Source organism: Streptomyces sp. APSN-46.1, assembly GCF_022815725.1.
GTDB lineage: Bacteria > Actinomycetota > Actinomycetes > Streptomycetales > Streptomycetaceae > Streptomyces.
Map to the genome: position 1 here is coordinate 113096 of NZ_JALGRF010000011.1, position 57671 is coordinate 170766.

Sequence of the window (57671 nt, forward strand, 5' to 3'; positions counted from 1 at the left end):
CGTGGCGCGTTCTGCGGGATCGGGAGCTGCTACGACTGCCTCGTCATCGTCAACGGCCGCCCGAACCAGCGCGCCTGCCTGGTGCCCGCCCAGCCCGGGGACACCGTCACCACCCAGGAGGGAACCGGCCGTGCCGAGCTCGCCGTCTGACCGCGACCGCGTCACCGACCTCGCCGTAGTCGGAGCCGGCCCCGCCGGCCTCGCCGCCGCCGTCGCGGCCGCCGGCCTGGGGCTGCGGGTCACCGTGCTCGACGCCGGGGACCGCCCCGGCGGCCAGTACTACCGCCACCCGGCGCCCGGCCTCGGCGCCGCCCGGCCCGAGGCCCTGCACCACGGCTGGGCCGAGTTCGCCACCCGCGAAGCCGCCCTGCGCGCCCACGAGTCGGCGGGCCGGCTCACGTACCTCCCGGCCCACCACGTCTGGACCGTGCTCCGGTCCCCGCACCCGGCCCCCCACCCGGCCCAGGGCCAGCACCCGGCGCCGGACCAGGAGGTCTGGGTCCTGCATGCCGTCGCGGGGCCCGGTCCGGAGGACTCGGCGGTGACCGTTCATGCCAAGGCCATCCTGCTCGCCACCGGGTCCTACGAGCGCCACCTGCCCTTCCCCGGCTGGACGCTCCCCGGCGTGGTCGGGGCCGGCGGGGCCCAGGCCATGCTCAAGGGCGGGCTCGTCCTGCCGGGCAAGCGGGTCGTCGTCGCCGGGAGCGGGCCGCTGCTGCTCGCCGTGGCCGGATCGCTGGCCGCCGCCGGCGCGCGGGTGCCCGCCGTGGTCGAGGCCGCCTCGTACACCGGCTACGCGGGCCGGACCCCCACCCTGCTGCGCAACCCCGCCAAGATCGCCGAGGCCGCCACGTACGGCAGCGCGCTGCTGCGCCACCACGTCCGGCTGCTCACCCGGCACGCCGTCACCGAGGCCCACGGGACCGACCGGGTCGAGGCCGTGACGGTGGCCCGCCTCGACCGGGACTGGCGCCCGCTGCCCGGCACCGCCCGCCGGATCCCCTGTGACGCGCTCGCCGTCGGCCACGGTCTCGTACCCCAGTTGGAGCTGGCCACCGGGCTCGGCTGCGCCACCCTGCGCGCCGCCGACGGCACCGTCGCCCTGGAGCTGGACGACCGGCAGCGGACCTCCGTACCCGGTATCTGGTCCGCCGGGGAGACCGGCGGTATCGGCGGCGCTCAACTGGCCCTGGCGGAAGGGGAGATCGCCGCCTTCGCGATCGCCGGCGCGCCCGTCCCCGCAGCCCTGGTCCGCCGCCGCGCCCGGCTGCGCGCCTTCGCCGCCGCGATGGGCGCCGCGCACCGTCCCGGTGACGGCTGGACCGGCTGGCTCCGGGACGACACCGACGTGTGCCGCTGCGAGGAGGTCCCGGCCGGGTGCGTCCGCGAGGCGGTGGAGGACCTCGGCGCGCGGGACGTCCGTACCGTCAAACTGCTCACCCGCGCCGGCATGGGCTGGTGCCAGGGCCGGATGTGCGGTCCGGCCGTCGCCGCCCTCGCCGGACAAGAGCCGGCGCCGGACCGGCGGCCGCTGTCCTGCCCGGTCCCGCTGCGGCACCTCACCGAACTTCCCACCACGGACGGCTGATCCGGCAGGCCCGGACCCTTGTGGCCTCCTCATAACCCCCAGTAAAATGTCACACATCACTTTAGGGAGCTCTCTCATGACCGACGCGCACACCCCCGCGCACACCCCCGCTCACGCCGCCGCGCCCACCCGCACCCGCCCCTGGCACGGCATCATGGTCGCCACCGCGCTGCCGCTGCGCGAGGACCTCACCGTCGACTACGACGCGTACGCCGAACACGTGGCCTGGCTGATCGCCAACGGCTGCGACGGAGTCGTCCCCAACGGCTCGCTCGGGGAGTACCAGACCCTCACCGACGAAGAACGCGCACGGATCGTCCGCATCGCCGTCGAGGCGGCCGGCGACGGCGCCCGCGTCATGCCCGGCATCGCCGCCTACGGCAGCGCCGAGGCCCGCCGCTGGGCCGACCAGGCCGCCGAGGCGGGCGCCGGCTCCGTCCTGCTGCTGCCCCCCAACGCGTACCGGGCCGACGAGGCCGCCGTACGCGCCCACTATGCCGAGGTCGCCGCGGCCGGGGTGCCCGTCGTCGCGTACAACAACCCCATAGACACCAAAGTGGACCTGACCCCGCGGCTGCTCGCCCGGCTCCACGGCGACGGCTCCATCGTCGCCGTCAAGGAGTTCAGCGGGGACGTGCGCCGCGCGTACGAGATCGCCGAACTCGCCCCGGGCCTCGACCTGCTCATCGGCGCCGACGACGTCCTCCTCGAACTCGCCCTCGCCGGCGCCGTCGGCTGGATCGCCGGCTACCCCAACGCCCTCCCGAACTCCTGCGCCACCCTCTACCGCGCCGCCGTAGCCGGAGACCTCGACACCGCGCTGCCGCTCTACAAGTCCCTGCACTCGCTGTTCCGCTGGGACTCCAAGATCGAGTTCGTCCAGGCCATCAAGCTCTCCATGGACCTGGCCGGCCGGCCCGGCGGCGCCACCCGCCCGCCGCGCTTCCCGCTCACCGGCGACACCGAGGCGGCCGTCCGCGCCGCCACCGAAAAGGCCCTCGCCGAGGGCCTCAACTAACCAGCAAGGGGACCCCATGCGCACGCGCCACATCTACCACGCGGTGGACTCGCACACCGAGGGCATGCCGACCCGGGTGATCACCGGGGGAGTCGGGGTGGTCCCCGGCGCCACCATGGCCGAGAAACGGCTCCACTTCATCGAGCACATGGACCACGTCCGGACGCTGCTCATGTACGAGCCGCGCGGGCACGCCGCGATGAGTGGCGCCATCCTGCAGCCCCCCACCAGGCCCGACGCCGACTTCGGCGTGCTCTACATCGAGGTGTCGGGCCTGCTGCCGATGTGCGGGCACGGGACCATCGGGGTCGCCACCGTCCTGGTCGAGACCGGCATGGTGCCGGCCGTCGAGCCGGTCACCACCGTCCGGCTCGACACCCCCGCCGGGCTGGTGAGCGTGGACGTCCGGGTGGAGGACGGCGCGGCCACCGCCGTCACCCTCACCAACGTCCCGTCCTTCTGCGTCGGGCTCGATCTGAAGGCCGAGGTCCCCGGCTTCGGCACGGTCACCTACGACCTCGCCTACGGCGGCAACTTCTACGCCTTCGTCGAACTCGACGCTCTCGGGCTCCCCTTCGACCGCGCCCGCAAGGACGAGCTGCTCACCGCCGGGCTCGCGATCATGGACGCGGTCAACGCCTCCGGCGACCGGCCCGTCCACCCCGAGAACCCCTCCATCGCCGGGGTCAAGCACGTCTACCTCGCCGCCCCCGGCTCCGACGCCCGCCGCTCCCGGCACGCCATGGCCATCCACCCCGGCTGGTTCGACCGCTCGCCCTGCGGTACGGGGACCAGTGCGCGCATGGCCCAGCTGCACGCCCGCGGCCTGCTGGAGCCCGGGGCCGACTTCGTCAACGAGTCCTTCATCGGTACCGAGTTCACCGGCCGGCTGATCGGAGAGACCACCGTCGGCGGGCTCCCGGCCGTCGTCCCCACCGTCACCGGGCGGGCGTGGATCACCGGTACCGCCCAGTACTTCCTCGACCCGACCGACCCCTTCCCCGGAGGGTTCCTGCTGTGACCACCGTCCGCACGACCGACTACCACACCGCGGGCGAGCCCTTCCGCATCGTCGACCTCACCGGCCGCGCCGAGGCCGGGGTGCCGCCGGTGCCCGGCGACACCGTCGCCGAGCGCTGCGCCACCGCCATCGGCCCGGGAGGCTCCGGTACGGCCCCGCGCCGGGGCGAGCTGGACGACGTACGGCGCCTCCTCGTGCGGGAGCCGCGCGGGCACGCCGGGATGTACGGCGGGTTCGTCGTGCCCCCGGACGACGACGGGGCCCACTTCGGGGTGCTGTTCTGGCACAAGGACGGCTACTCCACCGCCTGCGGCCACGGCACCATGGCTCTCGGCGCCTGGGCGGTGGACACCGGCCGGGTCGCCGCCCCCGACGACGGGGACGCCCAGGTGCGGATCGACGTACCCTCCGGCCGGGTCACCGCCACCGTGCACCGGGACCGGGGCCGCACCACCGGGGTCACCTTCCGCAACGTTCCGGCCCGGGTGGGCGCCCGCAAGGTGCCCGTCGCCACCTCGCTGGGCATCGCGGAGGTGGACATCGCGCACGCCGGGGCCTGCTACGCCTCCGCCTCCGCGCGGGACCTCGGCCTGGAGGTCACCCGGGCCGCGCTGCCCGAGCTGGTGCGGGCCGGGCGGGAGATCCGGACCGCGCTGGCCACCCACCCCGCGACCTGGCATCCCGGCGGGCCGCTGCTCTCCGGCGTCTACGGGGTGATCCTTCACGAGGAGCTGCCCGACACCCCGTTCGGGCCGCACCAGCGCAATGTCACCGTCTTCGCCGACGGGCAGATCGACCGCTCGCCCTGCGGCTCCGGCACCTCGGCGCGGCTCGCGCTGCTGGCGCAGGACGGCCGGCTGGGGGTGGGGGAGGATCTGCTGCACGAGTCGGTCGTGGGCACGGTGTTCACCGGCCGGGTCGTCCCCGGGGATACCGGGGACGGCCTGGTCACCGAGGTCACGGGCACCGCCTACCGGACGGGCGAGCACACCTTCGAGCTCGACCCGCACGACGCCCTCGGCACGGGCTTCCTCCTGTGAGCCCACGCTTTGAGAGCCCGCAGTCCTCCCGCGGGGCCGTCGTCCAGCTCGGCGCCGAAGAGACGGCCGGGCTCCTCACGTCGGCCGCGGCGGCCGACGCGCTGGCCGATGCCCTGCGGGCCGGGCTGGACCCGGAGGGCTGCCCGCGGCGCAGCGCCGTGGACGTACCCGGCGGCCAGCTGCTGCTCATGCCGGCCGCGTCAGGGGCGTACGCCGGGGTGAAGATCGCCGGGGTCGCGCCGGCGAACCCGGCGCTCGGGCTGCCCCGCATCACCGGCTCCTATCTGCTGCTGGACGGCCCGACCCTGCGCCCGCTGGCCCTCCTGGACGGGGCGGCGCTGACCGCCGTACGCACTCCGGCGGTGTCGGCGCTCGCGCTGCGCCACCTGGCCCCGGCCGGGCGGCCGCTGCGGATGGTGCTCTTCGGATCGGGGCCGCAGGCGTACGGCCACCTCGAAGCGGTCGCGACCGTACGGGAGTTGGCCGAGGTCGTGGTGGTGGCCCGCAACCCGCGGGGCGCGGAGGAACTGGCCGCCCACGCCCGCGGCACGGGCCTGGCGGCCCGGGTGGGGGTGGCCGCGGACGTGGCGGGCGCCGACCTGGTCGTCTGCTGCACCACGGCCCGCGAACCCCTCTTCGACGGGCGGCTCGTCGGCCCGGGTGCCACGGTCGTCGCCGTCGGCTCGCACGAGCCCGATGCCCGCGAGACGGACACGGCGCTGGTGCGGCGTGCGGCCGTCTACGTCGAGTCCCGCGCGGCCGCGCTGCGCGAGGCGGGCGATCTGCTGGTGCCGGAGGCGGAGGGGGCCATCGGACCCGGTCATATCACCGGCACCCTCGCCGACCTGGTCGCGGGCCGCATGCCGGCGGGCGGACCCCCGAGTTCTCCACAGCTCTTCAAGAGCGTGGGCATGGCCTGGGAAGATCTCGCTGTGGCGGTCGCACTGTTCCAGGCCGCCGGGGCGACCAGAGAAACGTGACATTGTACGCTGTTCCTCTGCTCGTCGGTGGGTGACGGGGTTCTCGGAGGAAAAGCAATGGGTGACCTGAAGCAGCACAGTCTCATCAAGGCCCAGGAACGGCTCCGCGACCAGGTCGGCCATGCCCTTCGAGCAGCCCTGATAGCGGGTGAACTCCGCCCGGGGAACGTCTACTCGGCCCCGGGCCTGGCCGCCGAACTCGGGGTCTCGGCCACGCCCGTGCGCGAGGCCATGCTCGACCTGGCCCGCGAGGGCCTGGTGGAACCGGTCCGCAACAAGGGCTTCCGGATCACCGAGGTCAGCGAGCGCGACCTGGACCAGTACACCGAACTGCGCACGATGATCGAGGTACCGACCATCGGCCGGATCACGAAGATCGCCCAGGCGGAGCAGCTGGAGGCGCTGCGCCCCATCGCCGAGGAGATCGTCACCAGCGCGCGCGAGCACAACCTCATCGGCTACCTGGAGGCGGACCGCCGTTTCCACCTGACGCTGCTCGGCCTCGCGGGCAACGACCGGCTCGTCGAGACGGTCGGCGACCTGCGCAAGCGCTCCCGGCTGTACGGACTGACGGGCCTCGACGAGGCCGGCAAGCTGGTCTCCTCGGCGGAGGAGCACGTCGAGCTGCTGGACCTGATGCTGAGCGGCGACGCGGAAGCGGCCGAAGCGTGCATGGCCCGCCACCTCGGCCACGTCCGCTCCCTCTGGGCCCAGGGCCGCGACGAACCGGTGGGCCGCATCCAGGGCGGGCTCGGCTCGGGCCTGTAGCCCCACCGGGGCAGGCCCCCCGCAGGGCTACTTCCCGGGCCGTCCGAGCTGGTGCACAGTCCACCCAGCCGCGCGCCAGGACTCGGCGTCGAGAGATGTGCGGCAGTCGACGAGCAGAGGGTTCGCGGGGCCGTCCACCAAGGCCTGCGGGCTGGCCTGCCGGTACTCGGGCCACTCCGTGGCCAGGACGACGAGATCCGCACCACGCAGGGAGGCGCGCAGATCGCCGGTGTAGTCCAGCTCCGGATTGCGGACCATGGCCGTGGCCACGGCCTGCGGGTCGTGAACGGTAACGGTGCCACCGGCCTGCTGGAGGGCGTGGGCGAGGGCGAGCGCCGGAGACTCCCTGACGTCGTTGGTGCCGGGCTTGAACGCCGCGCCCCACACCGTGACCCGGGCGGCCTTGAGGGGGCGGCCGCCCAAGGCGCGGGTGATGAGGGCCATGGCCACCGCGGTGCGGGACTCGTTGATCTCTTCGGCCGCGCGCAGGAGCTTCGCGGCATCGGTCGCGCCGAGCTGCCGGGCCGAGGCGGTGAAGGCGCGGACATCCTTGGGCAGGCAGCCGCCGCCATAGCCGATGCCTGGCATCATCCCGCCGCTGCCGATCCGCGGGTCGATACCGAGGATCTCCACGATCCGGGAGACGTCGCCGCCGGCGGCCTCGCACATGTCGGCGACCGCGTTGATGTAGCTGATCTTCAACCCGAGGAACGAGTTTGCCGCTCCCTTGGCGAGTTCAGCGGTCTGCGGGTCAGTAACGAAGATCGGGACACCGGCATCCAGGATGGGGGCGTAGACGGCGCGGATGGCCTTCTCGCCCTCGGCGGTGGTGACACCGGCGATGATGCGGTCCGGGCGGAGCGTGTCCTCCACCGCGTGCCCCTCGCGCAAAAATTCGGGATTCCACACGACGTCGACGGCCTGGCCTGCGGGCGCCAACCGCTGGGCGAGCGCGGTGACCTGGATGGTGGTGCCGACGGTGACGGTCGACTTCCCGACGATCGTGCATGCCTGGTTGAGGTGGGGTGCGAGTTGGCGGATGGCGCCGTAGACCTGTCCGGTGTCGTAGGAGCGGCCGTCGGCGTCGATGGGGGTGCCGACGCCGATGAAGTGCATTTCGGCGAACTCGGCCGCCTCGCGGATGTCGGTGGTGAACCGCAGGCGCCCGCTCGCGGTGTGGCGGGCGAGCAGCTCCGGAAGGCCCGTCTCGTAGATGGGGCACTGGCCGGAGTTCAGGCTGTCAACCTTGGCCTGGTCGACGTCCACACCGATGACTTCGTGCCCCAGTTCGGCCATCGCCGCCGCGTGAGGGATGCCGAGGTGCCCGCAGCCGATTACAGAAATACGCATTCCTTGACTCTCATCCTGGGAGGGGCCCGCGTGCGGGGCCGGGGAACGAGCCCAGAGGCTAGCGCCATTCCCCGGCCCACAGTTCACGCGCTGGTCGGGTCGAGGTTCAGCAGCCGCTCCAGGTCGCTGATCGCGTCGGCGGCCGTCTGCCGTACGACGACGTCACCGGTCTGCGGCGCCTCCAGCGGGTACTCGAACCAGGAGCCGTCCGGACGGGGGAATCCCTCCGGGTCGACGTGGAAGACCTTGAGCCCGGCCTCGCGGGCCCGCTTGGCCACCCACCGCCGGTCGGCGTGCAGCCCGATCACGACCAGGGCCATCGCGTCGGGGTGGAAGTGGACCGGCGGGATCCGCTGGTCGTAGCGGCGCATGAACTCCTCCTCGAACCCGGCGCGGGCGCCGAGCGCGTCGAAGTTGTTCGTGATGAACGGGCCGACCATGTGACCGGCCTCGTCCATGCGCTTGAGGGCGTGCAAGGCCGGGGTGACCTCGGAGTTGAAGCAGGCCCGGTACATGTCCGACATCTCGCCGACCTTTCCTCGGTGTCGAGGAACATCTCCGCGAGGAGCGGGTCCCGGCCCGGCGCGAGGACGAATGTGAAGCCCTTGCCGAGCAGTTCGTCCTCGATGAGGTTGACGTGGTACATCTCGTGGAGGCGGTGCAGCGGCGGAATCCCCGCCTCGTAGGAGACTCCGCAGCCGACCTCGACCTGAAACGGCAGGTGGTCCAGGAGCTGGGCCAGGTTGTCGGCGTAGACCGGCTGTCCGGGGGTGTCCTTGACCCGGACACCGTGGGTCAGAACCTCCCACGGCCGGCGGCGGATCGTCCGCGGCGGGAACGTGTTGACGGACGTGAACACGCAGTCGATGACCTCGTAGTGGTCCGGCAGCTTGCGGCCCGCCCGCAGGTCCTCCGGATGCTCCTCCATCCGGATGATGTGGATGCGCAGGTCACCCAGCTCGAAGCGGCCCGGCCCCATCTCCTTCCAGCCGCCCTCGGCCAGCATGATGTGGTTCTGCTCCCACGCCACGTCGATCTCGTCGCGCGGCGCCGCCACCGAGTGGTACAGGTACATCTGCGTCATGGCCAGCGACGGGGCGGCCGTGGTGTCGACGAGCCCGTACTGGTGCCGGTAGTGGACGATGCGGCGGCGGGCGTCCCCCTCGCCCGTCCAGCCGGAGTTGGAGGCGGTCTCCTCCTGCTGGGTGCGCCGCCAGATGCCCTCCTCCTCGTAGCGGGGGCGGTCGGCGGTCACCCCGTAGAAGTCGTGCCACTTGCGGAGCTGGGCCTCGTCGAGCTGGTCGATGACCGTGACGGGAAACTGCATGTCGTGTCCTCGATCTCTGGTTCGAAACAGTCCGCTCCCTTGGATGAGGAGCGGCGGATGGGTTAGCTGAGGGCGGTGACCGCGTCGGTGAGCGCGGCGGTCAGGAAGTCGATGTCCTCCTCGCTGGAGTTCAGCGGGGGCGCCACGACCAGGCCCTCGCTGCGCGGGTCACCGGCTCCGGTGAACGGGTAGAAGAAGACGCCGCGCCGCTCGCACTCCTCCATCAGGGGCCAGAGCAGACCAGGCGTGACCTCCACCCCGTACAAGTGGCCGACGCCACGGACATCCCGCACCGGCGCCCAGCCGGTCAGGGACCGCAGAGACGTTCCAAGACGCTCTCCGCGAGCCGTGAAGGCGCCGAAGTCCAGGGACTCCAGCTCGTCCAGGACCCCGAGGCAGGCCGCCGCCATGAGGGGGTGGGTGGCCATGGTGCCCATCGCGGGCAGCGGGTCCACGTCCTTGTGCCGCAGCAGCGGCGCGATCTCCGACGACACCAGCACCGCACCCACACCCACGTAGCCGGCACCCAGGCCCTTGGACAGGATGACCAGGTCGGGCTCACACCCGTCCCAGTGATGACTCGCCAGAGGCGTGCCGGTGCGCCACAGCCCGGTCAAGACCTCGTCGTGGATGACCAGGACGTTCCGCTCCCGGCAGATCTCCGACACCCGCCGCAGGTAACCACCCGGGGGCACGAAGGCGCCGCCCGTGGTCCCGTTGATGGGCTCGATCAGGACCGCGGCGACGCTCTCCGCGCCCCTGCTGTCGATCGCCCGCGCCACCTCGTTGGCACACGAGGCATCGCACCCGTGCCCTTCATGGGTGTGGCCGTGCGTCGGCGGGTAGGGCGCCGGGAAGGCGGGGCCGAGGCCGTACCGGTCTTCCGGACGGGGGTTTCGGATCTGGTTGCCTGCGACCCCGAGGGTGAACACGCTGTTGCCGTGGTACGACAGGTTGGACGTCAAGATGTCCCCGCGCAGCTTCCCGTCGCGGACCCGGGTGATGTTCCGCGCCAGTCCCACTGCGACCTCCACGCCGAGCGTCCCGCACGTGGTCAGCGCGACGGAGTCCTCCGGGCGGCCCACGGCGCGGCACAGGCGGTCCATCAGCTCCATCTGGATGTGGGGCTGGACGACGGCGGCGCCACCGAACGAGTAGCGGGAGAACTGCTTCTCGATGCGGGAGAAGACCGCGGGACTGCCCTGCCCGACGTTCACGCAGAGGAGGCCGCTCGATCCGTCGAGGACCCGGCCGCCGTCGGCGCGGTGCAGCCAGGATCCGTTCGATCCCACGACACCGAAGTCCGGCAGGGGCCTGGAAGACGTCAGCAGACGTTCACGACACGGCAAGCGATCCACGGCGAAGTCCCTTCATGGGTGTGCTCACTGGGCGGGTGGGGAGGTGCGTGGCGGTCGTGGACCGCCGCAAGTCCAAGACCACCGCACCAGGACGCGGTAAAACAGTCCGTAGCCATAGGGCTGCAAGGAGTTTGCATCTCGTGCAAGTACGGACGGCCGCGTGCCGAGCCCCGCTCTGAGGGCCACGCAGCCTCGGCTACACCGGGACGGGTTATGGATGCGGTTCGAAAGCCACAGGGGACGTTCCCAGCGACGGCAACACCCGGCGAGGTGGTCCGCAGAACGCGTAGAACCCAGGGCATGACCCTGGCCAAGCTCGGGTCGCTGACCGGCTACTCGGCCGCCCAGGTATCACGCTTAGAGCGCGGAAAGTCCGCCATGACGGACCTCTCCGTGCTCCAGAGGTTCGCCCGGGCGCTCGACATCCCACCGCAGGCCCTCGGCCTCGCACCGACCACAGGCGCCCATCCGGACCCGCTCAGTCAGCGAATTGGGCCGTATCCCAGCCTGCCCGCCCCTACTGTGGGAATCCCAGGGCGCGAAGACGGAGAGGACCCGGTGCGCACGCGAAGGCAACTGCTCGCGAACCTGGCGGTCACCGCGGCGGCCGCCATGGGGGCTCCTGTCGCCGGCGCCGCCCCGGCCAAGACGGAGGAGGCGCGGCTCGGTGAGACGCTCGTCGCGGGGCTGCGGGACGCGATGCTGGGACTCGGCCGCACAGCCACGGACGCGCCCCTGGACCTCCTTGCGGCGGAACTGCGCCGCGCCTCGGCCGACTTCAACGACTGCGCGTACTCCAGCCTCGCCCTGCGGCTGCCACGCCTGATCTCCGCCGGGCACCAGTCCACCAGCGGCACCGACAACTTCGCCGTGTTGGCGCAGGCCTACCTCCTGGCGACGCGAATCCTCATCAAGCTCGACGAGCCGCAACTCGGCTGGATGACAGCCGACCGCGCCCGGCAGTTCGCCGCCGCCGGCGGGGCGCCCGTGGCGGTCGCGGAGGCGGCCCGTCAGCAGGCCGTTCTCGCCCGCAAGGCGGGGTGGCACGATCAGGCGCTCACCCTCGCTCTGAACGCCGCTGACGACCCGGCTCTGCGCGAGCTCGGGAACGCCGGGGTCGCCCAGCGAGGTCTGCTGGTCCAGTGCGCCGCCTACACCGTCGCCCACCAACGCGATCAAACCGGCATGCGTGAGCTGACCAGCGAGGCTGCCGCCATCGCCAAGGGCCTGGGCGCCGCCACCCACCTTCGGGATACCAACGGCGGGTTCAGCTGGGCCACCGTGCAGCTGCACCTGATCTCGGCGGAGAACACCGCCGGTGATCCTTCGGCCGCCGTCGCTGCCGCGGACGCTCTTGCCCCCCAAGCGCTCCCCACCACGGAGCGGCGCGCGCTCTACTTCACCGACCGCGCGAAGGCGTTCGCTCAGTGGGGCCGGCGAGACGAATGCATCCGCGCTCTCCTCCAGGCCGAGTACTGGGCCCCTCAGGAGACCCACGCCCGCCCAGCTGTGAAGTCCCTCGTCTCCGGCCTCCTGCTCTCCGGGCGCGCCACACCCGAGCTCCGAGGCATCGCCGCCCGTACCGGCGTCCTGCACGGCTAGCTAGCCGACGAGGCCGCCGATTGGCCGACGCGTGACGACGAAGAGGGCGGGCGCCGGGTCCGTTCCTACCCGCTCGCCCTCAGGGCGTCCATGTCGTCGGACCCCGCCCCGCCACTCGATCAGCAGTGGGTCGTCCAGGCGTACGGTGTGTCCGGATCCAGGCCAGCCCGGCGTCCGGGCCGGTACCGCCTCAACTCAACGGACTGCGGGCCTATTTGGACACGGCTGGATAACGTAGCGACCTTCCTCTTGTGCAGTGCAATTTCACATTACTATGTTACCGGTCACATCGTAGAGCGCGGCCCTTCACTGGAGTGACCCATGACCAAGCGCACCCAACTCGCCCTCGCCACCACCCTGGTGGCGGCTCTCGCACTCGGTGCCTCGGGCTGCTCCGACACCACCAAGAAGGGCACGGGCGCCGCCGGTGCCTCCAACCCCGCCGCCGCCAACGACGGCAAGATCCTCGGCGGCACCCCGGTCAAGGGCGGGACGCTGACGGTCCTGTCCAACCAGGACTTCTCCCACCTCGACCCGGCCCGCAACTGGACGATGCCGACCATGGACTTCGGCACCCGCCTCCTCTACCGCACGCTCGTCACCTTCAAGGCCGAGCCCGGCAAGGCCGGCAGCGAGCTGGTCCCCGACCTCGCCACCGACCTCGGCACCCCCTCCAACGGGGGCAGGACCTGGACCTTCACCCTCAAGGAGGGCCTGAAGTACGAGGACGGCTCGCCCATCAAGGCCCAGGACGTCAAGTACAACGTCGAGCGCTCCTTCGCCCCCGACCTCACCGGCGGCCCCGACTACGCCGCCCAGTACCTGGCCGGCACCGAGGGCTACAAGGGCCCCCTCCAGGGCAAGCACCTCGACTCCGTGAAGACCCCCGACGACCGCACGATCGTCTTCGAACTGAAGCGCCCCGTCGCCGAGTTCTCCGCGACCGCCACGCTGCCGACGTTCGCGCCCGTCCCGCAGTCCCAGGAGAAGGGCACCCAGTACGACGCCCGCCCGTTCTCCTCCGGCCCGTACAAGATCGAGACGTACGACCGCGACAAGCAGCTCGTCCTGGTCCGCAACGAGCACTGGGACCCCAAGACCGACGCCGTCCGCAAGGCCTACCCGGACAAGTTCGTCGTCGTCATGGGCCTCAAGGGCGGCCAGATCGACGACCGCATCATCGCCGGCGAGGGCGCCGACGCCTCCACCGTCCAGTACGCCGACATGCGCCCCGAGAGCGCCCCCAAGGTGCTCCCCAAGGCCGACGTCAAGGCGCGCCTGCTCGCCGAGTCCCAGGGCTGTACGGAGATGCTCCACCTGAACAACTCCCGTGCCCCCTTCGACGACCCCAAGGTCCGCGAGGCCATGCAGTACGCCGTCGACAAGGAGGCCGTGATCACCGCGGGCGGCGGCCCGGCCCTCAACGAGGTCGCCACCGCCTACCTGCCCCCGGCGCTCTCCGGGGGCAAGCAGGCCGACACGCTGAAGATCGCCCCGTCCGGTGACGCGGCCAAGGCCAAGGAACTCCTCAAGGCCGCGGGCAAGGAGAAGCTGAAGGTCTCCCTCGCCGTCTCCACCGGCGACAAGGGCAAGGCCGAGGCCATCCAGCAGGGCCTGTCCCGCGTCGGCGTCGAGGTCGTCATCGACACCGTGGACCCGGGGGCGTACTACGACGTCATCGGCGACCTCTCCACCACCCCCGACATGACGCTCACCGGCTGGTGCCCCGACTACCCCTCCGGCTCCACCTGGCTCCCCTTCGTCTTCGACGGACGCACCATCAAGGACAAGGGCAACCAGGGCAACTACAGCCAGTTCCGCGACGACGTGACCATGAAGCGGATCGACGAGATCAACGCCATGGCCGACGCCAAGCAGGCCAACCAGGCCTGGATGGACCTCGACGTGGAGATCATGAAGAAGTCCCCCGCCGTCCCGGTCCTGCTGGAGCGCAAGCCGCTGCTCGTCGGCCCCAACATCGCGGGCGCCTTCGGCCACCCGGTGTGGACCGGCACCATCGACTACGGCACGGTCGGCCTCAAGGACCCGTCGAAGAGCCAGGGCTGAGGAAACCGGAGCCCCCGACACCATGACCACCAACACCCCGCTCCCGGACGACCGGGCAGCCCCTGGCCCTGACGGCATCCCGGCTCCTGGTGCCGCACGGGCCCCTGGCAGCGCACCAGCCCCTGGCGCAGCCTCGGCCCCTGGCGCAGCCTCGGCCCCCGGCACCGATTCCGCCCCCGATGCCGCCACAGTCCGGCCCGCGGCAGCGCCCGGCAGCAGCCCCTGGCAGCTCGCCCGGCGGGAACTCCGCCGCCGCCCCGCCGTCCGCGTCAGCCTCTGCGTCGTCCTCCTCTTCGTCCTGATGGCCGCCACCGCCCCCTGGCTGGGGGCGCTGGGCGGCTGGTCGCCGGAGGAGTTCGACAAGACCGCCGTCGACCCCTACCTCGGGGGCCAGCCCCTCGGCTCCTTCGGCGGGATCAGCCCCGAGCACTGGCTCGGCGTCGAACCCGTCACCGGCCGCGACCTGTTCGCCCGCGTCGTGGTCGGCGCCCAGGTCTCCCTCCTCATCGCCTTCGCCGCCACCGCCATCGTCGTCATCGCGGGCACCGCCGCCGGAATCGCCGCCGGCTACTTCGGCGGCCGCACCGACACGATCCTGTCCCGCCTGATGGACCTGACCATGTCCTTCCCCTCCCTGATCTTCATGATCGCGATGCTCTCGGTGGCCAAGGACGTCAACCGGATCGTGCTCATGACCGCCGTCATCGGCGTCTTCGGCTGGCCCGGCGTCGCCCGCGTCGTCCGGGGTCAGACCCTCTCCCTCAAACACCGCGAGTACGTCGACGCCGCCCGCGTGGGCGGCTCCAGCGCCTGGCGGATCCTGACCCGCGACATCCTCCCGGGCGTCTCCGGCCCGGTCATCGCCTACACCACCCTGCTGATCCCCGGCATGATCAGCACCGAGGCCGCGCTCAGCTACCTCGGCGTCGGAGTCCGCCCGCCCACCCCGTCCTGGGGCCAGATGATCGCCGAGTCCGTGGCCTACTACGAGACCGACCCCATGTACTTCGTCATCCCGAGCGTCTTCCTCTTCCTCGCCGTGCTCGCCTTCACCCTGCTCGGCGACGCCCTGCGCGACATCCTCGACCCGAGGGGCGGCCGGACGTGATCCTCTACCTCGCCCGCCGCCTGCTCGCCCTCACCGGCGTGCTCCTCGCCATCGCCGCCGTCACCTTCCTCATCTTCTACGTCCTGCCCTCCGACCCGGCGGCCGCCGCCTGCGGCAAGACGTGCAGCGCCGAACGGCTGGCCGACGTACGGGAGTACCTCGGCCTCGACCAGCCGCTGTGGCGCCAGTTCGCCGACTTCCTCACCGGCATCTTCACCGGACGCACCCTCGGCAGCGGCCAGTACGCCGTCCAGTGCGACTTCCCGTGCCTGGGCTACTCGTACGAGAACTCCCTGCCCGTGTGGGACCTGCTGATGGACCGCCTCCCGGTCTCCGCCTCCCTCGCCCTCGGCGCGGCCGTCCTCTGGCTGTTCCTCGGCCTCGGCGCCGGTGTCACCGCCGCCCTGCGCAAGGACACCGCCACCGACAGGGTCCTGATGGTCGGCGCGGTCGCCGCCGCCTCGCTGCCCGTCTACTTCACCTCCGTGATGCTGATCTACGGGGTCATCCGCATCGCGGGGCTCCTCCCGTACCCGGCGTACCAGGCCTTCACCGACAACCCGCTCGGCTGGGCCTCGAACCTGCTGCTGCCCTGGACCGCGCTCGCCCTGCTGTACGCCGCCATGTACGCCCGCCAGAGCCGCGGTTCGATGATCGAGGCGATGGCCGAGCCGTACATCCGCACCGCCCGCGCCAAGGGCATGCCCGAGCGCACCGTCGTCGTCAAACACGGGCTGCGCTCCGGGATGACGCCGATCCTCACCATCTTCGGCATGGACCTCGGCGGGCTGCTCGCCGGAGCCGTCATCACCGAGTCCATCTTCGGACTCCCGGGGATCGGGCGGCTGTTCTACGGGGCGCTGGTCAGCTCCGACCAGCCGGTGGTGCTCGGGGTCACCCTGCTCGCCGCCTTCTTCATCGTCGTCGCCAACCTCGCCGTGGACCTCCTGTACGCCGTCATCGACCCGAGGGTGAGGTACTGATGGCCGCCGCCACACCACCGCTTCTCGAAGTACGCGACCTGCGCGTCACGTTCACCACCCCGCGCGGCACGGTACGGGCCGTCGACTCACTCGGGTTCACCGTCGAGGCCGGGCGCACCCTCGGCATCGTCGGGGAATCCGGATCCGGCAAGTCCGTCACCTCCCTCGCCGTCATGGGCCTGCACCGGGGCGCTGAGATCAGCGGCTCCATCGCGCTGGACGGGCAGGAGCTCACGGCTCTCTCCGAGAAGGAGCTGAGCCGGCTGCGCGGCCGCCGCATGGCCATGATCTTCCAGGACCCGCTCAGCAGCCTGCACCCCTACTACACGGTCGGCGAGCAGATCGCCGAACACTTCCGGGTGCACTTCAAGGCGGGCCGGGCCGCCGCGCGCAAGCGGGCCGTGGACATGCTCGGCGAGGTCGGCATCCCGGAACCCGCCCGCCGGGCGGGGGAGTACCCGCACCAGTTCTCCGGCGGCATGCGCCAGCGCGCGATGATCGCGATGGCGCTGGCCTGCGAGCCCGATCTGCTGATCGCCGACGAACCGACCACCGCCCTCGACGTCACCGTGCAGGCGCAGATCCTGGAGCTGATCGCGCGCCTCCAGCAGGAGCGCGGCCTCGGCGTCGTGATGATCACCCATGACCTGGGCGTCGTCGCCCGCGTCGCCCACGAGGTGCTGGTCATGTACGGCGGGCGGGCCGCCGAACAAGCGGGGGTCGATGCCCTGTTCGCCGAACCCGCCCACCCGTACACGCGGGGCCTGCTGGACTCGCTGCCCCGGCTGGACGACGCCGACGACCAGCCCCTGCGGGCCATCCCCGGCTCCCCGCCCTCCCTGCTCGCGCCGGCCCCGGGCTGCGCGTTCGCCCCGCGCTGCCACCTCGCCGCCGCGGGCACCCCGGAGCAGCGGCGCCGGTGTGCCACCGAGCGCCCCGCGCTACGGCCCTACGGGATCGCCCGGCGCACCGCCGCATGCCACTTCGCGGGGGCCGACGCGGTGCCGGGCGCCGCGCCCGCCGCGTCCGCGCCGACCGCCCCGACCGCCGCGCCCGCGCCGACCGCCCCGGAGGCGTCCCGATGACCGTAGAGGCCCGCCCCCCGGACACCACCGCACGGCCGGGCGGGGCCGGGACGGACCCGGCCCCGTCCCTGCCCGAGCCGCTGCTGTCCGTACGCGATCTCACCATGGCCTTCCCCGGCAGGCGCTCCGCGTCCGGGCGCCGGGGGGCGCCCGTGCGCGCCGTCGACGGGATCTCCTTCGATCTCGCGGCGGGCGAAACCCTCGGCCTGGTGGGCGAGTCGGGCTGCGGAAAGTCCACCACGGGCCGGATGCTGGTGAGGCTGCTGGAGCCCACCTCCGGCAGTGTCACGTTCGACGGACGGGACATCACCAGGCTGTCGCAAGGCGGGCTCCGCCCACTCCGCCGGCACATCCAGATGGTCTTCCAGGACCCGCACTCCTCCCTCAACCCCCGCCAGACGGTGGCCCGGATCATCTCCGACCCGCTGCTCGTGCAGGGCTGGTCGGCCTCCGACGCGCGCCGCCGGGCGGCCGAGCTGATGGACCTGGTCGGGCTGATCCCGGAGCACATCGACCGCTACCCGCACGAGTTCTCCGGCGGCCAGGCCCAGCGCATCGGCATCGCCCGCTCGCTCGCCACCAGCCCCCGGCTGATCATCGCCGACGAGCCGGTGTCCGCGCTCGACGTCTCCGTGCAGGCGCAGATCGTCAACCTGATGGAGCGGCTGCGCACCGAACTGGGCCTGGCCTACGTGTTCATCGCGCACGACCTGTCCGTGGTCAAGCGGGTCAGCGACCGGGTCGCCGTCATGTACCTCGGCCGGATCGTCGAGATCGGGGAGAAGCGCGCCCTCTACGAGAACCCCCAGCACCCGTACACCAGGGCGCTGCTGTCCGCCGTACCGCTGCCGGATCCGGCGGCCGAGCGGCGGCGCGAGCGGATCGTGCTGCTCGGTGATCCGCCGAGCCCGGCCGCCCCGCCTCCGGGCTGCACCTTCCACCCGAGGTGCCCCAAGGCGCAGGACATCTGCCGCACGGAGCGTCCGCTGCTGCGGATCACCGCCTCGCGCGAGGTGGCATGTCACTTCCCCGGTGACTGACGGGGATCCAGGGGAAGGACCCGCTCGCTCCCTGAGCGGGGGAGGCCCCCGGAGCCGACACGATCGGCTCCGGGGGCCTTCGCGCGGGTCGGCCGCAGGCCATGACGGCCGCCGGCCGCGGCCGCCGCCCGTCAGCCGTCCCTCAGGCGCCCGGAGTCAGTTCCCGGCGGAAGAACTCCAGTTCCAGTGCCATGGTCTTCTCCCGCGCGCCGTGCGGGGTCATGTGCGTGACACCGGGCAGGGCCAGTAGCTGGTGCGGGCGGCCCGCGTCCGTCAGGGTCCGGGAGAGGCGCAGGGTGTGCGAGGGGTGGACGTTGTCGTCGGCCAGGCCGGTGACCAGCATGAGGGGCCGGGTCAGCCGGGGCGCGTCCGGGATCAGCGAGTCCCGCTCGTAGACCTCCGAGTGCTCCTGGGGCAGGCCCAGGTACCGCTCGGTGTACGCCGTGTCGTACTGCCGGAAGTCGGTCGGCGCGGCCCCGGCGGCCGCCGCGTGGAAGACGTCCGGGCGGCGCAGCACGGCCAGGGCGGACAGGTAGCCGCCGTACGACCAGCCGCGGATCCCGACCCGGCCGAGGTCCAGGTCCGGGTGGCGCTCGCCGAGTGCGCGCAGGGCCGCGACCTGGTCCTCCAGAGTGACCTCGGAGAAGCCGCGGTACATGGCGTGGGTGAAGGCGGGCGAGACGTACGGGGTGCCGCGGTTGTCGACGGTGACCACGGCGAAGCCCTGGTCGGCCCACCACTGGCGGGCCTGCCAGCGGCGCGGCTCGGCGCAGACGTCCTGGTAGCCGGGGCCGCCGTAGCTGTCCATGAGGACGGGCAGCCGCCGGCCGGGCACATGGTCGCGGGGCAGGACGAGCGCGGTGGGGACGCGGTGCTCGGTGACTCGCTCCAGCAGCGGGGTCACCCGGTACGGCAGCGGCTCGCTCAGGTCGGCCGGGACGAACTCCCGCCCGTCGGGGGTGCGTACGGTCCGGCGTATCCCGTCGGCGTCGGCGGAGGTCAGCAGCAGGACCCCGGCCGAGGCCGACACGGAGTGCACTCCGGGCCCGTCCGCGACGGGGGTCAGCTCCCCGGTGTCCGGGTCCAGCAGCAGGACCTGCTGTTCGGCGGGGTCGCGCTGCCCGGCCTCGATGAGGAGCCGGCCCTCGTGGACCCCGGCCACCCGGCGGACCTGGATCCCGTCCCCGGTGAGCGGTTCCCCGTCCAGCGCGAGGGCGCGGGCGGCTCCGCCCGGAGTGTCGGCCGAGGTGAGCATCCGCCCGTCGGGGAGCCGGGCCGGGGTGCCGGGCAGCAGCGGGTCCACCCAGTGGGGGTGCGTGGTGCGGGAGAGCTCCCGGGTACGGTCGGTGGCCGGGTCGGCGGTGAGCAGCAGCACGTTCTGCTGGAGCCGGTCCTGCACGGTCAGCAGGATCTCCCCGGCGCCCGTGTCACCGGCGGGCCAGCTCGCGTCGGAGACGTACGGGTAGGTCTCGGCGTCCCAGTCGAGCCGTACGCGCCGGTCCTGCGGCCCGAGGATCCACAGCTGGACGTCGGCGTTCGGGCCGCCCGCCTCGGGGTACGCGAAGTCCTCGGCCGGGAGTTCGGGATGCGCCGGGTCGGCGAAGTGCCGTCGCTGGAGGGCGGATTCGTCGACGCGGGCGGCCAGCAGGGCGAGCCCGTCGGGGGACCACCAGTGGCCCCGGGCGCGGCCCAGTTCCTCGGCGGCGGCGAACTCGGCGACGCCCCAGCGGGCGCCGTCGGCGGGGCTGACCCGGCCGCCCGGGGCGGTGTACAGCGCGTCGTCGGCGACGTACGCGACGCGGGTGCCGTCGGCGTCGGGCCGGGGGTCGAAGACCGGTCCCGCGGCGGGGATCTCCTTGGGCTCCCCGACGGGCTGTCCGCTTCCGTCGCAGGTGACCGCGTACAGCCGCCCGTAGAGGGGGAAGACGGCGCTGCGGCCGTCGCCGGAGAGCGCGTAGGAGCCGATGCCCGCGGCGACGAGCCGGGTCCGCTCGCGCAGGCGCCGCTCCGCGACGGGGAGGGGGCCGGGCTCCGGGCACAGTTCGCGGGGATCCGCCAGCCGGGTCTCGGCGCCGGTCGCGGTGTCGAGGACCCAGAGGCTGTCGAAGGCGTCGGTGGGGCCGGTGGAGCGGAGGAACCAGAGCAGTCGGCCGTCGTCTCCGAAGGAGAACGCGCGCGGTGCGCCGTACGTGAAGCGGGCCGTGCTCGCGGAGAGCCTGAGGAAATCGTCCATAACACAGAGTGTGACATGTGAAATACCACATTGTACATCTCATATAGACTAGGCCGTTCGAGTGGTGACCCTGGGTGTGCGGGCTTAGCGTCGAAAAGGTGGACCGGAACGCATCGCCGACCAGAAGCGGGACCGACGGCAAGCTCCGAGGCAGCGGGAACGGGCTCGCGCTGGTCGTGATCGCCTCGTGCCAACTCATGGTCGTTCTCGACATCACCATCGTGAACATCGCGCTGCCGCACATCCAGACCGCCCTCGACTTCTCCACCGAGAGCCTCTCCTGGGTCGTCAACGCCTACACGCTCACCTTCGGCGGACTGCTGCTCCTCGGCGGCCGCACCGGCGACATCCTCGGCCGCAAGCGCGTCTTCATCTCCGGCGTGCTGCTCTTCGGCCTTGCCTCGCTGCTCGGCGGATTCGCCCACGACTCCGGCCAGTTGATGGCCGCCCGGGCCCTGCAAGGTGTCGGCGGCGCCATCGCCTCCCCGACCGCGCTCGCGCTGATCACCACGACCTTCCGCGAAGGCCCGAAACGCAACCGGGCGTTCGGCGTGTTCGCCGCCGTCTCCGCCGGCGGCGGCGCGATCGGCCTCGTCGCGGGCGGGGTGCTCGTCGAATGGCTCGACTGGCGCTGGGTGCTCTTCGTCAACGTCCCGATCGCCGTGGTGATCGCGCTGTTGGCCTCGAAGGTCCTCCGCGAGTCCGCACGCCACCCCGGACACTTCGACGTCGCCGGCGCGCTGCTGTCCACCGTCGGCATGGTCACGCTCGTCTACGGGTTCATCCGCGCGGCCCAGGAGGGCTGGCGCGACCCGCTGACGCTCGGCTCCTTCGGCATCGCCGTGGTCCTGCTGACCCTCTTCATCGTCAACGAGAGGCGCTCGGCGCAGCCGATCACCCCCCTGCACATGTTCGCCGACCGCAACCGGGCAGGGACGTACGGGATCATGCTCATGCTCGCCTGCGCGATCTTCGGCATGTTCTTCTTCCTGACCCTCTTCGTGCAGAACGTGCTGGACTTCAGCCCCCTGCAAGCGGGCTTCGCCTTTCTGCCGGTGAGCGTGCTCGTCGCGGTCGGCGCGGCCACCGCCTCCCAGCTCCTGCCCAGGTTCGGGCCCAAGCCCTTCATGGTCGGGGGCGCGCTGTCCTCGGCGATCGGCCTGGCCTGGCTGACGCGGACCGACATCCACTCGACGTACCTGGGCAGCCTCCTGGGCCCGATACTCTTCTTCGCCCTCGGCATGGGCCTGCAGTTCGTCTCGCTGACCCTGATGGCCCTGTCCAACGTCCCCGACCGCGAGTCGGGCGCGGCCTCCGGACTGCTCAACACGACCCAGCAGGTGGGCGGCTCGCTGGGCCTGTCCATCCTGGTCACCGTCTTCGGCACGGCCAGTCGCAACGAGGCCCGGACGCAGGTGCCCGCCTTCCTGGCCACGGCCGATCCCGAACAGCGGGCCGTCTTCCTGCGCACCGGGCAGCTTCCGGACCCCTGGGGCGATGTGGTCCTCACCGCGGGCGTGAGCTCGGCCTTCACCGCGGCGGCCGCGTTCACCCTGGTCGGCGCCCTCATCGCGCTGACCGTCATCCAGGTCCGCCCCTCGGACCTCGAACGCCTCCAGGGCAACCACACGCCGACGGCGGTGAAGTAGGAGCCGTCGTCCATCGGGCCGTGAGGGCCGGATGCGCGCTACCCGGCCAGGCTCCTGAGCCGGCAGCGCGCCGGTCCGTTCGCCCGCAGGGTGATACCGGCGCTGACCGGGATGTCGGCGTCGACGGCCTCGAACTCGTACGCCCGCAGGATCATCGCCAGCGCGATCACCGACTCCAGCATCGAGAAGTGCTGACCGATGCAGGCGCGCGGGCCGCCGCCGAACGGGAACCAGGCGTAGCGCGGGCGCCCGGCCTCGGCCTCCGGGGTGAAGCGGTCGGGGTCGAAGCGGTCCGGGTCCGGCCAGTGGCGCGCGTGGCGGTGCGTCACCCACGGGGCCAGGATCACGTCCGCGCCCGCCGGGATGGTGTGTCCGCCGACCCGGGCGTCCGCGACGGCCCGGCGGCCGATGACCGGAGCCGCCGGGTAGAGCCGCATCGCCTCCTTGAGCACCTGCGTGAGGTACGGGAGCCGGTCGAGGTCGGCGGCCTCCGGCGTACGGTCGCCCAGCACGCGGGAGATCTCCTCGCGGGCCCGCCTCTGCTGCTCGGGGTGGCGGGCCAGCAGGTGCAGGGCGAAGGCCAGGGAGGTGGCGGTCGTCTCGTGGCCGGCGAGCAGGAAGATGAGCACCTGCTCGCGCAGCTCGACGGCGTCGAACTCCGCGTCCTGCGTGCTCTTGGCGCCGGCGAGCAGGCTCAGCAGGTCCTCGCCCTCCGAGCCTTCTGCGCCAGCGCCAGCGCCGGCGTCCGTGCGGGAGCCGTCGCCGAGCCGCTCCGCGACGATCTTGTCGCACACCGCGTGCAGCTCGTCCAGCGCGGCGGCCGCCCGCTTGTTGCCCGGAGTCGGCCAGTTGCGCGGGAAGTTGGCGGGGGAGTAGCCGCGGCGCAGTACGTACTCGGTGATGACCGGAAAGCACCGGTCCACGACGTCGACCGCGGCGTCCCCGTCGGTGCCGAAGAGGATGCGGGTCACCGCGCGGAGCGCGAGGCGCATCATCTCGTCCGACACGTCGACGACCTCGGCCCCGCGCCAGGCGGCGAGCGTCAGTTCCGTCTCGGCGGCGACCGCGCCCGCGTACCCGTCCACGCGGCGCTTGGTGAACAGCGGCTGGACCAGCCGGCGCTGGCGCAGGTAGTCCTCGTCCTGGCTGGTCAACAGGCCGTTGCCGAAGGACTCGCGGACCTCCTGGTAGAAGGAGTTGTCCTTGCGGAAGTTGGCCGACTCCGAGCCGAGCACCTGCTGGACGCCCTCCGGGGAGAAGACGCAGTACAGCTCGGCGCGCAGCCCGGGCGGGCCGGCGGTGATCCGTACGACGTCACCGTGCGCGTGCTGGGCCCGCAGGTAGGTGCCGAGCGAGTCCGACTTCAGGTCGAAGAGCGAACCGAGCAGCGGCACCCCCGCGAGCCCGGGTACCTCCGTACTGCCCCCTGTGTGTGATCCGACTGCCATGGCGCCCCCCTGGTCCCGTACCGACGCAACGATTCTGCCGGGTCAACGGCCGTGCTGGCGAGCCCGGTTGACTTCCCGGTGTCAGCCCCTGTCGCAGGCGATGCCGTCCTTGTCCCGGTCGAGGGCGTCGCGGTAGCCGGGCTGACCGCGCCGCAGCGGCGCCTTGCCGGCGGCCTTCGCGGCGTCGCAGTTCTTGAAGTAGACGGCTCCGCCGCCATCGGCCGGAGGCGGCGTCTTGGGCGCCGTCGGCGGCTTCGCCGGGGCCGGGATCCGGGTGAGTGTCGGGGTCGGGGCGGGCGCGGGGGTCTTGGAGGGGCGCAGCGAGGCGCCGGCCCGCTCGGGGCAGGCCGTACCCGGGGCGGTCAGCGACAGCTCGACGGCGCTCTCGGGCGTCACGGCGCTGTCCGACGCCGGGGTCTGGAAGCACACCGTCCACGCCATGGGGTCAGCGGGCAGCGTGACATCGCCGTACGCGCTCACCAGCTCGGCCGGCGCGCTGATCACCTTCTTGACGAGGACGGTGGCGTCGAGGAGGCGTTCACCGACCACCTGCGGCATCACGGGCCGCGCGGCGGACGCGCCGGGCGGGGAGGACGGCGAGGCCGAGCCCGACGCGGCGGCGCTCGCCCCGTTCTTCGGCGCGGTGCCGGTGTCCTCACACCCGGCGCTGAGCAGGATGACCGCGCCTATGGCGCCCGCCACGGCACATCTCCGACGGTGGAACATGGTTGCCCCCAAGACTGGTACGGCGCGGTACGGCGCGGAACCGCCGCAGCATATGCCCCGCACGCCGCGCGCGCCCCGGAAACGGGGCTACCGCTCCAGGTAGGCCACCGTCCCTGACCTCCGGGCGGCGTCGATCTCCCTGAGCCGGTCGAAGTTGACGGGTGTCATGATCGCCTCCCACTCCTCCATGGTGTGGACCTGGAGCTCGGAGTGTTCCGCGGGATCGAGGACGAAGGAGTCGATCTGCTCGTCGGTGAGCGTGCCTCCGTCGAAGATGAACCCGATGTGGTTCGCGGGCCAGGCCTCGCCCTGATGTCCGATGAAGTGGGTGCCGAGGAGCCTCGGTTCGCCCTCGAAGACCATGCCGGTCTCCTCCAGGCACTCGCGGACCGCGCACTGCCAGGGCGACTCGCCGGGGTCCATGTTCCCGCCGGGCCACTGCCAGGGCTCGGCCGAGTAGGTGGCCCGCAGCTGCACGGGCCGTCCGGCGGTGTCGGTGAAGTACAGGCAGGCGTAACTGGTGGCCTGCGCGATGGTCTTGATGTACTCGGCGGGCGGGAGCCACGTACTCGTCATACGCCGAAGCTACCGGGTCCGAGGCCGGCGGCGGGTTCAGCCACTCAGCGGTTCAGCCACTCAGCCACCCAGCCGGTCGTGGAGGAAAGCCGTGACGTCCTCGCGGGCCTTGAGGGCGAGATGGCCCGGGGTTTCGCGGACCTCGCGGGTCAGGACCGAGTGGGCCATGCGGCCGAAGCCCCCGCCGTTGCCCTGCGCGGAGTCGAGCCGGATGACCTCGAAGGCGCTTCCGAGCCGGGCCCGCAGGGTGCTGAAACGTTCCTCCGGGGCCAGCGGGTCCGCACTGAAGCGCAGGCCCAGCACACACAGGCCCTCGTCCCGGGTGCGGTCGACGACGCGCCGCAGCTCGTCCTCGGACACGCCCGCGTCAGCGCGCCGGGTGGCGGTCAGGGCGACCGGGACCGAGGGCTGGCTCAGGACGGGGGCAAGAACGGCGCCGTCCACGGCGGCGGCCAGGGCGAAGCCGCCGGTGAAGCACATGCCGATGACACCGACCCCGGCGGCGGGCGTACGAGCCGCGAGATCGCGGGCCAGGGCCCTGAGGTAATCGGCGACGGGCCGCCGGGCGTTCGTGGCGAAGGCCCGGAACTCCGCCGAGACGCACACCCGGGCGCTGACCACCGCCGTGCGGGCGAGGGTGCCGGGCTTGCCGGGAGTCCCGAACAGCGACGGCATCACGACGGTGAACCCCTCGGCCACCAGGTGCTCGGCCAGGCCGAGCACCTCGGGGGTGATGCCGGGCACCTCCGGCAGCAGCACCACACCGGGGCCCTCGCCCTTCTCGTAGCAGTCGTACGTGAGGCCCCCGGCGGCGAAGGGCGCCCGACGCCATCCGCCAAGGCTCGCGGTCGGTGCGGTCCCGGTCATGCGCCCCCCTTTCGGCCGTGCCCCACCGGCCGAACCCCGGCGCCCGCACACCGGCCAGTGTGCCGTATCCCGAAGCCCTCCGTCCTGGAGCGCCTCGACCGCCAGGCGCACGCCCGACACGCCCGACACGCCGCGTCCCCGCAGGAGGTCGAGGCGCTCGCCGCCCGGTTCCGCTGGTCAGGGCTTGCGGTGCCGACCGGGCTGCTTCTTCGGCTCGGGCTGAGTGGACTGCTGCGGCTGCGGTGCGGGGTTGAGCATCCGGCAGGCCGCCGCGTAGTTCTCCACCGCGGCCAGAGGCCGCCAGGCGAAGCCGTCGTCGTCCATGGTCGTACCTCCGTCGAGCAAGGGCAGCACCCTACCGGCCGGTTTGCGCTGCCGGACATCCCTCATTCCGGTGGAGGTTCCCGCGGCCGCGGTGTGGTCCCTAGATGTCGCGGAAGATTTCGATCTGGGCGCCGACCGAGTTGAGGCGTTCCGCGAGTTCCTCGTAGCCGCGGTTGATGACGTAGACGTTGCGCAGGACCGAGGTGCCCTCCGCTGCCATCATCGCGAGGAGGACGACCACCGCCGGGCGCAGGGCCGGCGGGCACATCATCTCCGCCGCGCGCCAGCGGGTGGGGCCTTCGACCAGGACGCGGTGGGGGTCCAGGAGTTGGAGGCGGCCGCCGAGGCGGTTCAGGTCCGTCAGGTAGATGGCCCGGTTGTCGTACACCCAGTCGTGGATCAGGGTCTGGCCCTGTGCCGTGGCCGCGATGGCCGCGAAGAACGGGACGTTGTCGATGTTCAGCCCGGGGAACGGCATCGGGTGGATCTTGTCGATCGGGGCTTCGAGCTTCGAGGGGCGGACCGTGAGGTCCACCAGGCGGGTGCGGCCGTTGTCGGCCACGTACTCCGCCGAGCGGTCGTGGTCGAGGCCCATCTCCTCCAGGACGGCGAGCTCGATCTCCATGAACTCGATCGGGACCCGTCGGATCGTCAGCTCCGACTCGGTGACCACCGCGGCGGCCAGCAGGCTCATCGCCTCGACCGGGTCCTCGGAGGGGGAGTAGTCCACGTCCACGTCGATGGTCGGGACGCCGTGGACCGTCAGCGTCGTCGTGCCGATGCCGTCCACGCGTACGCCGAGTGCCTCCAGGAAGAAGCACAGGTCCTGGACCATGTAGTTGGAGGACGCGTTGCGGATGACGGTCACGCCGTCGTGCCGGGCGGCGGCCAGCAGCGCGTTCTCGGTGACGGTGTCCCCGCGCTCGGTCAGCACGATCGGGCGGACCGGGGAGACCCCGGCCGCGACCTTCGCGTGGTAGATGCCCTCGGTCGCGGTGATGTCCAGGCCGAAGCGGCGCAGGGCGATCATGTGCGGCTCGATGGTGCGGGTGCCGAGGTCGCAGCCGCCGGCGTACGGCAGGCGGAACTGGTCCATCCGGTGCAGCAGCGGGCCCAGGAACATGATGATGCTCCGGGTCCGGCGGGCCGCGTCCGCGTCCATGGCGTCCATGTCGAGCCTGGCCGGCGGGACGATCTCCAGGTCGACGCCCTCGTTGATCCAGCGGGTGCGGACACCGATGGAGTTCAGGACTTCGAGGAGCCGGTAGACCTCCTCGATGCGGGCGACCCGGCGAAGGACCGTACGGCCCTTGTTCAGCAGGGACGCGCACAGCAGGGCCACGCAGGCGTTCTTGCTCGTCTTGACGTCGATGGCGCCGGACAGGCGGCGGCCGCCGACGACCCGCAGGTGCATCGGGCCGGCGTAGCCCAGAGAGACGATCTCGCTGTCGAGCGCTTCACCGATTCGGGCGATCATCTCAAGGCTGATGTTTTGATTGCCGCGCTCGATGCGGTTGACGGCACTCTGGCTGGTGCCGAGTGCATCCGCAAGCTGACTCTGTGTCCAGCCCCGGTGTTGCCGGGCGTCACGGATGAGCTTGCCGATGCGTGCGAGGTAGTCGTCTGCCATGGGTGCACCGTATCTCAGATATGAGATGAGGTTCGCAGGGGGTGTGGCATAAGGGTGTTATCGACCGTCAGGTCCCATATCGGGGGCGGTGCGCGCGTGGTGCCCCCCGCCACCCGTCAGTGCCCCGTACCGCACCCGCACGCGCGGTGCCGTCCGCCGTGCACGGCGGTGTACGAGGCCGGGCGCGGCCCGGCCGCCCCGCGCGCCACCCGTCCCGAGGCGGCCCTCCCCGCTGCCGACTCCGCGTCGTGCACCACGCGCCCGCCGACCAGGGTCATGCGTACCCCGGTCCCGCTGATGTCGGCCACCGGACAGCGGGTCACATCGCGGTCCAGCAGCACCAGGTCCGCCGCCTTGCCCGCCTCCACCGTGCCCGTGACGGCCTCCTGCCGCAGCTGCCACGCCGTCCCGGAGGTGTGCATCCGCAGCACCGAGTCCCGGCTCAGACCCTCCAGCTCCCGGTACAGCTCGCCCGCGCCGTAGGCGCCCTGCCGGTCGATCGCCGTCCGCAGCTGGTTCCACACCTGGAGCGCGTCCACCGGCCAGTCGGAGCCGCCCGTCAGCCGGGCCCCCGCCTTCTCCAGGCTGCGGGCCGGGTACATCCACCGGTGCCGCTCCGGACCGATGTACGGGAGCAGCGCCTCCACCGTCCAGGTGTCCCGCGCCGCCCACTGGAGCTGCATACAGGCCGCGACGCCCAGTTGTGCGAAGCGCCGCAGATCCGCCGGGTCCACGATCTGCAGGTGGGCGATCGCATTGCGCGGGTCCCGCCCCGCGGCGCCGCCCGGCCGACCGGTCGCCCGGCGGGCGTACGCGTACCCGTCCAGGGCCGTCCGTACCGCCCGGTCTCCCAGCCCGTGGGCGTGCATCTGCCAGCCCGCCTCGTTGAACGCCGCCGTCAGCCGGCCGTAGTCCGCCGCCGAGGTGTACAGCTCGCCCCGGTTCGCGGTCGGCTTCCCGTTCCCGTCGAGGTACGGCTCCAGCAGCGCGGCCGTCTGCGCCGGGTACTCGATGACCCCGTCCAGGAACACCTTGATCATCCCGAACCGGAGGCCCCGTACGCCCTCGAACTCCCGCCGCAGCCCGCGCGCGTAGGCCAGCGCGGCCGCCGGGTCCGTGGTCTGCTCGGCATCCAGCCGGATGGCCGGAACGATCCGCTGCGGCAGCTTCCCGGCCGCCGACAGGGCCTGGTAGAGCTCCAGCTCGCGCCGTCCCACCAGGGCGTCCATCATCGTGGTGACCCCGGACGCGGCCGCCAGCTCCAGCACCTTCGCGCAGGCCGCGACCAGTTCGGCCGGGGAGGGCTCGGGGACGTGCCGCTTCACCAGGTCCTGCGCGTCGTCCTTGAGGACGCCCGTAGGCTGCCCGTCCGCATCCTTGACGATCCTGCCGCCGACCGGGTCGGGCGTGGCCGCCGTGATCCCGGCGATCTCCAGGGCCCGGCCGTTCGCCCACAGGTTGTGCCCGTCTCCGCCGACGAGGACGACGGGCCGCCGGGTCGGCAGGGCGTCCAGCATCGTGTGGTGCGGCACGGTCCCGGTCGGCAGGAGTCCGACCGGATTCCAGTCCTCCACCACCAGCCAGCCGTCCGGCTCCGCGCCCGCGCCCCCGGTGTCGGCGAGGAACCCGGTGAGGATCTCGCGGAGTTCCGCCAGAGTGGTCTCCGCGGCCTCCAGCGAGGGCCGCAGGGACCGGTCCCCGGCGCCCAGCGGGTGCACGTGACCGTCGTGGATGCCGCTCATCACGGTGTTGCCGCGCGCGTCGACCACCTCGGTGTCCCGGCCGACGAACCGGCGCAGCGCGGCGTCCCGCCCGGTGGCGAGGATCCTTCCGTCCCGGCCGACGGCCACCGCCTCGACGGGGGCCCCGCCGGGCAGCCCGGTGAACACCTTGGCGTGGTGGAAGACCAGCGCGGCCGAGCCGCGCCCGGCGCCGCTGCCGCTGCCGGAGGAGGACGAGGGCGAGGAGGACGAGGAGGAGAAGGACGAGGTGGCCGCCGCGGCCGGGCCGCCGCCCAGCAGGCCCGCCGCACCGGCGGCCCCGGCCGCCGCGAGGAGTCCCCGCCGGGACATCAGGGGGAACGGAGAAGACGGAAACGGAGAAGAAGGAGAAGAAGGAGAAGAAGAGGTCATGGCCACTCCAAACGTTGGTGTGGCGAGGAGACTGTGTGATTAACCCCTTAACCAGAACCCGTCCCCGCCCACGAAATCCGAAGGAGGGCCCGCGTGTCCGGACCGACGATCGCCGACATCGCGCGCGCCGCGGAGGTGTCCACCGCGACGGTCTCCCACGCCCTCAACGGCACCGGCCGGCTCTCCGAGTCCACCCGCCGCCGGGTCCGGGAGACCGCGACCATCCTGGGATACGGGTCGTACGGACACGGGTCGTACCGCGCGCCCCGCACCCGCGGCCTGGGGCTGGCCGTCACCACCTTCGCCGGATCCGCCTGGAACTTCGTGGCGGTCTCCTACTTCTCCCAGTGGCTCACCGCCGCCACCTCCGCCGCCCATGCCCGCGGCTACTCCCTGACCACCCTGCCGGCCCAGCGCGGGGCGGGAACCCCGTGGCACACCCTCGCCGTCGACGGGATGCTGCTGCTCGACAGCCCGAAGGGCGATCCGGTGCTGCGCGCCCTGCGCGCCCGCGGCATCCCCGTGGTCTTCGACGGCCGGCCGGCCGACCCGCGGCCCGGGGACGTCTGGGTGGACAACGACCACGCGGCGACCACGCGCGAGGTGCTCGACCACCTCGCCGCGGCCGGCGCCCGGCGCATCGCGCTGCACTGCGGATTCGGGGACGAGCACTACACGTACGCGGTGACGGAGGCGTACGAGCGCTGGTGCGCGGAACGCGGCCGACCGCCGCTGCCGATCCGCTTCGAGCCCGACGACGACCCCGGGCACGCGTTCGACCAGGTCTTCCGCGGGCGCGCCGCCGACGCCGTCTACTCCCTCTACGACCCGGGCGGCCGCCAGGTGCTGGCCGCCGCCGCGCGGCACGGCCTGCGGGTTCCGGACGAGCTGCTCCTCGTCTGCGCGAGCGAGGACCCGGCGTACGCGCAGGGCGATCCGGCGGTGAGTACGGTGACCCTGCGCCCCGGGGTGATCGGGGAGGCCGCCGTGGACGCGCTGGTCGCGTTGCTGGAGGACGCGCGGGGCCCGGCGCCCGGCCAGATCACCGTCCCCGCCGCGCTGACGGTGCGCGCCTCGTCCCGCCCCCGGTAGGACCCGGGGCGTAGGGCCCCGGGCGTATGGCCCGGGGCCCTCGTTGGGCCCCCGTTCCGGGCGTTACCCGGTGAAGGCCTTGTGATCTCGCCCATGCCGTGCATGACCAGGACGCGGCCATGCACTAGAGTTATCTCGACATCGAGATATCTGCCGAAGGCGTACCGCAGCCGCCCCTGCTGGTAAGGGTTACCTAACTTAGCCCTACCTTAGCGGATTGGCCATAGGGCGTGGCGGCAGGATTGCGGTTATACGCGCGAATTTCATGCATGAAGGAGACTGTCGTGTCGGCGAACAGCTTCGACGCCCGCAGCACGCTGCAGGTGGGCGACGAGTCGTACGAGATCTTCCGGCTGGACAAGGTTGAGGGCGCTGCCCGCCTTCCCTACAGCCTGAAGGTACTGCTGGAGAACCTGCTCCGTACCGAGGACGGCGCGAACATCACCGCCGACCACATCCGGTCGCTCGGCAACTGGGACTCGCAGGCCCAGCCCAGCGAGGAGATCCAGTTCACGCCGGCCCGCGTGATCATGCAGGACTTCACCGGCGTCCCCTGCGTCGTGGACCTCGCCACCATGCGTGAGGCCGTGAAGGCCCTCGGCGGCGACCCGTCGAAGATCAACCCGCTGGCCCCGGCCGAGCTGGTCATCGACCACTCGGTCATCGCCGACAAGTTCGGCACCCCGGACGCGTTCCTCCAGAACGTGGAGCTGGAGTACGGCCGCAACAAGGAGCGCTACCAGTTCCTGCGCTGGGGCCAGACCGCCTTCGACGAGTTCAAGGTCGTCCCCCCGGGCACCGGCATCGTCCACCAGGTCAACATCGAGCACCTGGCCCGCACGGTCATGGTCCGTAACGGCGTGGCCTACCCCGACACCCTCGTCGGCACCGACTCGCACACCACCATGGTCAACGGCCTGGGCGTGCTGGGCTGGGGCGTCGGCGGCATCGAGGCCGAGGCCGCGATGCTCGGCCAGCCGGTCTCCATGCTGATCCCGCGCGTCGTGGGCTTCAAGCTGACCGGCGAGCTGCCCACCGGCACCACCGCCACCGACCTGGTGCTCACCATCACCGAGATGCTGCGCAAGCACGGCGTCGTCGGCAAGTTCGTCGAGTTCTACGGGCAGGGCGTCGCCGCCACCTCCCTCGCGAACCGCGCCACCATCGGCAACATGTCGCCGGAGTTCGGCTCCACCGCCGCGATCTTCCCGATCGACGACGAGACCCTGAAGTACCTGCGCCTGACCGGCCGCGACGCCCAGCAGGTCGCGCTCGTCGAGGCGTACGCCAAGGAGCAGGGCCTGTGGCTGGACCCGGCCGCCGAGCCCGACTTCTCCGAGAAGCTGGAGCTCGACCTCTCCACGGTCGTCCCCTCCATCGCCGGCCCGAAGCGTCCGCAGGACCGCATCGTCCTCGCCAACGCCGCCGAGCAGTTCGCGCTGGACGTACGGAACTACGTCTCCGACGACGACGAGGCGGGCAAGGAGTCCTTCCCGGCCTCCGACGCCCCCGCCGAGCACAACGGTGTGCCGACCCGCCAGACCCTGGTCACCCTGGCCGACGGCACCTCCTTCGAGATCGACCACGGCGCCGTCACCGTCGCCGCGATCACCTCCTGCACCAACACCTCGAACCCCTACGTCATGGTCGCCGCGGCGCTCGTGGCCAAGAAGGCGGTCGAGAAGGGCCTGACCCGCAAGCCCTGGGTCAAGACCACCCTGGCCCCGGGTTCGAAGGTCGTCACCGACTACTTCGACAAGGCCGGCCTGACCCCGTACCTCGACAAGATGGGCTTCAACCTCGTCGGGTACGGCTGCACCACCTGCATCGGCAACTCCGGTCCGCTGGACGAGGAGATCTCGAAGGTGATCAACGAGCACGACCTCGCGGTCACCTCGGTGCTCTCCGGCAACCGCAACTTCGAGGGCCGGATCAACCCCGACGTCAAGATGAACTACCTGGCCTCCCCGCCGCTGGTCGTCGCGTACGCCATCGCGGGCTCCATGAAGGTGGACATCACCAAGGACGCCATCGGCATCGACACCGAGGGCAACCCGGTCTTCCTCAAGGACATCTGGCCCTCCGAGGCCGAGGTCAACGACGTCGTGGCGAACGCCATCGGCGAGGACATGTTCAACAAGTCCTACCAGGACGTCTTCGCGGGTGACGCGCAGTGGCAGGCGCTGTCGATCCCGACCGGCAACACGTTCGAGTGGGACCCGCAGTCCACCTACGTCCGCAAGCCCCCTTACTTCGAGGGCATGACGATGGAGACCACCCCGGTCTCCGACATCTCCGGCGCCCGCGTGCTGGCGAAGCTGGGCGACTCGGTCACCACCGACCACATCTCCCCGGCCGGTGCGATCAAGGCCGACACCCCGGCCGGCAAGTACCTCACCGAGCACGGCGTCGAGCGCCGCGACTTCAACTCGTACGGTTCCCGCCGCGGCAACCACGAGGTCATGATCCGCGGTACGTTCGCCAACATCCGCCTGCGCAACCAGATCGCGCCGGGCACCGAGGGCGGCTTCACCCGCGACTTCACCGTCGAGGGCGCGCCGGTCTCCTTCATCTACGACGCCTCGCAGAACTACCAGGCCGCCGGCATCCCGCTGGTCATCCTGGCCGGCAAGGAGTACGGCTCCGGCTCCTCCCGCGACTGGGCGGCCAAGGGCACCGCGCTGCTCGGCGTCAAGGCCGTCATCGCCGAGTCCTACGAGCGCATCCACCGCTCCAACCTGATCGGCATGGGCGTCCTGCCCCTGCAGTTCCCGGAGGGCGCCTCGGCGGCCGCGCTGGGCCTCACCGGCGAGGAGACCTTCTCCTTCACCGGTGTGGAGGAGCTGAACAACGGCACCACCCCGCGCACCGTCAAGGTGACCACCGACACCGGTGTGGAGTTCGACGCGGTCGTCCGCATCGACACGCCGGGTGAGGCGGACTACTACCGCAACGGCGGCATCATGCAGTACGTGCTCCGCAACCTCATCCGAGGCTAAGGGACAAAGCGGCCAAGGGCGCGCCAGGCGGAGCCGAATCATTCGGCTCCGCCCCGCTCTTCGGCACCATAGGGCCGTATCCCCGACAAGGGGGTACGGCCCTTCCGCTTATGCCGGCCGTCGTTTATCGGCCATGCGGGTGACGGTGAGGTCTCAACTCGGAAAAGCCGGGGCAGATACGTGTGCACGATCTTGCTCATCCGAGCGGAGGCGGACTATACCTGTGGCCCTCCTGATGAAGGCGAGGACTTGAGCATGGGATCCACCTCCGCCCACGACGAGAACAGCACCGGTGAGGGCCTCGGCCGCCGGGATCTGATCAAGCGCTCCGCGGCACTCGGCCTGATGTCCGTCCCGACCATGAGCCTCCTGTCCGCGTGTGCCTCCGGCGGCGCGGCGCCGAAGGGAAACGGAGCCAAGGCGGCCATCACCAAGGAGAACCCCTTCGGCGTCGCCAAGGGCACCAAGCTGGACGTCGTCGTCTTCAAGGGCGGATTCGGAGACGACTACGCCAAGGCCTGGGAAGCGGCGTTCGACAAGAAGTGGGGCACCACCAGCTCCCACCTGGGCACGCAGGAGATCACCGGAAAGCTCCAGACGCGCTTCAACGGCGGCAACCCGCCGGACGTCGTCGACAACTCCGGAGCCCAGAAGATCAAGCTGGACGTGCTCTTCAAGAGCAACCAGCTCGCCGACCTCACCCCGGTGCTCGACGCGCCCTCCCTCGACGACCCGGACAAGAAGGTCCGGGACCTGCTCATCCCCGGCACCGTCGAACAGGGCATGCAGGGCGGCAAATGCGTCTCGCTCAACTACGTCTACACCGTGTTCGGTTTCTGGTACTCGGGCAAGCTCTTCAAGGAGAAGGGCTGGGCCCCGCCCAAGACCTGGGACGCATTCCTCGACGTCTGTACGAAGGCCAAGGACGCCGGCCTCGGCGGCCTCGCCCACCAGGGCAAATACCCGTACTACATCAACGTCGTCATCATGGACCTGATCGCCAAGAAGGGCGGTCTGGAGGCCATGAAGGCCATCGACAACCTGGAGCCGAACGCCTTCGAGGGCAGCGCGGCCGCGCTCGCCGCCGTAGAGGCGGTCTACGAGGTCGTCGAGAAGGGCCTGCTGCTGCCGGGGACCAACGGCCTGACCCACACCGAATCCCAGACGGCGTGGAACCAGTACAAGGCGGCCTTCATCCCCTCCGGTTCCTGGCTGGAGAACGAGCAGATCAAGCAGACCCCGGACGACTTCGACATGCAGTTCCTGCCGATGCCGCTGCTCCCGGACAGCAAGCTGCCCTTCGAGGCCATCCGGGCCGGCGCGGGCGAGCCGTTCATCGTCCCGGAGCAGGCCGCCAACAAGCCCGGCGGTCTGGAGTTCATCCGTTCGATGCTGTCCCGCGAATGGTCGACCATGTTCGCGCAGCAGGCCAACTCGCTCACCGTGGTCATGGACGGCGTCGACCAGAGCGTGCAACTGCGGCCCGGCACCCAGTCGGCGGTCAAGGCCCTGAAGGCAGCCGGGGCGAACACGTTCAACTACCTGTACCCCGACTGGTACAGCGAGATGGACACCGCGATCCAGGACGCGTCCAATGAGCTCATGGCCAAGCGGATCCAGCCGAAGGAGTGGATCAAGCGGGCCCAGGCCGCGGTGAACAAGGCGGCTCAGGACCCGAACGCCAAGAACAACCGTCGCAGCTGACGCCACCAGGGACGGACACCATGAGCCACGTAGCCCAGGGCGGGAGGCGGGGCGGCTTCATCGCCGGCTTCCTCGTCGCACCCCTCGCGCTGTACCTGACCTTCGTCATCTGGCCGTACGTGCAGACGTTCGGTTACTCCTTCACCAACTGGACCGGCCAGTCACCGACCTTCGACTTCGTCGGACTGGAGAACTACTCGGCCCTGACGAAGGACGAGGTCTTCCGCGGCGCGCTGTGGCACAACCTGCTGCTCCTGGTGTTCGTCCCGACCATCACCATCCTGCTCGCCCTCTTCTTCGCCTTCATGGTGAACGCGGGCGGCCGGGGCGCCGCCGGCGGGGTGCACGGGGTGCGGGGCTCGGCGTTCTACAAGATCGTCTACTTCTTCCCGCAGGTCCTCTCCCTGGCCATCCTGGCGGTCCTGTTCAGCGCCGTGTACCGCAGCGACGAGGGCGGGCTCCTCAACGGAATCCTCACCCGGATGGGCCTGGTCGATCCGCGGGCGCCCATCGAATGGCTCAACGAGCCCTCGCTCGTGCTCTGGTGCCTGCTGCTGGTGGTCGTCTGGCACGGGGTCGGCTTCTACCTCGTCCTGTTCTCCGCGGCCATGCAGTCCGTCCCGAAGGACATCTACGAGGCGGCCCTGCTCGACGGCGCGGGACGCGCCCAGACCTTCTTCAAGGTCACCCTGCCGCTCCTGTGGGACTCTGTGCAGACCTCCGCGGTCTACCTGGGCATCGCCGCGATGGACATGTTCGTCCTGGTCTCGACGATGACCTCGGGCCAGTTCGGCGGCGGCCCCGACCACCACAGCGAGGTCATGGCGACGGTGCTGATGCGCAACTTCCTGACCTTCGGCAAGAGCGGGTACGCCTGCGCCATGGGCGTCGTGATGCTCGTCCTGACCATGATCCTCTCTGTTGTCACGCTGCGCGCCACCCGCCGCGAGCGCATCGAGTTCTGAGCCGGAGACCACCATGACCACAGTCATCAAGGCACCGGGCGAGGCGGCGGCCGAGCGGTCGGGCGGGGGCGGCGGGCCGGCGCGGCGCGCGAGGAGCGGCTCGGACGGCACGGTCCTCAACGTCTTCTCCCACGGCTTCCTCGCCGTGTGGGCCCTGCTGATCGTCCTGCCCCTGATCTGGCTGGCGCTCGGCTCCTTCAAGACCGACGCGCAGATCGGCGGCTCGGCGCTCAGCTGGCCCTCCCACTGGAGCCTCGACGCCTTCGGCCGCGCCTGGGACAAGGGCATCGGCGACTACTTCGCCCACACGCTGATCGTGATGGCGTTCTCGGTACCGCTGACCATGCTCCTCGGGTCGATGGCGGCCTACGTCCTGGCCCGCTATCCCTTCCCGGGCAACCGGTTCGTCTACTTCTTCTTCGTCAGCGGCGCGATGTTCCCCGTGTTCCTCGCACTGGTGCCGCTGTTCTTCATGGTCAAGCGGTTCGACATGCTGAACACGTACCACGGCCTGGTCCTGGTGTACGTGGCCTACTCGATGCCGTTCACCGTCTTCTTCATGCATTCCTTCTTCCGGACGCTGCCGACGGCGGTCCACGAGGCGGCGGTCATCGACGGGGCCTCCGACACCCGGATCTTCTTCCAGGTGATGGTGCCGATGGCCAAGCCCGGTCTGATCAGCGTCGGGATCTTCAACATCCTGGGCCAGTGGAACCAGTACATCCTGCCGTCGGTGCTGATGCAGCCGCAGGACGGCTCCGATCCGGAGCGTTACCTGCTCACCCAGGGCCTGATCCAGCTTCAGCAGCAGCAGGGATACGCGACCGACCTGCCGGTGCTCTTCGCCGGCGTCACCATCGCCATGATCCCGATGCTGGTGGTCTACCTGTCCTTCCAGCGCCAGATCCAGGCCGGCCTGACCTCCGCCACCCTCAAGTAACGGAGTCGGGCCTTCCTGTGCCTCAATGGAATAGGCACAGGCCTTTTCTGCGCCTTTCGACCGATAGGGGCAGATTCGCGCTGCGTGAGCCTCTTGACGTGTGGAGGCCCAAAGGCTCGACTTAAGGTTCACAAGTTGGAGAGACGCCGGAGTCTCGGAGCACCTGGCCGCGACGACCCGGCCGGGGGGCGACGGCTGGCCGTCGCTTATGGGCAGGAGTGGATGAGTCGTGCAGACTCCCGGATCGCAGTCCTCGCTGCATCGTGCGAATCTCGAAAGGGTCGTGCGGGCCGTGCGCCTCGCCGGGTCGCTGACCCAGGCGGAGATCGCCCGCGCCACCGGACTGTCGGCGGCCACGGTCTCCAACATCGTCCGCGAGCTCAAGGAAGCCGGGACCGTCGAGGTCACCGACACCTCGGCCGGCGGCCGCCGGGCGCGCAGCGTCTCGCTCAGCGGGGACGCGGGCATCGTGATCGGCGTGGACTTCGGCCACACCCATCTGCGGGTGGCGGTCGGAAACCTCGCCCACCAGGTCCTGGCCGAGGAGGCCGAGCCGCTGGACGTGGACGCGTCCTGGACGGAGGGCTTCGATCGGGCGGAAGCGTTGGTCGGACGGCTGATCGAGGGCATAGGGGTGGGCCGGGAGAAGGTCATCGGCGTCGGTCTCGGCGTCCCCGGCCCGATCGACGTCGAGTCCGGAACGCTGGGCTCGACCGCGATCCTGCCGGGCTGGGCCGGGATCAACCCCCGCCAGGAGCTCTCGCGGCGCCTCGGCGTGCCCGTCTACGTGGACAACGACGCCAACCTCGGGGCCCTCGGTGAACTCGTCTGGGGGAGCGGCCGGGGAGTAAAGGACCTCGCGTACATCAAGGTGGCCAGCGGTGTCGGCGCCGGACTGGTGATCAACGGTCAGATCTACCGGGGGCCCGGCGGCACCGCCGGCGAGATCGGGCACATCACGCTGGACGAATCGGGCCCGGTCTGCCGCTGCGGCAACCGCGGCTGCCTGGAGACCTTCGCCGCCGCGCGCTACGTCCTGCCGCTCCTCCAGGGCAGCCACGGGCCGGAGTTGACGATGGAGCGGGTGGTCGAGCTGGCCCGTGACGGAGACCCCGGCTGCCGCCGGGTCATCGCCGACGTGGGCCGCCATGTCGGCAGCGGCGTGGCCAGCCTCTGCAACCTCCTGAACCCGAGCCGGGTGGTGCTGGGCGGCTCCCTCGCGGAGGCGGGTGAACTGGTCCTGGCCCCCATCCGTGAATCTGTGGGGAGGTACGCCATCCCGAGCGCGGCCCGCCAGTTGTCGGTGCTCACGGGGTCCCTGGGCGGGCGGGCGGAGGTGCTCGGCGCGTTGGCTCTTGTGCTCAGCGAAATGGGCGATTCAACACTTTTGACGGAAAATGGCAGTGGAGTGCGAGCGCCCGCTGTCATGTCTTCAGTTAGATAACGGATGGCACCGTTGTCATCTCGTTAAGGATTCACTCCTTGACGGCAAACTTGCGGCCGGGGTTGACTCACATCCACCTCGGCCGCAACGTTGCGGCCTCGTCAGGGAGGTTCAAGTAATGAACACGCGTATGCGTAGAGCCGCCGTAGCCGTCGCCGCCGGCGCCATGGCCGTTTCCCTCGCCGCTTGTGGCAGCGCCAAGGAGTCCGGCACGGGTTCCAAGGAGACCGGCGCCGCCAAGGGTGAAGCGATCAAGGTCGGTCTACTCCTGCCGGAGAACCAGACCGCGCGCTACGAGAAGTTCGACAAGCCGCTGATCGAGAAGAAGGTCGCCGACCTCACCGGTGGCAAGGGCGAGGTGGTCTACGCCAACGCCAAGCAGGACGCGACCACCCAGAACTCGCAGGTCGACACGATGATCACCAACAAGGTGGACGTCCTGATCATCGACGCGGTGGACTCCAAGGCCATCGCGGGCTCGGTGAAGAAGGCCAAGGACGCCGGCATCCCGGTCGTCGCCTACGACCGTCTGGCCGAGGGCCCGATCGACGCGTACACCTCCTTCGACAACGAAGAGGTCGGCAAGGTCCAGGGCAAGGCGCTCCTGGACGCGCTGGGCGACAAGGCCAAGGACGGCCAGATCGTCATGATGAACGGTTCGGTCACCGACCCGAACGCCAAGCTCTTCAAGTCCGGTGCGCACTCCGTCCTCGACGGCAAGGTGAACATCGGCAAGGAGTACGACACCGTCGAGTGGAAGCCGGAGAACGCCAACACCAACATGGCGGGCGCCCTCTCCGCCCTCGGCAAGGACAAGATCATCGGCGTCTACTCCGCCAATGACGGCATGGCCGGCGGCATCATCACCGCCCTCAAGGCGGCCGGCCTGTCCCCCCTGCCGCCGGTCACCGGGCAGGACGCCGAACTCGCCGGTGTGCAGCGCATCGTCGCCGGTGAGCAGTTCATGAGCGTCTACAAGCCGTACGCACCCGAGGCCGCGGCCGCCGCCGAGATGGCCGTCGCCCTCGCCAAGGGCGAGAAGATCGACGACATCATCAACAACAAGATCGACAGCCCGACCACCAAGGGCGTCCCGTCCGTGCTGATCCCGGTCGTCTCGCTCACCAAGGCCAACATCAAGGACACCGTCGTCAAGGACGGCGTCTACAAGGTCGAGGAGATCTGCACCGAGAAGTACGCGGCCGCCTGCGCCGCCATCGGTCTGAAGTAAGACCCCCGGAAACCGGCCTCCCTCCCCGCGAGGAGCCCCCGCGCCTGTCCGGCGCCCCGCCACCTCTTTCCCCGCCACCGGCGGGGCGCCGGACAGAAACGCTTCCTCCATACCGCCAAGTCCCCCCATTCGCCCCGCTCCTGCTCTTTTGCACGACATCCCCGCCGGTCAGGCGGCGAAGGAGATGGTTCATGTGTCCGCTGCGCCCGTGCTGGCGTTGCGAGGGGTCTCGAAGCGGTTCGGCGCCGTTCAGGCCCTGACCGACGTAGAACTCGAGATCCACTCCGGTGAGGTGGTCGCCCTGGTCGGCGACAACGGCGCCGGCAAGTCCACGCTGGTCAAGACGATCGCCGGCGTGCACCCCATCGATGACGGCGTCATCGAGTGGGAGGGCCGCCCGGTCTCGATCACCAAGCCCCACGACGCCCAGAACCTGGGCATCGCGACGGTCTACCAGGACCTCGCGCTGTGCGACAACATCGACGTCGTCGGCAACCTCTTCCTCGGCCGCGAACTCAAGCGCCGCGGTGTCCTCGACGAGGTGGAGATGGAGCGCCGCGCCCGCGAGCTCCTGACCACCCTGTCCATCCGGATCCCCAGCGTCCGGATCCCCATCGCCTCGCTCTCCGGCGGCCAGCGCCAGACCGTGGCGATCGCCCGCTCGATGCTCGGCGAGCCCCAGCTCGTCATCCTCGACGAGCCCACCGCCGCCCTCGGCGTCGAGCAGACCGCACAGGTGCTCGACCTCGTGGAGCGGCTGCGCGAGCGCGGCCACGCCGTCATCCTCATCAGCCACAACATGGCCGATGTGAAGGCAGTCGCCGACAAGGTGGCGGTCCTGCGGCTGGGCCGCAACAACGGCGTCTTCAACGTCGCCGACACCTCGCAGGAAGAGATCATCTCCGCCATCACCGGTGCCACGGACAACGCCGTGACCCGCCGGGCGGCCCGCACCGGGGAGGCCCGCAAGTGAGCACCGAACACCACACCCACGCGGAAGAAGTGGCTCAGCTCGCCAATCCGGCCGCCCCGGCGGACGCCATCCCGGCCGTGGACCCGCGCCTGCTCGTCCGCGAGCAGGGCCTCTCCGGCTACCTGAGCGAGTTCGGCCGCAAGATGAAGGCGGGTGACCTGGGCTCCATCCCGGTCGTCGTCGGCCTGATCATCATCTGGGGCATCTTCCAAGGGCTGAACGAGAACTTCCTCTCCCCGGAGAACCTGACCAACATCGCGATCACGATGGTCGCCACCGGCATGATCGCCGTCGGCATCATCTTCGTGCTGCTGCTCGGCGAGATCGACCTCTCCGTCGGCTCGGTCAGCGGTGTCTCCGGCGCGGTCTTCGCCGTCCTCGCCGTCACCCACGGCGTGAACGAGTGGCTGGCCATCCTCGCCGCCATCGCCGGCGGCGCGCTGATCGGCGCGATCCACGGCTTCTTCTTCGCCCGGATCGGCGCACCGGCCTTCGCCGTCACCCTGTCGGGCCTGCTGTTCTGGTCCGGCGCGATGCTGCAGATCCTCGGCAGCAACGGCACGATCAACATCGACTCCGACGGTGTGGTCGGCCAGCTCACCACGTACTACTTCACGGACGTGGCCGCGGCCTACGGTCTCGCGGCGGTCGCGGTGGCGGTGTACTTCTTCGCCACCTTCTCCGACAACAACCGCCGCCAGGCCGCGGGCGTCCCGTCCCGGCCGCTCGGCGAGATCCTGCTGCGCACCGGCCTGCTCGCGGTGTTCACCTTCGGCCCCGCCGCGGTGTTCAACCAGTACAAGGGCCTGCCGCTCGCGGTGGTGCTGTTCGTGGTCGTCCTGGTCGGCACGGACTTCGTCCTGCGCCGCACCTCCTTCGGCCGCAACATCTTCGCGCTCGGCGGCAGCGTCGAGGCGTCCCGCCGCGCGGGCATCAACGTCACCGGGATCCGGATCGCGGTCTTCTCGATCTCGGGCACCTTCGCCGCCGTCGGCGGGCTCTTCTGGGCCTCCAAGATCGCGGCGGCCAACCAGAGCGCCGGTGCCGGCGACCTGCTGATGAACGTGATCGCGGCCGCCGTGATCGGCGGCACCAGCCTCTTCGGCGGCCGGGGCCGCACCTGGAACGCCCTCCTCGGCGTCATGGTGATCATCTCGATCCAGTACGGTCTGGCCTTGGAGGGAATCGCGACGCCGATCCAGTACATGATCACCGGCGCGGTGCTGCTCGCCACCGTCGTGATCGACTCGGTCACGCGCAAGACCCAGAAGACGGCCGGACGCGCCTGATCGGCGCCCCGGCACGGTAAGACCGGTCACAGTGCCCGGTGCCACTTCGTGTGGCGCCGGGCACCTGTGCGTACATCTGTGCGTACAGCTGTGCGGGTATACGCCCGTTTGTGATGTGTGACCTCGCGATGGTGTGTTCATGTATGACAAAGGTGTGACCGACCCGGTACCGCCCGATGACGGCCGCCGGGAGCGGAACATTAGACTCGTCAGATCAGCAAGCAACTGCAAGGAGGCACGGGTGCTGCTGCCCCGCATCAAGGGACCGCGCGATCTGGACCCGCTCAGCCAGGAGGAGCTCACTCAGCTCGCCGCCGAGATCAGGTCTTTCCTCGTCGACGCCGTCTCCAAGACCGGCGGGCACCTCGGCCCCAACCTCGGTGTGGTCGAACTGACGATCGCCCTGCACCGGGTCTTCGACTCGCCCAAGGACAAGGTCCTCTTCGACACCGGCCACCAGGCCTACGTCCACAAGCTGCTCACGGGCCGCCAGGACTTCGGCAACCTGCGCTCCAAGGGCGGCCTTTCGGGCTACCCCTCGCGCGCCGAGTCCGACCACGACGTCATCGAGAACTCCCACGCCTCCACCGTGCTGGGCTGGGCCGACGGCCTGGCCAAGGCCAACGAGGTACTGGGCCGCGAGGACCACCACGTCGCCGCCGTCATCGGAGACGGCGCGCTGACCGGCGGTATGGCCTGGGAGGCGCTGAACAACATCGCCGCCGCCAAGGACCGCCCGCTCGTCATCGTCGTCAACGACAACGAGCGCTCGTACGGCCCCACCATCGGCGGCCTCGCGAACCACCTGGCGACCCTGCGCACCACGGACGGCTACGAGCGCTTCCTGGCCCGCGGCAAGGAGATCCTGGAGCGCACCCCGGTCGTCGGGAAGCCGCTCTTCGAGACCCTGCACGGCGCCAAGAAGGGCCTGAAGGACTTCATTGCCCCGCAGGGCATGTTCGAGGACCTGGGCCTGAAGTACATCGGGCCCATCGACGGCCACGACGTCGAGGCCCTGGAGTCCGCCCTGCAGCGCGCCAAGCGCTTCAGCGGCCCGGTCATCGTGCACTGCCTCACCCAGAAGGGCCGGGGCTACGAGCCGGCCGTCCAGGACGAGGCGGACCGCTTCCACGCGGTCGGCGTCATCCACCCGGACACCGGCCTGCCGGTCAGCACCGACGCCGCCAGCTGGACCTCCGTCTTCGCCGACGAGATGGTCAAGCTCGGCAAGGAGCGCGAGGACATCGTCGCGATCACCGCGGCCATGCTCCAGCCGGTCGGCCTGAAGAAGTTCGCGGACGCCTATCCCGACCGCATCTTCGACGTGGGCATCGCCGAGCAGCACGGCGCCACCTCGGCGGCGGGCCTGGCCACCGGCGGCGCCCACCCGGTCTTCGCGGTGTACGCGACCTTCCTCAACCGCGCCTTCGACCAGGTCCTGATGGACGTGGCCCTGCACAAGTGCGGGGTCACCTTCGTCCTAGACCGGGCCGGTGTCACCGGCACCGACGGCGCCTCGCACAACGGCATGTGGGACATGTCGATCATGCAGGTCGTGCCCGGCCTGCGGCTGGCCGCCCCGCGGGACGCCGAGCAGCTGCGCGCCCAGCTGCGCGAGGCCGTCGAGGTCAAGGACGCGCCGACCGTCGTGCGCTACTCCAAGGGCGTCGTCGGCCCCGCCGTCCCGGCCGTCGGCAGGATCGGCGGCATGGACGTGCTGCGCACCCCGGCCCCCGAAGTCACCCGGCCGGACGTACTGCTCGTCTCGGTCGGCGCGCTCGCCCCGATGTGCCTGGAAATCGCCGACCTGCTCGACAAACAGGGCATCTCCACCACCGTCGTGGACCCCCGATGGGTCAAGCCCGTGGACGAGGCCCTGGCCCCGCTCGCGGAAGGCCACCGGGTCGTCGTCACCGTCGAGGACAACGGCCGCACCGGCGGTGTCGGCGCCGCCGTCTCGCAGGCCCTGCGGGACGCGGGTGTGGACGTACCGCTGCGCGACTTCGGCATTCCGCAGCGCTTCCTCGACCACGCCTCCCGCAAGGAGGTCATGGCCGAGATCGGGCTGACCGCGCCGGACATCGCCCGGCAGGTCACGGGCCTGGTCGCCAAGCTGGACGGCCGCTACGACAGCGAGCCGGCCGCCGCCGTCGACTGACCCCCGCCGGGTCCGCCCTGTTGCACGCCACGGGCCGGGAGATCATCCTTTAGGGGATGGTTCACCCGGCCCGTCCGTGTGCCGGGACTACCCCCTGGCTCCGCCGGGGGGACCCCAGTTCGGAGGTGCCCGTGACATCGGATCTGAACAGCCAATTCCGTACCAAGTCGGTCGAGCAGTCCATCCGTGACACGGAGGAACCCGAGCACCAGCTCAAGAAGTCGCTCTCCGCCTGGGACCTGACCGTCTTCGGCGTCGGCGTCATCATCGGCACCGGCATCTTCGTCCTCACCGGCATCGCGGCCCGGAACAACGCCGGACCCGCGACCTCCCTTTCCTTCGTCGCAGCGGGCATCGTCTGCGCGCTCGCGGCGCTCTGCTACGCCGAATTCGCGTCCACCGTGCCGGTGGCCGGCTCGGCGTACACCTTCTCGTACGCCTCGATCGGCGAGCTGCCCGCCTGGATCATCGGCTGGGACCTGGTGCTCGAATTCGCACTCGGCACCGCCGTGGTGGCGGTCGGCTGGTCCGGGTACGTGCGCAACCTCATGGCGACCAACCTCGGCTGGGACATGCCCGCGGCGCTGTCCGGGCCCGACGCGGGAGGAACCTTCGACCTGATGGCCTTCCTGCTGGTCCTCGCGCTGACCGCCATCCTGGTCGTCGGGACGAAGCTCTCGGCCAGGATCACCGCGATCGTCGTCGCCATCAAGGTCACCGTGGTGCTGCTGGTCATCATCGCGGGCCTGTTCTTCATCAAGGCGGACAACTACTCCCCGTTCATCCCGCCGGCCCAACCGCAGGCCGAGGGCACCAGCGGCCTGCACGCGCCGCTGATCCAGGTGCTCTTCGGGTACGCGCCCACCAACTTCGGTGTCATGGGCATCTTCACCGCGGCCTCCCTCATCTTCTTCGCCTTCATCGGCTTCGACGTCGTGGCCACCGCGGCCGAGGAGACCAAGAACCCCCAGCGGGACATGCCGCGCGGCATCCTCGGCTCGCTGGCCGTCTGCACCGTGCTCTACGTCGCCGTGACGCTGGTCGTCACCGGCATGCAGCACTACACGGAGATGTCGGCGAGCGCCCCGCTCGCCGAAGCCTTCAAGTCCGTGGGCCAGCCCTTCTTCGCCGGTGCCATCAGCCTCGGTGCGTCCGTCGGCCTGATCACCGTCTGCATGATCCTGCTGCTGGGCCAGACCCGGGTGTTCTTCGCGATGAGCCGTGACGGACTGCTGCCGCGCGTCTTCTCCGTCACCCACCCGAAGTACCGCACCCCCTACCGGGCGACCATCCTGCTCGGTGGGATCATCGCCATCGTCGCGGGCTTCACCAGCCTCGAGAAGCTGGCGGAACTGGTGAACATCGGCACCCTGTTCGCCTTCGTGGTGGTGGCGCTCGGCGTGATGATCCTCCGCCGCAGCCGCCCCGACCTGCACCGGGCCTTCCGCACCCCGTGGGTGCCGCTGGTCCCGATCCTGTCGATCGCGGCCTCGTTCTGGCTGATGCTCAACCTGCCAGCCGAGACCTGGATCCGGTTCGGCATCTGGATGGGCGTCGGCATCGTCGTCTACTACGTCTACGGGCGCCGCAACAGCCGCCTCGGGAAGGTCGGCCCCGACGCGAAGTTCTAGCGGAGTTCCAGGAGTTCTAGGAGTACTGGAAGCGGAAGACCTCTCCCGTCAGCCCTTGGCGGGGGAGGTCTTCGCGGACTCCGGGACCTTCCGGTCGGTCCGCAGGGCCTCCCACAACTGGTCCGCCTGCGGCTGCGCGACGACGACCCGGTTCGGGTCCACCTTGTCGTAGGCCACCGGCAGCATGATGGTCTCCATGGTGGCCGGGTCCACGCCCTTCATGCTCCGCGCGAAGTCGGACAGCGCGGTGAGCGAGGCCAGATCGGAGTCCGTGGTCAGCGACTTGGTGGCGGCGTCCGCGAGCTTGTACAGCCGCGCCGGATTGCCGAGGGCGTCCTGCTTCTTCACCTCGGCCAGCATCGCCAGCAGGAACTGCTGCTGGAGGCCTATCCGCCCGAGGTCGCTGCCGTCCCCGTAGCCGTAGCGCGTACGGACGAACCGGAGCGAGTCGGTGCCGTTCAGCCGGTGCGTGCCCGCGTCCAGCTTGAGGCCGCCCTTGGCTCCGCTCATCGGCTTGTCCAGGGTGACGGTGACCCCGCCGAGCGCGTCCACGAGTCCCTTGAACCCGGCGAAGTCCACCTCGACGAAGTGGTCCACGCGGATCCCGGAGAGCTGCTCCACGGTCTTGACCACACAGGCCGGACCGGCGAGGGAGTAGACGGAGTTGAACATGACCCGGTTCGCGGACGGCACGGCCCGGCCGTCCTTGTCCTTGCACTCGGGCCGGGTGATCAGGGTGTCGCGCGGGATGCTCACCGCGGTCGCCCTGGACCGGCCCTCGGGTATGTGCACGAGCATCGTCGTGTCGGAGCGGGCGCCGCCGACATCGCCGTGGTCGAGGTCCGCGTTGGCCCCGGCCCGCGAATCCGAGCCGAGCACGAGGACGTTCTGGGCGTTCGGGACCACCTTCGACGGCCGGTTGTCGATCCCGATCGCCTGGTCCAGATCGACGCTGTCGATGTTGCCGTTCAGGTGGCCGTACGTCCACCAGCCCGCCCCCGCGGCGCCCAGGCCCAGCACGGCCACCAGCAGAAGGGAGATCCGCAGAACGCGGCGGCCGCGGCTCCTGGGCCGCACCTGCTTGTCCGTCATGGGGGTGAATGATAGACAGACTTTCGAATGGCCGAAGCCCGCCCCCGGAAAGGGGGCGGGCTTCGGTCTCAGCGCCTGTCCGCGGGGCGGGTTACGCCGGGACGCTCGCCACGCCCGGGGCGAGGAACTTCTTGCCGTTCACGCGCTCCGAGATGCCTTCGCGGTCCAGGTACGGCGTGATGCCGCCCAGGTGGAAGGGCCAGCCGGCGCCCGTGATGAGGCAGAGGTCGATGTCCTGGGCCTCGGCCACGACACCCTCCTCCAGCATCAGGCCGATCTCCTGTGCCACCGCGTCCAGGACGCGGTCGCGGACCTGCTGCTCCGTCAGGACGACATCGCCCTGCACCAGGAGGGCGGCGACCTCGGGGTCCAGCTCCGGCTTGCCGGAATCGTAGACGTAGAAGCCGCGCTTGCCCGCCTTGACGACGGCGGCCAGGTTCGGGGAGACCGTGAAACGCTCCGGGAAGGCGCGGTTCAGGGTCTCGGAGACGTGCAGACCGATCGCCGGGCCGACGAGCTCCAGCAGCACCAGCGGGGACATCGGCAGGCCGAGCGGCTCGATGGCCTTCTCCGCCGTGACCACCGGGGTGCCCTCGTCGATGACGTTCTGGATCTCACCCATGAAGCGGGTCAGGATGCGGTTCACGACGAACGCCGGGGCGTCCTTGGTGAGGACCGCGGTCTTCTTCAGCTTCCTGGCGACACCGAACGCCGTGGCCAGCGAGGCCTCGTCGGTCTGCTCGCCGCGGACGATCTCCAGCAGCGGGAGGATCGCGACCGGGTTGAAGAAGTGGAAGCCGACCACGCGCTCCGGGTGCTGGAGCTTGGAGGCCATCTCCGACACCGACAGCGAGGAGGTGTTGGTGGCGAGGATCGCGTGCGCCGGGGCGACCGCCTCGACCTCCGCGAACACCGTCTGCTTGACGGACATCTCCTCGAACACGGCCTCGATGATGAAGTCCGCGTCCGCGAAGCCCTCGGCCTTGTCGAGCACACCGGTCACCAGGGCGGTCAGGCGGTTGGCCTTGTCCTGGTTGATGCGGCCCTTGCCGAGCAGCTTCTGGATCTCGGCGTGGACGTAGCCCACACCCTTGTCCACGCGCTCCTGGTCGATGTCGGTGAGGACCACCGGCACCTCCAGGCGGCGCAGGAACAGCAGCGCCAGCTGCGAGGCCATCAGGCCCGCGCCGACGACGCCGACCTTGGTGACCGGACGGGCCAGGGACTTGTCCGGGGCGCCGGCCGGGCGCTTGGCGCGCTTCTGGACCAGGTTGAAGGCGTAGATGCCGGAGCGCAGTTCGCCGCCCATGATGAGGTCGGCGAGCGCGGTGTCCTCGGCGTCGAAGCCGGCCTGGACGTCGCCGTCCTTGGCCGCGGCGATGATGTCCAGCGCGCGGTAGGCGGCCGGAGCGGCGCCGTGCACCTTGGAGTCCGCGATGGAGCGGCCCTTGGCGACGGCCGCGTCCCAGGCCTCGCCGCGGTCGACCTCGGCGCGTACGACCTCGGTCTCGCCCCCCAGGACCTTGGCGGTCCACAGGAGGGACTGCTCCAGGAAGTCGGCGCCCTCGAAGATCGCGTCGGCGATGCCGAGCTCGAAGACCTGCTTGCCCTTGAGCTGCCGGTTCTGGTTCAGCGAGTTCTCGATGATCACCGAGACCGCGCGCTCCGCGCCGATCAGGTTCGGCAGCAGGGCGCAGCCGCCCCAGCCGGGAACCAGGCCGAGGAAGACCTCGGGCAGCGAGAAGGCCGGGATGGCCTTCGAGACGGTGCGGTAGGTGCAGTGCAGACCGACCTCGACACCGCCGCCCATCGCCGCGCCGTTGTAGTAGGCGAAGGTGGGGACGGCCAGGGCCGACAGACGCTTGAAGACGTCGTGGCCGCCCTTGCCGATGGCGAGCGCCTCGTCGTGCTTCTTGAGCAGCTCGACACCCTTGAGGTCGGCGCCGACCGCGAAGATGAACGGCTTTCCGGTGATGCCCGCGCCGACGATGGAGCCGGCGATGGCCTCCTGCTCGACCTGGTCGATCGCCGCGTTCAGGTTGGCGAGGGACTGCGGGCCGAAGGTGGTCGGCTTGGTGTGGTCGAAGCCGTTGTCCAGCGTGATGAGCGCGAAGCGCCCCGCGCCGAACGGCAGGTCCAGGTGGCGGACGTGCGCGGACGTGACGACCTCGTCCGGGAACAGCTCGGCCGCGCCCTTCAGGAGCTCAGCGGTGGTGCTCACTTGGAGTCTCCCTCGGCGTTGAAGTTCGGGTTCTCCCAGATGACCGTGGCGCCCATGCCGAAGCCGACGCACATGGTGGTCAGGCCGTAGCGGACGTGCGGCTGCTCCTCGAACTGGCGGGCCAGCTGCATCATCAGACGGACGCCGGAGGAGGCGAGCGGGTGACCGTAGGCGATGGCGCCGCCGTACTGGTTCACGCGGGCGTCGTCGTCGGCGATGCCGTAGTGCTCCAGGAACGCGAGGACCTGGATGGCGAAGGCCTCGTTGATCTCGAAGAGGCCGATGTCCTCGATCGAGAGACCGGCCTGGGCGAGGGCCTTCTCGGTGGCCGGGATCGGGCCGTAGCCCATGACCTCCGGCTCGACACCCGCGAAGGAGTACGAGACGAGGCGCATCTTGACCGGGAGGTTGTTCTCGCGGGCGAAGTCCTCGGACGCGATGATCGCGGCGGTGGCACCGTCGTTGAGACCGGCGGCGTTGCCCGCGGTGACCCGGCCGTGGGTACGGAACGGGGTCTTCAGGTTCGCCAGGTTCTCCAGCGTGGTGCCCGGGCGCATCGGCTCGTCGGAGGTGACCAGGCCCCAGCCCGTCTCGCCGACCGCCTCGTTGGTGTTGCGCACCGAGATCGGGACCAGGTCCTGCTGGATCTTGCCGTCGGCGTACGCCTTGGCGGCCTTCTCCTGCGAGCGCACGGCGTACTCGTCGGCGCGGAGCTTGGTGATCGTCGGGTACCGGTCGTGCAGGTTCTCGGCGGTCATGCCCATGAACAGGGCGGACTCGTCGACCAGCTTCTCGGAGACGAAGCGCGGGTTCGGGTCGACGCCCTCGCCCATGGGGTGGCGGCCCATGTGCTCGACACCGCCGGCGAGGGCGACGTCGTACGCACCGAAGGCCACGCCGCCCGCGACGGCGGTCACGGCGGTCAGCGCGCCGGCGCACATGCGGTCGATCGAGTAGCCCGGGACGGACTGCGGGAGGCCCGCGAGGATGCCGGCCGTACGGCCCAGCGTGAGGCCCTGGTCACCGATCTGCGTGGTCGCGGCGATGGCGACCTCGTCGATCTTCTTGGGGTCCAGGTCCGGGTTGCGGCGCAGCAGCTCCCGGATCGCCTTCACGACGAGGTCGTCGGCGCGGGTCTCGTGGTAGATGCCCTTCGGGCCCGCCTTGCCGAACGGGGTGCGGACGCCGTCGACGAAGACGACGTCCCTGACGGTACGAGGCACGTTGGCTCTCCTCCAGGTGCGGGTGTGCACTGCTGCGCGGGGGCGCGTTCGGCAGAGTTGCTGAGCGCCCGCTCACCCGACCCATGCTACTTGCGGGTAACCAATGTGCACACCCCCTCCCCGAGGAGCGGCGAACGTCACATCCCGGCGCCTGTGACAGCGGCGACGAGAAGAGCCCCCGGCCGGTGGCCGGGGGCTCTCTCTGGTCGTGCCGTGCGCTCAGGCGGTCACGGCCAGGGCCTCGACCAGCGCCGGGGTCACCTGCTCGATCTGCCAGGGGCGGGCGCCGTAGCCCGCCAGGGTCTCCGCCACCGCGTCCGCGTCGAGCCGCAGCGGCGGCTCCCAGCACAGGCGGCGGACGGTGTCCGGGGTGATCAGGTTCTCCTGGGGCAGGTTCAGCCCCTCCGCCAGGGCGGAGACGGCCGTGCGCGCCGCCGCCAGCCGGGCCGCGGCCACCGGGTCCTTGTCCGCCCAGGAGCGCGGCGGCGGCGGACCCGCCGGGGTCGCCCCCGGCTGCGGAAGCTCGTTCTCGGGCAGGGCCTTCGCCCGCTCCACGGCGGCCATCCACTGCTCCAGCTGGCGCCGCCCCATCCGCTGCCCGTAACCGGGCAGGGCCGACAGCGCCTGCGCGTTCAACGGCATGGCCAGGGCCGCCTCGACGATCGCCGCGTCACCCAGCACCTTGCCCGGTGACACGTCGCGCCGCTGGGCGATCCGGTCCCGGGACTCCCACAGCTCCCGGACCACGGCCATCTGCCGGCGCCGGCGCACCTTGTGCATCCCGGACGTACGGCGCCACGGGTCCTTGCGCGGCGGGGCCGGCGGGGCGGCGGCGATGGCGTCGAACTCCTGGCGGGCCCATTCCAGCTTGCCCTGCCGGTCCAGCTCCTTCTCCAGCGCGTCCCGCAGGTCCACGAGCAGCTCGACGTCCAGGGCGGCGTAGCGCAGCCACGGCTCGGGGAGCGGCCGGGTGGACCAGTCGACGGCCGAGTGGCCCTTCTCCAGCACGTACCCGAGCACGCCCTCGACCATCGCGCCGAGACCCACGCGCGGGAATCCCGCCAGGCGGCCGGCGAGCTCGGTGTCGAACAGGGAGGTGGGCGCCATGCCTATGTCGCGCAGGCACGGCAGGTCCTGGGTGGCGGCGTGCAGGATCCACTCGGTGCCGGACAGGGCGTCGCCCAGCGTGGAGAGGTCGGGACAGCCCACCGGGTCGATGAGCGCGGATCCCGCCCCCTCGCGGCGCAGCTGCACCAGGTAGGCGCGCTGGCCGTAGCGGTATCCGGAGGCGCGTTCGGCGTCGACGGCGACGGGGCCGGTGCCCGCGGCGAAGGCCGCGACCACCCGGGCGAGCGCGTCGGCGTCGGCGACCACGGGGGGAATCCCCTCGCGCGGTTCGAGCAGGGGGACGGGCAGGGGGATGGGCAGCCCATCGGACGAAACCATGTCGTCCGGGGGGCCGCCCCCGGTGGTGGTGCGCAGGTCTGCTGCGGTCTCTTGGGCGTCGGTCACCGGTCCAGGGTATCCGTGCATACGAGGCGCCCGTCGCCGGAACGTTCCGGCGACGGGCGCGAGGTGGACGTACGGACGTTCCCCCGGGTTCCCCGGCCGTTGGCCGGGGCCCCGGGGAAAGGCCTCAAGGCCTCAGTGGATGATCCCGGTCCGCAGTGCGACGGCGACCATTCCGGCGCGGTCGCCGGTGCCCAGCTTGCGGGCGATCCGGGCGAGGTGGGACTTGACGGTCAGGGCGGACAGGCCCATCGAGACGCCGATGGCCTTGTTGGACTGGCCCTCCGCGACGAGGCGCAGGACCTCGACCTCGCGGCCGGAGAGCTCGCGGTAGCCGCCCGGGTGGCTCGGGGCACCCGGGGGGCGGCGGTGCATACGGGCGGCGGCGGCGCCGATGGGGGCGGCGCCGGGCCGGTTGGGAAGCCCGATGTTGGTCCGCGTGCCGGTGACGACGTAGCCCTTCACTCCGCCCGCGAGGGCGTTGCGTACGGCGCCGATGTCGTCGGCGGCGGACAGGGCCAGGCCGTTCGGCCAGCCCGCGGCGCGGGTCTCGGAGAGCAGGGTGAGACCGGAACCGTCGGGCAGGTGGACGTCGGCCACGCAGATGTCGCGCGGGCTTCCGACGCGGGGGCGGGCCTCCGCGATGGACGACGCCTCGATGACGTCACGTACTCCGAGGGCCCACAGATGGCGGGTCACGGTGGAGCGGACGCGCGGGTCGGCTACGACGACCATGGCCGTCGGCTTGTTCGGGCGGTAGGCGACCAGGCTTGCGGGCTGCTCGAGAAGAACGGACACCTAGGCCTCCTGGGGGAGTGGCGGGACGGCCGGCTCGGGGAAGGAAGCCGGTGCGAACCGTGCGGATGGTCACTGACTCCTTCGGCACGTCACCCGCCCGGCTTTAGGGAATGATCACGATTTGGTGAGTAACAATTCGGGCAATTCGGACGCACGATCGATCATCGGGTGATCAGAAGCCCACAACGGGCGTTCCGTTCCGGTACCCCGTTGCGGGCTCGATCGGTGTTGCGGGTTCGATCGGTCGCACCGGTCGCACCGCGTCCCGGGGCCCCGTGCCCGCGTGCCCGGCGCCCGCGTGCCCGGCGCCCGCGTGTCCGTCCGGACGCGCGTCCGGACCGCGGACCTCATCGGCCGCGCGGGGCACGCCGTACGGCTCAGGGCTTACGGCGCCTGCGGCTCCGCGGCTACGGGTGGTGCGGACCGCGCCGCTGCGGCAGGGAGACCACGCCCGTGCCGGCGTCCGTCGGCCCGGCCGGCGGCAGCCCCGCGATCTGGCACAGCAGCTCGCACCACGCGGACAGGTGCGCCGAGGTGTCCGGGACCCCGCCCACCCCCTCGCGCGGCGTCCACGAGGCTCTGATCTCGATCTGGGTGGCCGGCCGCCGCTCCGCGAGACCGCCGAAGTAGTGCGAGCTCGCCATGGTCACGGTCCCGCTCGCCTCCCCGTACGTCAGCCCGCGCGCGTCCAGCGCCCCCGTCAGCCAGGACCAGCACACCTCGGGGAGCAGCGGATCCGCGGCCATCTCCGGCTCCAGCTCCGCCCGTACGAGCGTCACCAGCCGGAACGTCCCGTGCCAGGCGTCGTGCCCGTCCGGGTCGTGGAGCAGGATCAGCCGGCCGTCGGCCAGATCGTCCTCGCCGTCCACGACGGCCGCCTCCAGCGCGTACGCGTGCGGCGCGAGTCTCTGGGGCGGCTTGGTGGGGTCGATCTCGATGCCCGGCCGCAGCCGCGCCTTCTTCAAGCCGTCGACCGCCCGCCGGAACGGGAGCGGGACGGAGCTCTCCTTCGCGCTGTCCATACCGTCAGCGCCATCTGAAAATCGTCCCTGAGCCGCAGCCATGCGGGGAAGACTAGGCGGAATGAGCGCCCCCACGGCGCAGGGACACCCGCGCCGGGTCGGGCACTTCTTCATACGTGCGAAGATTTGGGTCGTGAGCGCCAACGATCGCCCCACGGGCCAGCCGAGTCAGACGTACGATTCCGCCTTCCTGAAGGCGTGCCGGCGGGAACCGGTGCCGCACACCCCCGTGTGGTTCATGCGACAGGCCGGGCGCTCCCTCCCCGAGTACCGCAAGCTGCGTGAGGGCACGCAGATGCTGGAATCCTGCATGCGCCCCGACCTGGTCACGGAGATCACGCTCCAGCCGGTCCGCCGCCACAAGGTGGACGCGGCGATCTTCTTCTCCGACATCGTGGTCCCGCTCAAGGCCATCGGCATCGACCTGGACATCAAGCCGGGCATCGGCCCGGTCGTCGCCCAGCCGATCCGCCGCCGCGAGGACCTCGCACAGCTGCGCGACCTCACCCCTGAGGACGTCTCGTACGTCACCGAGGCGATCGGCATGCTCACGGGTGAACTGGGCAGCACGCCGTTGATCGGTTTCGCCGGCGCGCCTTTCACTCTCGCGAGCTACCTGGTCGAGGGCGGTCCGTCCCGCAACCACGAGCACACCAAGGCCCTGATGTACGGGGACCCGGAGCTGTGGGCGGACCTGCTGGACCGCCTCGCGGAGATCACCTCCGCCTTCCTGAAGGTGCAGATCGAGGCGGGCGTCTCGGCGGTCCAGCTCTTCGACTCCTGGGTCGGCGCGCTGGCCCCGGCGGACTACCGTCGCTCGGTGATGCCCGCGTCGGCGAAGGTCTTCGAGTCCGTCGCCTCGTACGGCGTCCCGCGCATCCACTTCGGCGTGGGAACGGGCGAGCTGCTGGGCCTGATGGGTGAGGCCGGCGCGGACGTCATGGGCGTCGACTGGCGGGTCCCGATGGACGAGGCCGTCCGCCGTGTGGGCCCCGGCAAGGCGCTCCAGGGCAACCTGGACCCCGCCGTGCTGTTCTCCACCCCGGAGGCGGTCGAGACGAAGACGGACGAGGTCCTCGCCGCCGCCGCCGGCCTGGAGGGCCACATCTTCAACCTGGGCCACGGCGTCCTCCCGACCACGGACCCGGACGCCTTGACCCGCCTGGTGGACTACGTCCACACCAAGACCGCGCGCTGAGGCCGGTTCCCGGGGGCGCTGCCCCCGGACCCCCGCGCCTCAAACGCCGGCGAGGCTGAAAGATCCAGCCTCGCCGGCGTTTGAGGCGCGGGTCCGGGCGGAGCCCGGGAGGCCGGCCCGCAGGGCCCCTAGACCCCCGCAGCCCGCACGGCGGACACGGCCTTGCGGGCGGCGACCAGGATCGGGTCCCACACGGGAGAGAACGGCGGGGCGTAGCCCAAGTCGAGGGACACGACCTGTTCCACCGTCATACCCGCCGTCAAGGCGACGGCGGCGATGTCCACCCGCTTCGCGGCCCCCGCGCCGCCGACGATCTGGACGCCCAGCAGACGCCCCGTACGGCGTTCCGCCAGCATCTTCACCGTCATCTCCGCCGCGCCCGGGTAGTAGCCCGCCGTATTGGTGGAGGTGATGGTGGCCGTCACGAAGCGCAGGCCCGCCGCCAGCGCGTCCCGCTCGCGCAGGCCCGTACGGGCGATCTCCAGATCGCAGACCTTGCTCACCGCCGTCCCGACGACGCCCGGGAACGTCGCGTAGCCGCCGCCCACGCCCGTGCCGATCACCTGGCCGTGCTTGTTGGCGTGCGTGCCCAGCGGGATGTGCCGGGTGTGGCCGGAGATCAGGTCCAGGACCTCCACGCAGTCGCCGCCCGACCAGACGTTCTCGTGCCCCCGGACCCGCATCGAGAGGTCGGTGAGCAGGCCGCCCGACGCGCCGAGCGGGAGGCCCGCCGCGCGGGCGAGGGCGGTGCGGGGTTCCACGCCGATGCCGAGCACGACCACGTCCGCCGGGTACTCGTCACCGGCCGCCGTGGCCACCGCGCGGGCGCGGCCCTCGTCGTCCGTCAGGATCTTCGACACCTCGGCGCCGGAGACGGTGCGGATGCCCATGCGGTTCATCGCGCCGTGCACGAGGGCGCCCATGTCCGGATCCAGGGTGGCCATCGGCTGCGCGCCCCGGTGCAGCACGGTGACCTCGTAGCCCCGTGCGACCAGCGCCTCCGCCATCTCCACGCCGATGTACCCCGCGCCGACCACGACCGCGCGGCGGATCTCCGTACGCTCCAGGGTGGTGAGCAGGTGCTGGCCGTCGTCCAGGGTCTGGACGCCGTGGACCCCGTACGCGCCGATGCCCGGGAGGCGCGGCCGGACCGGGCGGGCGCCCGTGGCGAGGACGAGCTTGTCGTAACCCGTCCACGATTCGGATCCGGTGTCCAGATCCCGGGCCCGGACGCGCCCGCCGGCGAGGTCCAGCTCCACGACCTCCGTGCGGGTGCGCAGGTCGATGTCCCGGGCGCGGTGCTCCTCCGGGGTGCGGGCGATCAGGGCGTCCCGCTCGGCCACCCGCCCGCCGATCCAGTACGGGATCCCGCACGCGGAGTACGAGGTGAAGTGCCCCCGCTCGAACGCGACGATCTCCAGTTCGGCCGGGCCCTTCATCCGCCGGGCCTGTGACGCGGCGGACATCCCCGCCGCGTCACCGCCGACCACCACCAGTCGTTCCGCCGCCATCGTCAGCCCCGTCCGTCCCGCACCGCTGCCTTCGCTTGGGGAACACGCTACGGGGCACCGGCCGTTGGGGGTGCTCAGCCCTCCGAGTCCGCCGGTGATTCGGCCGCCGGGGATTCGGCCGACGCCGATGCGGCCGACGCCGATGCGGCCGGCGTGGCCCCGGGCGCTGGCCGCGCCGCCGGGAAGCCCGGGATCCGCTTCGGGGCCAGGCCCGTCTTCGGCTTCGCCGGTCGCAGCCGCCGGTACACCCGGAAGCCCAGCGCCACCAGCAGGCCCGTCACCGCGAACGGCAGCACCGCGCCCACCGCCAGCGTCAGGAACCGCACGAGGGTCGTGAACACGTCCCAGCCGCCCCCCAGGGCGTCCATGAACGCCGGAGTCTTCTCCTCCTTCTTCTTCTCCGGCGCCGCCGCCTTCGCGGGCTCCGAGACCTCCATCGTGATCGTGCCCATGGAGGTCTGGTCCTTCAGCGCCGTCTGCTGTGCCAGCAGCGACTCCAGGTCCGACTGGCGCTTGCTCAGCTCGCTCTCCAGCATCACCACGTCGCTGAGCGCGGAGGCCTTGTCCATCATCTCCCGCACCCGGACCACGCTCGCCTGCTGCGACTTGACCCGGCTGTCGATGTCCGCGACCTTCTGGGTCACGTCCTGCGCCTCGACCTTGCGGTGCAGCAGCTTCCCGCTGCCCTCCATGGCGCCGAGCACCGCGTCGAAGCGGTCGCCGGGCACCCGCAGGGTCACCGTCGAGGTCA

At 71.1% G+C, this 57671-nt stretch carries 46 protein-coding genes (2 of these 46 running past the window's edge); 26 read left to right on the plus strand and 20 right to left on the minus strand.

Annotated features, from left to right (window positions below; genetic code table 11):
* From MTF65_RS24630 to MTF65_RS24660, 7 genes are all read left to right on the plus strand, one after another.
* On the plus strand, window positions 1-150 hold the 3' end of the coding sequence (locus MTF65_RS24630; RefSeq protein ID WP_243631116.1) for a (2Fe-2S)-binding protein. The gene continues 162 nt to the left of window position 1, outside the view; 150 of the gene's 312 nt are visible here — the last part of the coding sequence; its start codon lies off the left edge, out of view; its stop codon occupies window positions 148-150.
* The gene (locus MTF65_RS24635) at window positions 131-1588 is read left to right on the plus strand and encodes an NAD(P)/FAD-dependent oxidoreductase (RefSeq protein WP_243631117.1); all 1458 of its coding nucleotides are present in this window, start codon (window positions 131-133) and stop codon (window positions 1586-1588) included. The genes MTF65_RS24630 and MTF65_RS24635 overlap by 20 nt, the downstream gene beginning before the upstream one ends.
* Before the next feature lie 76 nt (window positions 1589-1664).
* Window positions 1665-2606, plus strand: a complete 942-nt coding sequence (locus tag MTF65_RS24640) for a dihydrodipicolinate synthase family protein (protein WP_243631118.1) — start codon at window positions 1665-1667, stop codon at window positions 2604-2606.
* Window positions 2607-2622: 16 nt separating this feature from the next.
* Window positions 2623-3627: a proline racemase family protein gene (locus MTF65_RS24645; protein WP_243631119.1), complete on the plus strand. Its 1005-nt coding sequence runs from the start codon at window positions 2623-2625 to the stop codon at window positions 3625-3627.
* Window positions 3624-4667, plus strand: a complete 1044-nt coding sequence (locus MTF65_RS24650; RefSeq protein ID WP_243631120.1) for a proline racemase family protein — start codon at window positions 3624-3626, stop codon at window positions 4665-4667. The genes MTF65_RS24645 and MTF65_RS24650 overlap by 4 nt, the downstream gene beginning before the upstream one ends.
* Window positions 4664-5647 carry an ornithine cyclodeaminase family protein gene (locus MTF65_RS24655; RefSeq protein ID WP_243631121.1) on the plus strand — a complete coding sequence of 328 codons (984 nt, stop codon included), beginning with the start codon at window positions 4664-4666 and terminating at the stop codon, window positions 5645-5647. Before MTF65_RS24650 ends, MTF65_RS24655 begins: the two co-directional genes overlap by 4 nt.
* Before the next feature lie 57 nt (window positions 5648-5704).
* The gene (locus MTF65_RS24660; RefSeq protein ID WP_243631122.1) at window positions 5705-6415 is read left to right on the plus strand and encodes a GntR family transcriptional regulator; all 711 of its coding nucleotides are present in this window, start codon (window positions 5705-5707) and stop codon (window positions 6413-6415) included.
* Between the two features lie 27 nt (window positions 6416-6442).
* Here the strand turns inward: MTF65_RS24660 and MTF65_RS24665 are convergent, their stop codons facing one another.
* From MTF65_RS24665 to MTF65_RS24680, 4 genes are all read right to left on the minus strand, one after another.
* Complete coding sequence (locus MTF65_RS24665; RefSeq protein ID WP_243631123.1) at window positions 6443-7765, minus strand: UDP-glucose/GDP-mannose dehydrogenase family protein; 1323 nt, start codon at window positions 7763-7765, stop codon at window positions 6443-6445.
* A gap of 83 nt (window positions 7766-7848) precedes the next feature.
* The gene (locus tag MTF65_RS24670; protein WP_243631124.1) at window positions 7849-8136 is read right to left on the minus strand and encodes a hypothetical protein; all 288 of its coding nucleotides are present in this window, start codon (window positions 8134-8136) and stop codon (window positions 7849-7851) included.
* Window positions 8070-9092, minus strand: a complete 1023-nt coding sequence (locus tag MTF65_RS24675) for a hypothetical protein (RefSeq protein WP_243631125.1) — start codon at window positions 9090-9092, stop codon at window positions 8070-8072. The genes MTF65_RS24670 and MTF65_RS24675 overlap by 67 nt, the downstream gene beginning before the upstream one ends.
* A 62-nt stretch (window positions 9093-9154) precedes the next feature.
* The gene (locus MTF65_RS24680) at window positions 9155-10384 is read right to left on the minus strand and encodes an aminotransferase class III-fold pyridoxal phosphate-dependent enzyme (protein ID WP_243631126.1); all 1230 of its coding nucleotides are present in this window, start codon (window positions 10382-10384) and stop codon (window positions 9155-9157) included.
* Window positions 10385-10663: 279 nt separating this feature from the next.
* Here MTF65_RS24680 and MTF65_RS24685 point away from each other — a divergent pair, with 279 nt between their 5' ends.
* The 6 genes from MTF65_RS24685 (at window position 10664) to MTF65_RS24710 (ending at window position 18335) form a co-directional block, all read left to right on the plus strand.
* Complete coding sequence (locus MTF65_RS24685) at window positions 10664-12052, plus strand: helix-turn-helix transcriptional regulator (RefSeq protein ID WP_279399486.1); 1389 nt, start codon at window positions 10664-10666, stop codon at window positions 12050-12052.
* Window positions 12053-12373: 321 nt separating this feature from the next.
* The gene (locus MTF65_RS24690) at window positions 12374-14119 is read left to right on the plus strand and encodes an ABC transporter substrate-binding protein (protein WP_243631128.1); all 1746 of its coding nucleotides are present in this window, start codon (window positions 12374-12376) and stop codon (window positions 14117-14119) included.
* A 22-nt stretch (window positions 14120-14141) separates the two neighbouring features.
* Window positions 14142-15227: an ABC transporter permease gene (locus tag MTF65_RS24695; protein ID WP_243631129.1), complete on the plus strand. Its 1086-nt coding sequence runs from the start codon at window positions 14142-14144 to the stop codon at window positions 15225-15227.
* Window positions 15224-16210, plus strand: coding sequence for an ABC transporter permease (locus MTF65_RS24700; RefSeq protein WP_243631130.1), 987 nt, complete (start codon window positions 15224-15226; stop codon window positions 16208-16210). The genes MTF65_RS24695 and MTF65_RS24700 overlap by 4 nt, the downstream gene beginning before the upstream one ends.
* Complete coding sequence (locus MTF65_RS24705; protein ID WP_243631131.1) at window positions 16210-17295, plus strand: ABC transporter ATP-binding protein; 1086 nt, start codon at window positions 16210-16212, stop codon at window positions 17293-17295. The genes MTF65_RS24700 and MTF65_RS24705 overlap by 1 nt, the downstream gene beginning before the upstream one ends.
* Window positions 17296-17399: 104 nt before the next feature.
* On the plus strand, window positions 17400-18335 hold the full coding sequence (locus MTF65_RS24710) for an ABC transporter ATP-binding protein (RefSeq protein WP_243631198.1): 936 nt from the start codon (window positions 17400-17402) through the stop codon (window positions 18333-18335).
* A gap of 142 nt (window positions 18336-18477) precedes the next feature.
* On the opposite strand, the gene MTF65_RS24715 is transcribed toward MTF65_RS24710, so the two are convergent.
* A complete protein-coding gene (locus MTF65_RS24715) occupies window positions 18478-20568 on the minus strand; it encodes a prolyl oligopeptidase family serine peptidase (RefSeq protein WP_243631132.1) in 2091 nt (696 codons plus the stop codon).
* A gap of 98 nt (window positions 20569-20666) precedes the next feature.
* Between MTF65_RS24715 and MTF65_RS24720 the strand changes: the two genes are divergently transcribed.
* Window positions 20667-22217 (plus strand): MFS transporter, encoded by a 1551-nt coding sequence (locus MTF65_RS24720; RefSeq protein ID WP_243631133.1) that lies wholly within the window; start codon window positions 20667-20669, stop codon window positions 22215-22217.
* Between the two features lie 38 nt (window positions 22218-22255).
* On the opposite strand, the gene MTF65_RS24725 is transcribed toward MTF65_RS24720, so the two are convergent.
* From MTF65_RS24725 to MTF65_RS24755, 7 genes are all read right to left on the minus strand, one after another.
* The gene (locus MTF65_RS24725) at window positions 22256-23665 is read right to left on the minus strand and encodes a cytochrome P450 (RefSeq protein WP_243631134.1); all 1410 of its coding nucleotides are present in this window, start codon (window positions 23663-23665) and stop codon (window positions 22256-22258) included.
* Between the two features lie 81 nt (window positions 23666-23746).
* Window positions 23747-24367 carry an excalibur calcium-binding domain-containing protein gene (locus tag MTF65_RS24730; RefSeq protein WP_243631135.1) on the minus strand — a complete coding sequence of 207 codons (621 nt, stop codon included), beginning with the start codon at window positions 24365-24367 and terminating at the stop codon, window positions 23747-23749.
* Window positions 24368-24478: 111 nt separating this feature from the next.
* A complete protein-coding gene (locus MTF65_RS24735; RefSeq protein WP_243631136.1) occupies window positions 24479-24967 on the minus strand; it encodes an NUDIX domain-containing protein in 489 nt (162 codons plus the stop codon).
* 60 nt (window positions 24968-25027) lie between these two features.
* A complete protein-coding gene (locus MTF65_RS24740; RefSeq protein WP_243631137.1) occupies window positions 25028-25834 on the minus strand; it encodes a dienelactone hydrolase family protein in 807 nt (268 codons plus the stop codon).
* 177 nt (window positions 25835-26011) lie between these two features.
* Complete coding sequence (locus MTF65_RS24745; RefSeq protein ID WP_243631138.1) at window positions 26012-26179, minus strand: DUF6087 family protein; 168 nt, start codon at window positions 26177-26179, stop codon at window positions 26012-26014.
* Between the two features lie 79 nt (window positions 26180-26258).
* Entirely contained in the window at window positions 26259-27788 is a 1530-nt protein-coding gene (locus tag MTF65_RS24750) for a UDP-N-acetylglucosamine 1-carboxyvinyltransferase (RefSeq protein ID WP_243631139.1), read from the minus strand.
* 116 nt (window positions 27789-27904) lie between these two features.
* Window positions 27905-29860, minus strand: coding sequence for an amidohydrolase (locus MTF65_RS24755; protein WP_243631140.1), 1956 nt, complete (start codon window positions 29858-29860; stop codon window positions 27905-27907).
* A gap of 153 nt (window positions 29861-30013) precedes the next feature.
* Here MTF65_RS24755 and MTF65_RS30550 point away from each other — a divergent pair, with 153 nt between their 5' ends.
* The 11 genes from MTF65_RS30550 (at window position 30014) to MTF65_RS24810 (ending at window position 46346) form a co-directional block, all read left to right on the plus strand.
* Window positions 30014-31012, plus strand: a complete 999-nt coding sequence (locus MTF65_RS30550) for a LacI family DNA-binding transcriptional regulator (protein WP_243631141.1) — start codon at window positions 30014-30016, stop codon at window positions 31010-31012.
* A 269-nt stretch (window positions 31013-31281) separates the two neighbouring features.
* Window positions 31282-34011, plus strand: coding sequence for an aconitate hydratase AcnA (gene acnA / locus MTF65_RS24765; protein ID WP_243631142.1), 2730 nt, complete (start codon window positions 31282-31284; stop codon window positions 34009-34011).
* 255 nt (window positions 34012-34266) lie between these two features.
* The gene (gene ngcE, locus MTF65_RS24770) at window positions 34267-35715 is read left to right on the plus strand and encodes an N-acetylglucosamine/diacetylchitobiose ABC transporter substrate-binding protein (RefSeq protein WP_243631143.1); all 1449 of its coding nucleotides are present in this window, start codon (window positions 34267-34269) and stop codon (window positions 35713-35715) included.
* Between the two features lie 20 nt (window positions 35716-35735).
* Window positions 35736-36680, plus strand: a complete 945-nt coding sequence (locus tag MTF65_RS24775) for a carbohydrate ABC transporter permease (RefSeq protein ID WP_243631144.1) — start codon at window positions 35736-35738, stop codon at window positions 36678-36680.
* 13 nt (window positions 36681-36693) lie between these two features.
* Window positions 36694-37620, plus strand: coding sequence for a carbohydrate ABC transporter permease (locus tag MTF65_RS24780; RefSeq protein WP_243631145.1), 927 nt, complete (start codon window positions 36694-36696; stop codon window positions 37618-37620).
* Between the two features lie 229 nt (window positions 37621-37849).
* Window positions 37850-39064: an ROK family transcriptional regulator gene (locus tag MTF65_RS24785; RefSeq protein ID WP_243631146.1), complete on the plus strand. Its 1215-nt coding sequence runs from the start codon at window positions 37850-37852 to the stop codon at window positions 39062-39064.
* A 118-nt stretch (window positions 39065-39182) separates the two neighbouring features.
* Window positions 39183-40295: a substrate-binding domain-containing protein gene (locus MTF65_RS24790; RefSeq protein ID WP_243631147.1), complete on the plus strand. Its 1113-nt coding sequence runs from the start codon at window positions 39183-39185 to the stop codon at window positions 40293-40295.
* Window positions 40296-40479: 184 nt separating this feature from the next.
* Window positions 40480-41268, plus strand: coding sequence for an ATP-binding cassette domain-containing protein (locus MTF65_RS24795; RefSeq protein ID WP_243631148.1), 789 nt, complete (start codon window positions 40480-40482; stop codon window positions 41266-41268).
* Window positions 41265-42557: a sugar ABC transporter permease gene (locus MTF65_RS24800; protein WP_374207291.1), complete on the plus strand. Its 1293-nt coding sequence runs from the start codon at window positions 41265-41267 to the stop codon at window positions 42555-42557. Before MTF65_RS24795 ends, MTF65_RS24800 begins: the two co-directional genes overlap by 4 nt.
* A gap of 241 nt (window positions 42558-42798) precedes the next feature.
* On the plus strand, window positions 42799-44715 hold the full coding sequence (gene dxs, locus MTF65_RS24805) for a 1-deoxy-D-xylulose-5-phosphate synthase (protein ID WP_243631149.1): 1917 nt from the start codon (window positions 42799-42801) through the stop codon (window positions 44713-44715).
* A gap of 131 nt (window positions 44716-44846) precedes the next feature.
* Window positions 44847-46346, plus strand: a complete 1500-nt coding sequence (locus tag MTF65_RS24810) for an amino acid permease (protein ID WP_243631150.1) — start codon at window positions 44847-44849, stop codon at window positions 46344-46346.
* A 48-nt stretch (window positions 46347-46394) separates the two neighbouring features.
* Here the strand turns inward: MTF65_RS24810 and MTF65_RS24815 are convergent, their stop codons facing one another.
* The 6 genes from MTF65_RS24815 to MTF65_RS24840 all read right to left on the minus strand — a co-directional run bounded on the left by MTF65_RS24815 (window position 46395) and on the right by MTF65_RS24840 (window position 54253).
* Window positions 46395-47438, minus strand: coding sequence for an LCP family protein (locus tag MTF65_RS24815; RefSeq protein WP_243631151.1), 1044 nt, complete (start codon window positions 47436-47438; stop codon window positions 46395-46397).
* Window positions 47439-47529: 91 nt separating this feature from the next.
* The gene (locus MTF65_RS24820) at window positions 47530-49659 is read right to left on the minus strand and encodes a 3-hydroxyacyl-CoA dehydrogenase NAD-binding domain-containing protein (RefSeq protein WP_243631152.1); all 2130 of its coding nucleotides are present in this window, start codon (window positions 49657-49659) and stop codon (window positions 47530-47532) included.
* Window positions 49656-50882 carry an acetyl-CoA C-acyltransferase gene (locus MTF65_RS24825; protein WP_243631153.1) on the minus strand — a complete coding sequence of 409 codons (1227 nt, stop codon included), beginning with the start codon at window positions 50880-50882 and terminating at the stop codon, window positions 49656-49658. The genes MTF65_RS24820 and MTF65_RS24825 overlap by 4 nt, the downstream gene beginning before the upstream one ends.
* Before the next feature lie 219 nt (window positions 50883-51101).
* On the minus strand, window positions 51102-52394 hold the full coding sequence (locus MTF65_RS24830) for a ribonuclease D (protein ID WP_243631154.1): 1293 nt from the start codon (window positions 52392-52394) through the stop codon (window positions 51102-51104).
* A 132-nt stretch (window positions 52395-52526) separates the two neighbouring features.
* On the minus strand, window positions 52527-53189 hold the full coding sequence (locus tag MTF65_RS24835; RefSeq protein WP_243631155.1) for a response regulator transcription factor: 663 nt from the start codon (window positions 53187-53189) through the stop codon (window positions 52527-52529).
* Window positions 53190-53596: 407 nt separating this feature from the next.
* Window positions 53597-54253, minus strand: a complete 657-nt coding sequence (locus tag MTF65_RS24840) for a DUF3000 domain-containing protein (protein ID WP_243631156.1) — start codon at window positions 54251-54253, stop codon at window positions 53597-53599.
* Window positions 54254-54344: 91 nt separating this feature from the next.
* Here MTF65_RS24840 and hemE point away from each other — a divergent pair, with 91 nt between their 5' ends.
* Window positions 54345-55409, plus strand: a complete 1065-nt coding sequence (hemE, locus tag MTF65_RS24845) for a uroporphyrinogen decarboxylase (protein ID WP_243631157.1) — start codon at window positions 54345-54347, stop codon at window positions 55407-55409.
* Window positions 55410-55537: 128 nt separating this feature from the next.
* Here the strand turns inward: hemE and MTF65_RS24850 are convergent, their stop codons facing one another.
* Together MTF65_RS24850 and MTF65_RS24855 are read right to left on the minus strand one after the other, a co-directional pair.
* Entirely contained in the window at window positions 55538-56920 is a 1383-nt protein-coding gene (locus MTF65_RS24850) for an FAD-dependent oxidoreductase (protein WP_243631158.1), read from the minus strand.
* Between the two features lie 74 nt (window positions 56921-56994).
* Window positions 56995-57671, minus strand: partial view of a DUF4349 domain-containing protein gene (locus MTF65_RS24855; RefSeq protein WP_243631159.1) — the 3' portion only. Its footprint extends 286 nt past the window's final position; 677 of the gene's 963 nt are visible here — the last part of the coding sequence; the start codon falls outside the window, past its right edge; it ends in the stop codon at window positions 56995-56997.

Coding starts and splice junctions, on each gene's coding strand:
- MTF65_RS24840 (WP_243631156.1), bottom strand. CDS start 54,253: ATGGCTGCGGCTCAGGGACGATTTTCAGATGGCGCTGACGGTATGGAC.
- MTF65_RS24780 (WP_243631145.1), top strand. CDS start 36,694: ATGACCACAGTCATCAAGGCACCGGGCGAGGCGGCGGCCGAGCGGTCG.
- MTF65_RS24690 (WP_243631128.1), top strand. CDS start 12,374: ATGACCAAGCGCACCCAACTCGCCCTCGCCACCACCCTGGTGGCGGCT.
- ngcE (WP_243631143.1), top strand. CDS start 34,267: ATGGGATCCACCTCCGCCCACGACGAGAACAGCACCGGTGAGGGCCTC.
- MTF65_RS24725 (WP_243631134.1), bottom strand. CDS start 23,665: ATGGCAGTCGGATCACACACAGGGGGCAGTACGGAGGTACCCGGGCTC.
- MTF65_RS24815 (WP_243631151.1), bottom strand. CDS start 47,438: ATGACGGACAAGCAGGTGCGGCCCAGGAGCCGCGGCCGCCGCGTTCTG.
- MTF65_RS24735 (WP_243631136.1), bottom strand. CDS start 24,967: ATGACGAGTACGTGGCTCCCGCCCGCCGAGTACATCAAGACCATCGCG.
- MTF65_RS24670 (WP_243631124.1), bottom strand. CDS start 8,136: ATGCGCCGCTACGACCAGCGGATCCCGCCGGTCCACTTCCACCCCGAC.
- MTF65_RS24795 (WP_243631148.1), top strand. CDS start 40,480: ATGGTTCATGTGTCCGCTGCGCCCGTGCTGGCGTTGCGAGGGGTCTCG.
- MTF65_RS24750 (WP_243631139.1), bottom strand. CDS start 27,788: ATGGCAGACGACTACCTCGCACGCATCGGCAAGCTCATCCGTGACGCC.
- MTF65_RS24705 (WP_243631131.1), top strand. CDS start 16,210: ATGGCCGCCGCCACACCACCGCTTCTCGAAGTACGCGACCTGCGCGTC.
- MTF65_RS24740 (WP_243631137.1), bottom strand. CDS start 25,834: ATGACCGGGACCGCACCGACCGCGAGCCTTGGCGGATGGCGTCGGGCG.
- MTF65_RS24790 (WP_243631147.1), top strand. CDS start 39,183: ATGAACACGCGTATGCGTAGAGCCGCCGTAGCCGTCGCCGCCGGCGCC.
- MTF65_RS24710 (WP_243631198.1), top strand. CDS start 17,400: ATGGCCTTCCCCGGCAGGCGCTCCGCGTCCGGGCGCCGGGGGGCGCCC.
- MTF65_RS24685 (WP_279399486.1), top strand. CDS start 10,664: ATGGATGCGGTTCGAAAGCCACAGGGGACGTTCCCAGCGACGGCAACA.
- MTF65_RS24640 (WP_243631118.1), top strand. CDS start 1,665: ATGACCGACGCGCACACCCCCGCGCACACCCCCGCTCACGCCGCCGCG.
- MTF65_RS24660 (WP_243631122.1), top strand. CDS start 5,705: ATGGGTGACCTGAAGCAGCACAGTCTCATCAAGGCCCAGGAACGGCTC.
- acnA (WP_243631142.1), top strand. CDS start 31,282: ATGAAGGAGACTGTCGTGTCGGCGAACAGCTTCGACGCCCGCAGCACG.
- MTF65_RS24665 (WP_243631123.1), bottom strand. CDS start 7,765: ATGCGTATTTCTGTAATCGGCTGCGGGCACCTCGGCATCCCTCACGCG.
- MTF65_RS24775 (WP_243631144.1), top strand. CDS start 35,736: ATGAGCCACGTAGCCCAGGGCGGGAGGCGGGGCGGCTTCATCGCCGGC.
- MTF65_RS24850 (WP_243631158.1), bottom strand. CDS start 56,920: ATGGCGGCGGAACGACTGGTGGTGGTCGGCGGTGACGCGGCGGGGATG.
- MTF65_RS24695 (WP_243631129.1), top strand. CDS start 14,142: ATGACCACCAACACCCCGCTCCCGGACGACCGGGCAGCCCCTGGCCCT.
- MTF65_RS24645 (WP_243631119.1), top strand. CDS start 2,623: ATGCGCACGCGCCACATCTACCACGCGGTGGACTCGCACACCGAGGGC.
- MTF65_RS24715 (WP_243631132.1), bottom strand. CDS start 20,568: ATGGACGATTTCCTCAGGCTCTCCGCGAGCACGGCCCGCTTCACGTAC.
- MTF65_RS24755 (WP_243631140.1), bottom strand. CDS start 29,860: ATGTCCCGGCGGGGACTCCTCGCGGCGGCCGGGGCCGCCGGTGCGGCG.
- MTF65_RS24675 (WP_243631125.1), bottom strand. CDS start 9,092: ATGCAGTTTCCCGTCACGGTCATCGACCAGCTCGACGAGGCCCAGCTC.